At 40.5% G+C, this 57,671-nt stretch carries 52 protein-coding genes, 1 tRNA gene and 1 pseudogene (2 of these 54 only partly in view); 15 read left to right on the top strand and 39 right to left on the bottom strand.

What is annotated here, in order from left to right; all coding sequences use genetic code 11:
- The 3 genes from EJ103_RS07905 to EJ103_RS07895 all read right to left on the bottom strand — a co-directional run.
- Positions 1–726 carry the beginning of an efflux RND transporter permease subunit gene (locus EJ103_RS07905; RefSeq protein WP_126006948.1) on the bottom strand. 2,355 nt of this gene lie to the left of the window's left edge, so only the first 726 of its 3,081 coding nucleotides appear in the window; its start codon is at positions 724–726; its stop codon lies beyond the left edge, outside the window.
- A 2-nt stretch (positions 727–728) separates the two neighbouring features.
- Entirely contained in the window at positions 729–1,745 is a 1,017-nt protein-coding gene (locus EJ103_RS07900) for an efflux RND transporter periplasmic adaptor subunit (RefSeq protein WP_126006946.1), read from the bottom strand.
- A 253-nt stretch (positions 1,746–1,998) separates the two neighbouring features.
- Positions 1,999–3,006 (bottom strand): rhodanese-related sulfurtransferase, encoded by a 1,008-nt coding sequence (locus tag EJ103_RS07895; protein WP_126006944.1) that lies wholly within the window; start codon positions 3,004–3,006, stop codon positions 1,999–2,001.
- 198 nt (positions 3,007–3,204) lie between these two features.
- Between EJ103_RS07895 and EJ103_RS07890 the strand changes: the two genes are divergently transcribed.
- The gene (locus EJ103_RS07890; protein WP_096041801.1) at positions 3,205–4,530 is read left to right on the top strand and encodes a DEAD/DEAH box helicase; all 1,326 of its coding nucleotides are present in this window, start codon (positions 3,205–3,207) and stop codon (positions 4,528–4,530) included.
- 2 nt (positions 4,531–4,532) lie between these two features.
- Positions 4,533–5,363, top strand: coding sequence for a S1-like domain-containing RNA-binding protein (locus EJ103_RS07885; RefSeq protein WP_054982457.1), 831 nt, complete (start codon positions 4,533–4,535; stop codon positions 5,361–5,363).
- Between the two features lie 249 nt (positions 5,364–5,612).
- Here the strand turns inward: EJ103_RS07885 and EJ103_RS07880 are convergent, their stop codons facing one another.
- The 10 genes from EJ103_RS07880 to gyrA all read right to left on the bottom strand — a co-directional run bounded on the left by EJ103_RS07880 (position 5,613) and on the right by gyrA (position 16,375).
- On the bottom strand, positions 5,613–5,987 hold the full coding sequence (locus tag EJ103_RS07880; protein ID WP_126006942.1) for a hypothetical protein: 375 nt from the start codon (positions 5,985–5,987) through the stop codon (positions 5,613–5,615).
- 91 nt (positions 5,988–6,078) lie between these two features.
- Complete coding sequence (gene pyrF, locus EJ103_RS07875; protein ID WP_004587875.1) at positions 6,079–6,783, bottom strand: orotidine-5'-phosphate decarboxylase; 705 nt, start codon at positions 6,781–6,783, stop codon at positions 6,079–6,081.
- A gap of 46 nt (positions 6,784–6,829) precedes the next feature.
- Positions 6,830–7,966 (bottom strand): lipopolysaccharide assembly protein LapB, encoded by a 1,137-nt coding sequence (gene lapB / locus EJ103_RS07870; RefSeq protein ID WP_004587874.1) that lies wholly within the window; start codon positions 7,964–7,966, stop codon positions 6,830–6,832.
- 2 nt (positions 7,967–7,968) lie between these two features.
- Positions 7,969–8,250 (bottom strand): LapA family protein, encoded by a 282-nt coding sequence (locus EJ103_RS07865; RefSeq protein WP_064385448.1) that lies wholly within the window; start codon positions 8,248–8,250, stop codon positions 7,969–7,971.
- A gap of 21 nt (positions 8,251–8,271) precedes the next feature.
- Positions 8,272–8,559, bottom strand: a complete 288-nt coding sequence (gene ihfB, locus EJ103_RS07860; protein ID WP_004587872.1) for an integration host factor subunit beta — start codon at positions 8,557–8,559, stop codon at positions 8,272–8,274.
- Positions 8,560–8,624: 65 nt separating this feature from the next.
- The gene (gene rpsA / locus EJ103_RS07855; RefSeq protein ID WP_004587871.1) at positions 8,625–10,292 is read right to left on the bottom strand and encodes a 30S ribosomal protein S1; all 1,668 of its coding nucleotides are present in this window, start codon (positions 10,290–10,292) and stop codon (positions 8,625–8,627) included.
- Positions 10,293–10,387: 95 nt separating this feature from the next.
- Positions 10,388–11,098, bottom strand: coding sequence for a (d)CMP kinase (gene cmk, locus EJ103_RS07850; RefSeq protein ID WP_004587870.1), 711 nt, complete (start codon positions 11,096–11,098; stop codon positions 10,388–10,390).
- A 107-nt stretch (positions 11,099–11,205) separates the two neighbouring features.
- Positions 11,206–12,483 (bottom strand): 3-phosphoshikimate 1-carboxyvinyltransferase, encoded by a 1,278-nt coding sequence (gene aroA, locus EJ103_RS07845; protein ID WP_126006940.1) that lies wholly within the window; start codon positions 12,481–12,483, stop codon positions 11,206–11,208.
- Positions 12,483–13,565 (bottom strand): 3-phosphoserine/phosphohydroxythreonine transaminase, encoded by a 1,083-nt coding sequence (gene serC, locus EJ103_RS07840; protein WP_126006938.1) that lies wholly within the window; start codon positions 13,563–13,565, stop codon positions 12,483–12,485. Before serC ends, aroA begins: the two co-directional genes overlap by 1 nt.
- A 110-nt stretch (positions 13,566–13,675) precedes the next feature.
- Positions 13,676–16,375, bottom strand: a complete 2,700-nt coding sequence (gyrA, locus tag EJ103_RS07835; protein WP_024034094.1) for a DNA topoisomerase (ATP-hydrolyzing) subunit A — start codon at positions 16,373–16,375, stop codon at positions 13,676–13,678.
- 178 nt (positions 16,376–16,553) lie between these two features.
- On the opposite strand from gyrA, the gene ubiG reads away from it, so the two are divergent.
- The 5 genes from ubiG to yfaE all read left to right on the top strand — a co-directional run bounded on the left by ubiG (position 16,554) and on the right by yfaE (position 22,103).
- Positions 16,554–17,264, top strand: coding sequence for a bifunctional 2-polyprenyl-6-hydroxyphenol methylase/3-demethylubiquinol 3-O-methyltransferase UbiG (gene ubiG / locus EJ103_RS07830; RefSeq protein ID WP_004587866.1), 711 nt, complete (start codon positions 16,554–16,556; stop codon positions 17,262–17,264).
- Positions 17,264–17,944, top strand: a complete 681-nt coding sequence (locus tag EJ103_RS07825; RefSeq protein WP_126006936.1) for an HAD-IA family hydrolase — start codon at positions 17,264–17,266, stop codon at positions 17,942–17,944. Before ubiG ends, EJ103_RS07825 begins: the two co-directional genes overlap by 1 nt.
- Before the next feature lie 412 nt (positions 17,945–18,356).
- On the top strand, positions 18,357–20,639 hold the full coding sequence (gene nrdA / locus EJ103_RS07820; protein WP_054982452.1) for a class 1a ribonucleoside-diphosphate reductase subunit alpha: 2,283 nt from the start codon (positions 18,357–18,359) through the stop codon (positions 20,637–20,639).
- A 61-nt stretch (positions 20,640–20,700) separates the two neighbouring features.
- On the top strand, positions 20,701–21,831 hold the full coding sequence (gene nrdB, locus EJ103_RS07815; protein ID WP_126006934.1) for a class Ia ribonucleoside-diphosphate reductase subunit beta: 1,131 nt from the start codon (positions 20,701–20,703) through the stop codon (positions 21,829–21,831).
- On the top strand, positions 21,831–22,103 hold the full coding sequence (gene yfaE, locus EJ103_RS07810; protein ID WP_004587862.1) for a class I ribonucleotide reductase maintenance protein YfaE: 273 nt from the start codon (positions 21,831–21,833) through the stop codon (positions 22,101–22,103). Before nrdB ends, yfaE begins: the two co-directional genes overlap by 1 nt.
- Positions 22,104–22,105: 2 nt before the next feature.
- On the opposite strand, the pseudogene EJ103_RS07805 reads toward yfaE, so the two are convergent.
- From EJ103_RS07805 to EJ103_RS07795, 3 genes and pseudogenes are all read right to left on the bottom strand, one after another.
- Positions 22,106–22,666, bottom strand: a pseudogene (locus tag EJ103_RS07805) (DUF1287 domain-containing protein); the annotation flags it as partial.
- A 64-nt stretch (positions 22,667–22,730) separates the two neighbouring features.
- Positions 22,731–23,210, bottom strand: coding sequence for a hypothetical protein (locus EJ103_RS07800; protein ID WP_126006930.1), 480 nt, complete (start codon positions 23,208–23,210; stop codon positions 22,731–22,733).
- Between the two features lie 39 nt (positions 23,211–23,249).
- On the bottom strand, positions 23,250–23,678 hold the full coding sequence (locus tag EJ103_RS07795) for a hypothetical protein (protein WP_024034088.1): 429 nt from the start codon (positions 23,676–23,678) through the stop codon (positions 23,250–23,252).
- A 212-nt stretch (positions 23,679–23,890) separates the two neighbouring features.
- Between EJ103_RS07795 and EJ103_RS07790 the strand changes: the two genes are divergently transcribed.
- Together EJ103_RS07790 and EJ103_RS07785 are read left to right on the top strand one after the other, a co-directional pair.
- On the top strand, positions 23,891–24,280 hold the full coding sequence (locus EJ103_RS07790) for a YkgJ family cysteine cluster protein (protein ID WP_126006928.1): 390 nt from the start codon (positions 23,891–23,893) through the stop codon (positions 24,278–24,280).
- A 124-nt stretch (positions 24,281–24,404) separates the two neighbouring features.
- Positions 24,405–26,786: a TonB-dependent receptor gene (locus tag EJ103_RS07785; RefSeq protein WP_126006926.1), complete on the top strand. Its 2,382-nt coding sequence runs from the start codon at positions 24,405–24,407 to the stop codon at positions 26,784–26,786.
- A 268-nt stretch (positions 26,787–27,054) separates the two neighbouring features.
- Here EJ103_RS07785 and EJ103_RS07780 read toward each other — a convergent pair whose 3' ends face one another.
- The 7 genes from EJ103_RS07780 to EJ103_RS07750 form a co-directional block, all read right to left on the bottom strand.
- On the bottom strand, positions 27,055–27,675 hold the full coding sequence (locus EJ103_RS07780) for an FKBP-type peptidyl-prolyl cis-trans isomerase (RefSeq protein ID WP_004587856.1): 621 nt from the start codon (positions 27,673–27,675) through the stop codon (positions 27,055–27,057).
- Positions 27,676–27,744: 69 nt separating this feature from the next.
- The gene (locus EJ103_RS07775) at positions 27,745–28,131 is read right to left on the bottom strand and encodes a hypothetical protein (protein ID WP_029772511.1); all 387 of its coding nucleotides are present in this window, start codon (positions 28,129–28,131) and stop codon (positions 27,745–27,747) included.
- A gap of 53 nt (positions 28,132–28,184) precedes the next feature.
- A tRNA-Ser gene (locus EJ103_RS07770) sits at positions 28,185–28,275 on the bottom strand.
- Positions 28,276–28,403: 128 nt separating this feature from the next.
- The gene (locus EJ103_RS07765) at positions 28,404–28,781 is read right to left on the bottom strand and encodes a hypothetical protein (protein ID WP_024034084.1); all 378 of its coding nucleotides are present in this window, start codon (positions 28,779–28,781) and stop codon (positions 28,404–28,406) included.
- A 204-nt stretch (positions 28,782–28,985) separates the two neighbouring features.
- Positions 28,986–29,534, bottom strand: a complete 549-nt coding sequence (locus EJ103_RS07760; RefSeq protein WP_004587853.1) for an NAD(P)H nitroreductase — start codon at positions 29,532–29,534, stop codon at positions 28,986–28,988.
- Between the two features lie 242 nt (positions 29,535–29,776).
- Positions 29,777–30,460, bottom strand: coding sequence for a DoxX family protein (locus EJ103_RS07755; RefSeq protein ID WP_126006924.1), 684 nt, complete (start codon positions 30,458–30,460; stop codon positions 29,777–29,779).
- A 90-nt stretch (positions 30,461–30,550) separates the two neighbouring features.
- Positions 30,551–32,512 carry an NADPH-dependent 2,4-dienoyl-CoA reductase gene (locus EJ103_RS07750; RefSeq protein ID WP_126006922.1) on the bottom strand — a complete coding sequence of 654 codons (1,962 nt, stop codon included), beginning with the start codon at positions 32,510–32,512 and terminating at the stop codon, positions 30,551–30,553.
- Between the two features lie 219 nt (positions 32,513–32,731).
- Between EJ103_RS07750 and sppA the strand changes: the two genes are divergently transcribed.
- Together sppA and ansA are read left to right on the top strand one after the other, a co-directional pair.
- The gene (sppA, locus tag EJ103_RS07745) at positions 32,732–34,597 is read left to right on the top strand and encodes a signal peptide peptidase SppA (RefSeq protein WP_126006920.1); all 1,866 of its coding nucleotides are present in this window, start codon (positions 32,732–32,734) and stop codon (positions 34,595–34,597) included.
- Between the two features lie 82 nt (positions 34,598–34,679).
- Positions 34,680–35,690, top strand: a complete 1,011-nt coding sequence (gene ansA, locus EJ103_RS07740) for an asparaginase (protein WP_024034079.1) — start codon at positions 34,680–34,682, stop codon at positions 35,688–35,690.
- Positions 35,691–35,756: 66 nt separating this feature from the next.
- Here the strand turns inward: ansA and gndA are convergent, their stop codons facing one another.
- Complete coding sequence (gene gndA, locus EJ103_RS07735) at positions 35,757–37,130, bottom strand: NADP-dependent phosphogluconate dehydrogenase (RefSeq protein WP_024034078.1); 1,374 nt, start codon at positions 37,128–37,130, stop codon at positions 35,757–35,759.
- Between the two features lie 384 nt (positions 37,131–37,514).
- Between gndA and pyk the strand changes: the two genes are divergently transcribed.
- Positions 37,515–38,951 (top strand): pyruvate kinase, encoded by a 1,437-nt coding sequence (gene pyk / locus EJ103_RS07730; RefSeq protein ID WP_004587847.1) that lies wholly within the window; start codon positions 37,515–37,517, stop codon positions 38,949–38,951.
- 62 nt (positions 38,952–39,013) lie between these two features.
- Here the strand turns inward: pyk and EJ103_RS07725 are convergent, their stop codons facing one another.
- From EJ103_RS07725 to thrS, 10 genes are all read right to left on the bottom strand, one after another.
- Positions 39,014–39,838, bottom strand: a complete 825-nt coding sequence (locus tag EJ103_RS07725; protein WP_004587846.1) for a LytTR family DNA-binding domain-containing protein — start codon at positions 39,836–39,838, stop codon at positions 39,014–39,016.
- A complete protein-coding gene (locus tag EJ103_RS07720; protein WP_024034075.1) occupies positions 39,835–40,908 on the bottom strand; it encodes a histidine kinase in 1,074 nt (357 codons plus the stop codon). Before EJ103_RS07720 ends, EJ103_RS07725 begins: the two co-directional genes overlap by 4 nt.
- 229 nt (positions 40,909–41,137) lie before the next feature.
- On the bottom strand, positions 41,138–42,694 hold the full coding sequence (locus EJ103_RS07715) for a SulP family inorganic anion transporter (RefSeq protein WP_126006918.1): 1,557 nt from the start codon (positions 42,692–42,694) through the stop codon (positions 41,138–41,140).
- A gap of 129 nt (positions 42,695–42,823) precedes the next feature.
- Positions 42,824–43,282 (bottom strand): Lrp/AsnC family transcriptional regulator, encoded by a 459-nt coding sequence (locus EJ103_RS07710; protein WP_002960703.1) that lies wholly within the window; start codon positions 43,280–43,282, stop codon positions 42,824–42,826.
- A gap of 90 nt (positions 43,283–43,372) precedes the next feature.
- A complete protein-coding gene (locus EJ103_RS07705; RefSeq protein WP_126006916.1) occupies positions 43,373–44,014 on the bottom strand; it encodes an MBL fold metallo-hydrolase in 642 nt (213 codons plus the stop codon).
- Position 44,015: 1 nt separating this feature from the next.
- Positions 44,016–45,833 (bottom strand): M14 family metallopeptidase, encoded by a 1,818-nt coding sequence (locus EJ103_RS07700; protein ID WP_126006914.1) that lies wholly within the window; start codon positions 45,831–45,833, stop codon positions 44,016–44,018.
- A 423-nt stretch (positions 45,834–46,256) separates the two neighbouring features.
- A complete protein-coding gene (rplT, locus tag EJ103_RS07695; RefSeq protein WP_004587841.1) occupies positions 46,257–46,619 on the bottom strand; it encodes a 50S ribosomal protein L20 in 363 nt (120 codons plus the stop codon).
- A gap of 15 nt (positions 46,620–46,634) precedes the next feature.
- Positions 46,635–46,835, bottom strand: a complete 201-nt coding sequence (gene rpmI / locus EJ103_RS07690; RefSeq protein WP_004587840.1) for a 50S ribosomal protein L35 — start codon at positions 46,833–46,835, stop codon at positions 46,635–46,637.
- 211 nt (positions 46,836–47,046) lie between these two features.
- Positions 47,047–47,607 (bottom strand): translation initiation factor IF-3, encoded by a 561-nt coding sequence (infC, locus tag EJ103_RS07685; RefSeq protein WP_024034072.1) that lies wholly within the window; start codon positions 47,605–47,607, stop codon positions 47,047–47,049.
- A gap of 59 nt (positions 47,608–47,666) precedes the next feature.
- Positions 47,667–49,577 carry a threonine--tRNA ligase gene (gene thrS / locus EJ103_RS07680; protein WP_004587838.1) on the bottom strand — a complete coding sequence of 637 codons (1,911 nt, stop codon included), beginning with the start codon at positions 49,575–49,577 and terminating at the stop codon, positions 47,667–47,669.
- Between the two features lie 383 nt (positions 49,578–49,960).
- Between thrS and EJ103_RS07675 the strand changes: the two genes are divergently transcribed.
- The gene (locus EJ103_RS07675) at positions 49,961–50,407 is read left to right on the top strand and encodes a DUF3010 family protein (protein WP_004587837.1); all 447 of its coding nucleotides are present in this window, start codon (positions 49,961–49,963) and stop codon (positions 50,405–50,407) included.
- A gap of 305 nt (positions 50,408–50,712) precedes the next feature.
- The gene (locus EJ103_RS07670; RefSeq protein WP_126006912.1) at positions 50,713–52,446 is read left to right on the top strand and encodes an AMP-binding protein; all 1,734 of its coding nucleotides are present in this window, start codon (positions 50,713–50,715) and stop codon (positions 52,444–52,446) included.
- A gap of 62 nt (positions 52,447–52,508) precedes the next feature.
- Here EJ103_RS07670 and EJ103_RS07665 read toward each other — a convergent pair whose 3' ends face one another.
- The 5 genes from EJ103_RS07665 to EJ103_RS07645 form a co-directional block, all read right to left on the bottom strand.
- Positions 52,509–52,973, bottom strand: coding sequence for a DUF1456 family protein (locus EJ103_RS07665; RefSeq protein WP_055253445.1), 465 nt, complete (start codon positions 52,971–52,973; stop codon positions 52,509–52,511).
- 113 nt (positions 52,974–53,086) lie between these two features.
- Positions 53,087–54,331, bottom strand: coding sequence for a lipoprotein-releasing ABC transporter permease subunit (locus EJ103_RS07660; RefSeq protein ID WP_024034069.1), 1,245 nt, complete (start codon positions 54,329–54,331; stop codon positions 53,087–53,089).
- Positions 54,321–55,019 carry a lipoprotein-releasing ABC transporter ATP-binding protein LolD gene (gene lolD / locus EJ103_RS07655; RefSeq protein WP_055253440.1) on the bottom strand — a complete coding sequence of 233 codons (699 nt, stop codon included), beginning with the start codon at positions 55,017–55,019 and terminating at the stop codon, positions 54,321–54,323. Before lolD ends, EJ103_RS07660 begins: the two co-directional genes overlap by 11 nt.
- The gene (locus EJ103_RS07650) at positions 55,012–56,229 is read right to left on the bottom strand and encodes a lipoprotein-releasing ABC transporter permease subunit (protein WP_126006910.1); all 1,218 of its coding nucleotides are present in this window, start codon (positions 56,227–56,229) and stop codon (positions 55,012–55,014) included. Before EJ103_RS07650 ends, lolD begins: the two co-directional genes overlap by 8 nt.
- Positions 56,230–56,354: 125 nt before the next feature.
- Positions 56,355–57,224: a LysR family transcriptional regulator gene (locus EJ103_RS07645; RefSeq protein ID WP_206435497.1), complete on the bottom strand. Its 870-nt coding sequence runs from the start codon at positions 57,222–57,224 to the stop codon at positions 56,355–56,357.
- 131 nt (positions 57,225–57,355) lie between these two features.
- Between EJ103_RS07645 and EJ103_RS07640 the strand changes: the two genes are divergently transcribed.
- A protein-coding gene (locus EJ103_RS07640) for an S-(hydroxymethyl)glutathione dehydrogenase/class III alcohol dehydrogenase (protein ID WP_004587830.1) crosses the window boundary here: on the top strand, positions 57,356–57,671 show its 5' end (the start). The gene runs 806 nt beyond the window's last position; 316 of the gene's 1,122 nt are visible here — the first part of the coding sequence; it begins with the start codon at positions 57,356–57,358; the stop codon falls past the right edge of the window.

The raw sequence follows: 57,671 nt of genomic DNA, 5'->3' as shown, positions 1-57,671 counted from the left end.
AATAGAGGTTGCATCGGCACGTACAATAATTTGCTGATCGTTTGACTTTAAACTCCCTGCTGGCACATCAAACGGCGCTTGGCTAAGCACTTGTGCTACATCGGGCACTGTTAAATTAAAGCTACTTAGTTTTAGCGGGTCTATTCGTACTCTTAATACGCGTTCTCTATCTCCGTTTAAGCGAACATCTGCGACACCTGGAATAGTTAAAAATTGCGGCGCTAAGTCAACATTTACCCGCTCGGTAAGTGCTTCAAGCGATAAACTTTCACTTGAAACAGTCAGAGATACAACTGCTTCGGCGTCGTTGTCGGCCTTAATGATAGAAACACGCTCTACTTCCTCTGGAAGGTCTCGCTCTACACGTGCAACAGACTCACGCGTTTCATTCGCGGCGTCATCTAAATTTATGCCTGGTCTAAATTCGACCACAATACGTGCATTTCCCTCTTCACTTTGTGCGCGTATCGATTTAACGCCACTTACACGCGCTACTGCGCCTTCTAATTTGCTGGTTACTTCGGTATCAACGGTCTCAGGCGAGCCACCAGGAAATGGCGCCGAAACCGTAATACGTGGTCTATCTACATCAGGAAGCTCTCTTACTTCAACACCCGCAATAGCGGCAATACCTGCAATAATAATTAATAAGTTAAGCACCACAATAAGTACTGGGCGGCGAATCGCCATTGAGGGTAAGTCTTGCATCATAGGTTGCTGTTTCATACCTACTCCTGCGTATCTTGCGCGGGTAAATTAAAGCTTAGCTCTTGGCCTGCACGTAAGCGTTGTACCCCTTCAATTACTAAAATATCGCCTTTATTTAACGACCCAGAAACCAATAATCGCCCCGCCAAGCGCTGCTCTATTTTTACATCAACACGTGTGGCTTTTTTATCAACGCTGGTCCATACATACGGGCCTGTTGCCCCCCACAGTAATGCAGCCTCAGGAACTGCAGCAAAATGCTCGCCTAACACTTCAATATGTACTCTAAAGCTCATACCAGGTAAAAATTGTTGTTTTTCATTATTTAGCTTGGCTTTAACACGTAAAGTACGGGTTTGTGGGTCTACGCGTGAGTCTAAATAGGCAATATCAGCGTTAATGGCAGTGTCTGATTGCCAAGGAAACACAATTAAGCTGCTTTTATTTCGCAGCATACTGATAGCCGACTCCGGTGCGTTAAAATTTATGTACAAGCTTGTTGTGTCATCTATTGTGGCGATGGGGGTTAGCTCGGTTATTCTATCGCCTACCTCAATATCTGTTAAACCCATAATGCCATTTATCGGCGCAATTACTTTTCTGTCTTCAAGCTCAGTTTGAGCCTGTATAAGGGTGACTTTGGCAAGCTCTACAACGGTTTTAGCATCATCAACATCGCTTTTAGGCACTGCGCCTTTGGCCTGACTTTGTTCTAATCGTTTTAGTATTCGCTGGGTGTCGGCAAGTTTAATTTTAGCCTCATCAAGCGCTGCTTTTTGCCTACGAGAATCAAGTTCGAGTAAAGTATCGCCTTTTTTTACTTTATCACCTGGCTTAAAAAAAACGCCTGTGACTCTATCGCCTACTGCGGGGTACATTACAACCGAATGAATTGCCTCTGTATTTCCTACCGCTTGCACTTGTTGTTTAGCACTTTCGAGGGCAATTTTTTGTACAACAACGTTCGCGCTCTTTGCAGGAAGGCTGAAAAACAGCAGCGAACTGAGCACAGCGATTAAAAAGTTTTGCGATTTCAAAGTAACACCTTAATTAATTATTATTTCCATTACCTTACGAAGTCTAACAGCTGATTGATCAATAGGTAGGATAGAACGATAAATTAGCAAAACTATAAGATGAAATTAAATTGGTAATACCAATTAATTTTTGAAAAAGGCGCCTAAAGGCTGAGCATTTATACAAATACAGGCAGGATTAAACTAAAAAGTGGCTATATAAATAAAAAAGCCCAGTATAAACTGGGCTATGTAGATAATAGGTAGTTAAAGATTATTTACCACGCTGGGCTTCTTTTTGTGCTTTTTTAGCTTCTTTACGTTGTTGTAAAACCACTTGCGCTTCATTACCAATGTGCCCTTCACCACGTGCTTGTGCTAATTCTATTTGCTTTTGACGCTCAGCAAAACGAGCACGCTGCTCATCGGTTACATTATCAATACAGTGATGGCACGAAACACCTTCCATGTATTCTGGCTTTTGCTTTTCTTCTTCTGTAATCGGCATACGGCACGCATGACATTGATCGTAAGAGCCTTTTTGTAAATCATGATTTACTGCTACACGATTATCAAAAACAAAACACTCACCTTCCCACATTGTTTCTTCTTTTGGCACTTCTTCTAGGTATTTTAAAATACCGCCTTCAAGGTGGTAAACTTCATCAAACCCTTGCTCTTTCATGTAAGCCGTTGATTTTTCGCAGCGAATACCACCGGTACAAAACATGGCTACTTTTTTGTGTTTTTCTGGGTCTAAATTTTCTTTAGCCCATTGAGGGAACTCTCGGAAAGTTTTGGTATTAGGATCGACTGCATTTTGAAAAGTGCCAATTTCAATTTCGTAATCGTTACGTGTATCAATCAAAATCACTTCAGGGTCTGATATTAATGCATTCCAGTCTTTAGGCTTAACATAGCTTCCCACTACTTTTAGTGGGTCAACCCCTTCAACGCCCATAGTAACAATTTCGTTTTTTAGCTTTACTTTAGTGCGGTAAAACGGGCATTCATCATCGAATGATTCTTTAGTCACTATGTCTTTTAGGTTTTCTTGTGTGTCTAACCACGCAAGTAAGTTATCTATTCCTTCGCGCTTAGCTGATACAGTACCGTTAATACCTTCAGCCGCAAGCAATAAAGTACCGCGTACTTCGTTTGCTTCCATCACATCTAAAAGAGGTTTACGTAGCGCTTCAAAATTTGGCAAACCTACAAATTTGTACATTGCACACACTACAAAGTGCTCGTTTGTTACATCATCTTTATGAACAGCAGTCATTTTACTTCCTATTTTGCTTTGATAGCCTTAAGTGGCGTTTACCGAATCGTAAATCCGGCGCATATGGGGCGCGTATTTTACGCTTTTTATAATTAATTGCAAAAAATAGCGCGTTAGAATGGTTTTTACTGTCGGCATAACCCTTGTGTAAGCTATAATGCGGCCATTAATTTAAGTTGCACATTGGAGAACACGACTTTGCACTTTACTGATCTTGGGATTGATACTCGCCTTGAAACACAATTAGCACATCAAGGGATCACCCAGCCCACAGATATTCAAGCACATGCAGTGCCTACCGCACTTGCAGGGCATGACATTTTTGCTCAGTCTAAAACTGGGTCGGGCAAAACATTAGCGTTTTTATTACCTGCTGTTCAGCGAGTTATGAAACAAAAAGCGCTCAGTAAACGCGATCCACGTGTCCTCATCGTTGCACCAACCCGTGAGCTTGCAACGCAAGTATTTACGCAATTGCGTTTATTAATTGCGGGCACAAACATTAAAGCTGTAAAAATACTCGGTGGCGAGAACTTTAACGATCAAATTAAAGCCCTTCGTAACGACCCGCACTTTGTTGTAGCAACCCCTGGGCGTTTGGCCGATCACATCACAAAACGCTCATTACAATTAAGTGGGTTAGAGCTATTAATTTTTGATGAAGCCGACCGTATTTTAGACTTAGGCTTTACTGAACAGCTGAAAATGATTAACGAGCAAGCTAATCATCGCTTGCGCCAAACATTGTTGTTTTCAGCGACACTAGATCACGCTCAAGTCGATGCCCTATCGCGTAATTTATTAAAAAAGCCAAAACAAATTACACTGAGCGCCGCTAACGAGCAACACAGTGATATTAAACAAACACTCTATTTGGCCGATCACCTTGATCATAAAGAAGCGTTACTTGAGCATTTTTTAAAACAAGATGATGTTGGCCAATGTATTATATTTACAGCAACCCGTGCCGATACCAGCCGTTTAAGTGAAGCATTAAATGCAAAAGGTTTTAAATCGGTGGCTTTAGCTGGCGATTTAACACAGAGCAAACGCCTTGAGATCATGGACTCGTTTAGCCGCGAAAACTTTAAAATTTTGATCACCACTGATGTTGCTTCGCGAGGATTGGACTTATTAAGTGTAACGCATGTAATCAATTTTGATTTACCAAAACACGCTGAAGAGTATGTACACCGTATAGGTCGTACAGGCCGCGCCGGATTTAAAGGTAATGCATTATCGCTAGTAGGCCCTAAAGACTGGGCAAGCTACTTAGCTATTAAGTCGTTTTTGAACGACGAGCTGGCTTTTGCAAGCGTTGATGGCCTTAAAGCTAAATTTAAAGGTATAAAAGAGAAAAAGCCTGCAGCAGCCGCTGTAAAAACAAAAAAAGTTGCACAGGTGAAAAAGCCGCAAGTAAAACGCAAGGCAAAACCTAAAAAACCAGCAGCACCTATAAAAGCCCCAATGAACATTGATGGCAATTCACCAATGCGCCGTAAAAAAAAGCCTGAGCAGGAATAATTATGAGTTACCTAGGAACAACACAAACCTTATTTGTAAAAGAAGTGAGCAATGAAGGTGCTTACCTTGATGGCCACGATTTAGGGGAAGTGTTTTTACCAAAACACGAAATTAAAGATGAACTTGAAGCTGGCGATAGCATAAGCGTTTTTATCTTTTTAGATAACGCCAATTTACCTACAGCAACAGTAAAAAAACCCCATGCCCAAGTAGGTGAATACGCACTGCTTCGTGTTAAAGAAATAAATAGCATCGGCGCTTTTTTAGATTGGGGTCTTGAGAAAGATGTTTTAGCTCCATTTAACGAGCAAAAACCACGTATGCAAGAAGGTCATTCTTACTTAGTTCGCTTATATTTAGATAATGCGAGCCAACGTATTTGCGCATCAAGCAACTTTAATCGCTTTTTATCAAAAGATGAGCCTGAGTACACACATCTTCAAGAAGTTGATTTAATTGTTGCTGGTAAAACAGATATTGGCTACAAAGTGCTTATTGAAGAGTCTCACTTTGGTGTTGTGTTTTACAACATGGTATTTAAAAACTTATTTGTAGGGCAAAAGCTTAAAGGGTTTGTTCAAAAAGTACGTGAAGACGGAAAAATCGACGTTATACTTGAAAAGCCAGGCATGGGTAAAGTAAGTGAACTTGGCGATAAAATAATGGAAAAGCTTAAAAACGAAGGCGGCATACTAGCCATTGGTGATAAATCTGATCCTGAGCTTATCAAAAAAGTATTTTCAACCAGTAAAGCTAACTACAAAAAAGCCATTGGTGGTTTATTTAAGCAAGGCTTGATAGACATAGAAGCCAAATCTATCCGCTTAAAATAGTTGTACACTTTTTATAAGCGCTAACATTATGTTGGCGCTTATAGTTAAAACGTTTCTAAATAGTTTAATTAAATGATTGTTCAAAGGTCATATAACGTTTTGATGAATAAAAAACGTTATTTAGCTCTTATCACTAACGGCACTTATATTGCCCTATTCTCTGCCCTCACCTTCGCGTAAATGAAAGTTTTAAACAAAGCTAATACTAGGTTTACCCTTCAAAAATAATAAGGGAATTACTAATAGGCATTAGCCCATAATACTCTTATACGGCAACGTACATTCTGTATATTGCTTTGAATAATCAAGTATCTCAGCTTTGGTTTCTAAGCTTAGTGGCGCCAACCTAAATACTTTATTTTCACATTCACTTTGTTTGTCGTCGTGATTTGAAATGCAATCTGACGTAGTTACGTTTTGGCGCGTTAAGCGCTCTTCATTTTTATAGCATAAGTGGTGTGCGTAGCCATGCATGGTTTGCTTAAATTCAAATAAATCGACAGGGTAATTTGCGACTAAGTCAGTAATCGTCGCTACTCCATCATAAGCTTTACTAGAAAAAACATATTTATTTACTGAAAAACCTGCAACAACAATTAAAATAGATCCAAAAATTAACTTCAAAATAAACCCCTTACTGCATTCTTAGTACTAATGTAGCATAAAAATGTATTCATAAAAGGGGTTTAGCACTAAATAATTGCTTTTTGTTAACTTAAACTAGTGATTTATTAACATCGGCTAAAGTTTGTACCGGATCTGACGATTGTGTGATCGGTCTACCAATCACTAAGTAATCGCTACCCGCTTCAATAGCTTGCTTAGGTGTCATAATGCGTTTTTGGTCGCCCACATCGCTACCAGCAGGGCGAATGCCAGGAGTAACTAGCTTAAACTCGCTACCTAATTGCGCTTTTAGCGCTTTCGCTTCTTGGGCAGAACATACTACGCCATCAAGCCCTGCTTCTTTTGTTAATTTAGCTAAATGAATAACTTGTTCTTGCGCTGATTTTTCAACACCCAAACGCTTTAGTTCAGCTTCGTCCATGCTGGTTAGCACTGTCACTGCAATTAATAAAGGTGCTTTATCACCAAACTTTTCAAGTGCCTGCTTTGCCTTATTCATCATTTCAAAACCACCTGATGCATGAACGTTTACCATCCAAACGCCCATATTAGCCGCTGCGGTGACCGCTTTTGCCACTGTATTAGGGATATCATGGAATTTTAAATCTAAAAATACGTCAAAGCCTAAATCGATTAACTGTTTAACGAATGCAGGGCCAAAATAAGTAAACATTTCTTTGCCTACTTTTAAGCGACACGTATCTGGTGAGAGTTTTTTTACAAAATTAAGAGCCGCGTCTTGTGAATCGTAATCTAGGGCAATAAGAACTTTTTTTGTATCTTCTAAAGACATAACTATCCTAATGAATGGCAGTAAAGTTATAAATAGTTGGGGGTTATTAAAATCCGTCTAGGCCTCTACTTGGCACAATGGTTTCCCAATGTTTACAAGATGGGCAGTTCCAATAAATAGTGTGGCTTGTAAAACCACAATGTTGGCATTGAAAGTCTGGTTTTGTAGCTATATACGACGTAACTAGCTTATCAATTTCATCAAGTACTTCTTTGGTATTTGGATTTTTATCACCCATTAGCTGTAGTAAAAAGCTAAAACCTCGAATTGTAGGCTGACGTTTTAAGCTGTCGGTTAAAAACTCAAATGCCTGTTTAGTATTTCCCTGCTCTAACAGTGCTTGGCAATGTTTTATTTTTATTAGCACCCCACCTTTATCGAGCAAGTCACATAATAAATCATGAAACTGATGTGTTAAATTTAACTGCTTATAACTATGTGCAAGCTGGTCAATAAACAAAGGCGCAAATAACGTAAATTGGCAAACGAGTTCACGCCAATAGTAAATTGCTTTTACGTAGTCTTCACTAGTGTAAGCCGATAAGCCTAATTCGTATAAAGGGCGAACCGCTTTGTAATTTAAGCTGATGGCTTTATTCATTAATTGCGGTTTATTTTCGCTTAAGGCAGCTTCACTGTAAAAATTAGCAATTGCTTTAAAATGCTGCTCTTTAACAAATAACTCACTATGGGCTTCGAACATATTTATGCCCTTTTCCCACTCTCGGGTTTGCGAGTATAAAGTAATAATTGGGTCAAGTGCTTGTTCATGCCCAGCCTTAACAAGCCACACTAAATGCTCTTCTGCACCGTCTAATAAGCCGGCCATAATATAATCTTCGGCTAATTCTAGACGGCTAGCTGCGGCTTGTTGTTCATTTAAACTTGGGTGTTTTAAAAGGAGTTCATGAATTTTTATTGCGCGGTCAAGCTCACCTCTTCGGCGAAACATGGTAGCAAGGGTTGAGTAGTGGTCAACAGAGTCAGCAGCCACTTCTAATAGGTTTATTAGGTGCTCTAAGCCCTGATCTTCTTCTCTGTCTAGTAAAAACTTTAGGCCTTTACTGTATTCAGAAGTGATTTGACGATTGAGTTGATGAGCTTGGTTTTTTGCACTATTTTTGCCCATAATCCAGCCATAACCGGCAGCAACAGGCAGTAGTAAAAACAAAAGCTCAATCATGATTAGGTGTCTTTATTAGCAATAAGCTTACTATTATTTTTTTCTGGCCCTAATTGTTTTTTTAAGCGGTAATTTTGCCACTTTAATTTAGAAAACAATTTAAAGCTAATAAAACACCCTATTATTACACCCAGTATAAAGCAGATACTTATAATTACAGCGAGTGGCAAGGTATTACTGGCAATAATATAATTGATTTGTACTAATTGTGGATTTTGAGAACCCAATAAAAATGCGCAAAATAGGCATAGTACAACCAGAATAATTTTTAATACCTTAAACAAGTAACTACTCCAACTGGTTAACTAGGCAATACTCTCGTTTACGCGGTCGCGTAATTCTTTGCCTGGTTTAAAATGAGGTACATGCTTACCATCAAGCTCTACTGTATCGCCAGTCTTAGGATTACGACCTGTGCGAGGAGCGCGGTAATGCAAAGAGAAACTACCAAAACCTCTGATCTCAATACGATCGGAAGTAGATAATGAGCCGGCCATTTGTTCAAGAATTTCTTTTACTGCATTTTCAACATCTTTCACTGGAACGTGTGCGTGCTGTTCGGCAAGTGTTTCTATCAGTTCTGACTTAGTCATAGCGTTTCCTTAAAGAGAATAGTGGAAGGGCAAAACTGCCCTTCCAATTAAAAACTAATTAGTAATTAGTCTTTTTGTGCATTTGCGAAAGCAGCTGCCATTGCGTTTTCAAACACTGGCTCTTCTTTCTTAAGCTTCTCTAGTACTTCTTTCTCTTCTGCTTCGAAAAGAGCTTTAACAGATAAGCTTAAAGTGCGGTTCTTACGATCAACGCCAACGTATTTAGCTTCGATTTCGTCGCCTACAGAAGCAACAGTCGTTGCATCTTCAACGCGCTCTTGAGCGATATCAGCTACACGGATGTAACCTTCAACGCCTTCGATAAGCTCTACAGTTGCGCCTTTCGCATCAACTTCAGTCACTTTACCTTTAACAATAGCACCTTTTTTGTTTGCATCAAGGTAGTTATTGAACGGGTCAGCTTCGATTTGCTTAACACCTAGAGAGATACGTTCACGCTCTGGGTCAACTTGCAATACGATAGCAGTGATTTCGTCGCCTTTCTTGAATTCACGTACAGCTTCTTCGCCAGGCGTGTTCCAAGAAATGTCTGAAAGGTGTACAAGACCATCAATACCACCGTCAAGACCGATAAAGATACCGAAGTCAGTGATTGATTTGATCTTACCAGTAACTTGGTCGCCTTTGTTTTGTAGACGAGCAAATTCCTGCCAAGGATTAGCAATACATTGCTTAAGACCAAGAGAAATACGACGACGTTCTTCGTCGATTTCAAGAACCATAACTTCAACAGTGTCACCTAGTGAAACAACTTTTGAAGGGTGGATGTTCTTGTTAGTCCAATCCATTTCAGAAACGTGAACTAGACCTTCAACGCCTTCTTCGATTTCTACGAAGCAACCGTAATCAGTAAGGTTAGTTACACGACCAGAAAGCTTAGAACCTTCTGGGTAACGACCAGCGATAGCTGCCCATGGATCTTCGCCAAGCTGTTTAAGGCCTAGAGATACACGAGTTTTATCTTTGTCGAATTTAAGAACTTTAACTGCGATTTCGTCGCCAACATTAACGATTTCTGAAGGGTGCTTAACACGCTTCCACGCCATATCAGTGATGTGTAGTAGACCATCAACACCACCAAGGTCAACGAATGCACCGTAGTCAGTAAGGTTCTTAACGATACCTTTAACTTCTTGACCTTCAACAAGGTTAGCAAGAAGCTCTTCACGTTCTTGTGAGTTTTCAGATTCGATAACTGCACGACGTGAAACAACAACGTTGTTACGTTTTTGGTCAAGCTTGATTACTTTAAATTCAAGCTCTTTGCCTTCAAGGTGAGTTGTGTCACGTACTGGACGAACATCAACAAGTGAACCAGGTAGGAAAGCACGGATTGAATCAACTTCAACTGTGAAACCGCCTTTAACTTTACCGTTGATAACACCAGTAACAGTCTCTTGCTCTTCACATGCTTTCTCAAGACGGATCCACGCTTCGTGACGCTTCGCTTTCTCACGAGAAAGGATAGTTTCACCGAAACCGTCTTCGATTGCATCTAGTGCAACATCTACTTCGTCGCCTACAGCAACTTCTAGTTCACCAGCAGCATTTTTGAACTGCTCTGCAGGGATAGCACTTTCTGATTTAAGACCAGCATCTACAAGTACAATGTTATTCTCGATAGAGATTACTGTACCTTTAACAATAGAGCCTTGCTCTGCTTCAAAACCCTTTAAGCTTTCTTCAAATAACTGCGCAAAATTTTCTGACATACGAATATACGTCTCATATATTAATACCAATAAGCAACCATGCTGCATGGGGTTGTTAAAATAGCACTGGCGTCCTGCTGGTGCATAAAATGTGTTTAGCTTCGTTTAGGAAGCTTGCCTTGTGAGATAGCAATATCTACTAAAGTTATAACTTTATCAAACACTTGCTGAGCATTAAGCTCGCTTGTGTCTATTTCAATTGCATCATCAGCAGGAACAAGCGGCGCAACGGTGCGATTCATATCGCGCTCATCACGAGCTTGAATGTCCTGTAATAGACCACTTAGTGTAACATCAAGGCCGCGCTCATTCAACTCAACATAACGTCTGCGCGCGCGTTCTTGTGCACTAGCGGTTAAATATATTTTTAATGGTGCGTCTTGAAAAACCACGGTGCCCATATCTCGGCCATCAGCAATTAAGCCCCGTTCGGTTTTAAACGCACGCTGGCGTCGAAGTAACGCTTCACGTACACGCGGTAATGCAGCCACTTTTGAAGCAGCTGCCCCAACCTCTTCATTACGAATTGTCGAGGTTACATCTTCGCCTTCTAAAATAACTTTTCCAGCATTAGTTTGGCTATCAACCAAAAACTGCACATCTAAGTTTGCAGCAAGCGGGACAAGCGCTTCTTCGTTGTCTAATGCTATTTGGTGATGAAGTGCGGCAAGGGATAATACACGGTAAATTGCGCCGCTATCCAATACATCCCACCCCAATTTGTCGGCTAACAAGCGACAAACAGTTCCTTTACCTGAACCACTTGGGCCATCAACGGTGATTACGGGCATTAATAACGCCTGCATTTAAAACCTCCTGCAATGCACACCTAAATAAAACCGCGATATTATACGTCACTTCTGCAAATAGATCCGCTTTAGTGTGTAACTTTTTATAATTATTTATAAAAAGCCTACTCACTCACTGATGCTAAAACCTTGAAAAAGGTTGGAAAAGTTTTATATGTACACTTAGGATCGTTGATTGTAATAGGCTTTCCGCCTACGGCAACCATTGCAAAACACATCGCTATACGGTGATCGTCATACGTATCTATAGCCACATCATTGAATGCACTCGGTGGTGTAATTTCGATAAAATCTTCACCCTCTACAACCTTGGCACCCACTTTACGAAGTTCAGTTGCCATAGCATATAAACGGTCGGTTTCTTTTACACGCCAGTTATAAATATTGCGAATAGCCGTAGGCCCTTTAGCAAATAAAGCAACCGTAGCAAGTGTCATTGCCGCATCAGGGATAGCGTTAGCGTCAATATCTACACCTTTTAATTCACCTTTACGAACAACTAAACGCTCGTCATACCATTTTATTTCAGCGCCAACTTGTTCCATCACTTTAGCAAAACCAATATCACCTTGAACTGATTTAGCGCCCACGCCTTTAATTTCAATTTCGCCACCGGCAATAGCCGCTGCCGCAACAAAGTAAGACGCTGATGATGCATCACCCTCCACCATAATACGCTCTAGTGATTGGTATTGTTGGCCGCCTTTAACTTTAAATGTTGTATAGTCGCTGTGCTCAACAGTCACCCCAAAACGCGCCATTACATCTAACGTTATATCAATGTAAGGCTTAGATACCAAAGTACCCTTAATGGTAATTTGCGTATCACCACTAAATAAAGGGGCAGCCATTAGCAATGCTGTTAAAAATTGGCTAGAAATACTGCCATCAATTTCAACAGTACCGCCTTTAATTTGCCCACCAATTATTTTTAGTGGTGGGTAGTCTTTATGCTTTGTGTAGGTAATATCGCCGCCAAGTGCTTGTAGCGCATCGACCAAGTGCCCTATAGGGCGCTCTTCCATTCGCGGCTCACCTATAAGCTCATACTCCCCAGCTACAGCAGCGAGTACCGCGGTTAAAGGACGATAAGCAGTACCTGCATTGCCTAAAAATAAAGGTTCACTTGGGGTTTGAAACACACCGCCAACCCCTTCTACGGTTGCCACAGTGCGATCATCATTAAGCGTTACGTTAACACCTAGTAGTTTTAATGCACCCAACATATGGCGAATATCATCGCTATCTAACAGGTTTTCTACAACGGTAGTCCCTTGAGCCAGCGCTGCTAATAATAAAATACGGTTTGATAGGCTTTTAGACCCTGGTAAGGTAACACTGCCATTAACACGAGAAATAGGCTCTAAACGAAGTTGTTCCATTAGCTGTGCTCCTGTGCAAATGCCGCCATAAAGTCAACCAAGGCTTGCACACCTGCAAGTGGCATTGCGTTATAAATACTTGCGCGCATACCGCCTACAATTCTGTGTCCTTCTAGGGCAAGTAAGCCGGCTTCTTTAGATTGCGTTACAAACTTTTCGTTTAAACTTTCATCGTTTAGCCAAAACGGTACATTCATACGCGAACGACAATGCGTCGCTACTTTATTAGTATAAAAAGGCGATTCATCAATAAAGTCATAAAGCAGCTTAGCTTTAGCAATATTTTGTGCTTCCATTGCCTTAACGCCACCGTTTTGCTCTAGCCATTCAAATACTTCGGCCGCTAAATACCATGCAAAAGTAGGCGGTGTATTAAACATGCTGCCTTGTTTTGCTTCAAGTGCGTAATCTAAAATGCCAGGTTTAGCTAAACCGTCACGCTCAAGTAATGTTTTGCGAACAATAACAATAGCTATACCTGATGGACCTATATTTTTTTGTGCACCAGCATAAATTAAATCAAATTTATTTACGTCAATTTCGCGCGACAAAATAGTCGATGACATATCAGCAATAATAGGCGCTGTTGGGTGACTAGGCACATCAAAAATCTCTAATCCGTCTACCGTTTCATTTGGGCAGTAGTGAATGTAAGATGCATCTGCAGGTAACTCCCACTGCGCCACTTCTTTTATAGAAAACAGCCCGTTTGCGTCATTTCTAACGTTGATTGAGTGGGTTTGAGTAAATTTATTAGCTTCGTCAGTGGCACTTTTAGACCAAACGCCGTTCTCGCAGTAAACCGCTGTTTTACCATTTTGATGTAAATTTAAAGGCACAGCACTAAATTGACCGCGGCCACCACCGTGCATAAATAACACTTCAAATTCATCGCTAATGTTCATTAAACGACGAAGGCTGGCTTCGCATTTTGCAGTAAGCGCTAAAAAATCTTTACTACGATGGCTTATTTCCATCACAGATACGCCTAAGTCTTGCCAGTCTAAAAATTCTTTTTGTGCTTTTTGCATAACAGCTTGTGGAAGCATAGCTGGCCCCGCACAAAAATTATATTTACTCATTACCTTTGCCTCATTCCAGTAATTTAAACTCTTTTGATAAACAAAAAAGGATTATTAATTTTTTTCAACATGATTAAAAAAAGCGGCCTTAGCCGCTTTTTCAATTTCAGTTATTCAGAAGGTGGATTATCATCCGTTGCTTCTTCATTTACTGTATCAACCGTTTCAACGTCTTCAATATCAACTAAGTCACTGTCTGTAACTTCAATCTCTTCGATACGTTGTAAACCAACTACTTGCTCTTCGTCAATAGTTCTGATCAAAATAACACCTTGGGTGTTACGTCCAACCGTCGATACTTCATTAACGCGGGTACGTACTAGCGTACCACGGTTTGAAATAATCATTATTTCGTCGTTGTCGTCAACTTGTACAGCCCCAACTACTGCGCCATTACGCTCACTCACCTTAATAGATACAACACCTTGTGTTGCACGGCTCTTAGATGGGTAATCTTCAAGTTGAGTACGTTTACCGTAACCATTTTCAGTCACAGTTAAAATAGCACCGTCAGACTTAGGCACAATTAACGACACTACGCGTTGGTCGTCGGCCATCTTAATACCACGAACACCGGTAGCAGTACGACCCATAGGGCGAACACCTTTGAAACGAATTTCAGGGTTGCCTTCTTCGTCAAGTACCGGGTTGCCGTTTTCATCAACAACAGCAGACTCTTCCGCTTCTTTAAAGCGTACCACTTTACCTGCATCAGTAAACAACATAATTTCGTTGCTACCGTCGGTAATATCAACCCCAATTAGGCTATCGCCTTCGTTAAGGTTTACCGCAATAATACCGCTTGCACGTTGACGGCTGTATGCCGTTAGTGGTGTTTTCTTCACAGTACCAAATGCAGTTGCCATGAAAATGTATTTATCTTCTTCGTACTCGCGTACAGGTAAGATAGCAGTAATGCGTTCATCATCTTCAAGTGGTAGTAAGTTAACAATCGGCTTACCGCGAGCGGCGCGACTAGCCAGTGGTAACTGGTATACTTTAAGCCAGTACAAACGACCCGCAGTAGAGAAACATAAAATGGTATCGTGGGTATTAGCCACTAAAAGACGCTCGATGAAATCTTCATCTTTCATCTTCGTTGCTGACTTACCTTTACCACCACGGCGCTGCGCTTCGTAATCAGACAATGCCTGATACTTAACGTAACCTTCGTGCGACAGGGTCACAACAACATCTTCTTCGTTAATTAAATCTTCAAGGCTAATATCGTGCGCTGCCGCGTTAATTTCTGTACGACGCTCATCACCATATTGCTCTTTAATTTCAACTAGCTCATCACGAATAACTTCCATTAAACGCTCAGGGCTACCTAAAATGTGTAGTAGCTCAGCAATTAAATCTAACAGCGATTGGTACTCTGCTAAGATTTTTTCATGCTCAAGACCGGTTAGTTTGTGTAAACGTAAATCAAGAATTGCTTGTGCTTGCTGCTCAGAAATATAGTACTGACCATCGCGAATACCCAGCTCACTTGCCAGCCAATCTGGGCGTGCTACGTTGTCTTCGCCTGCTTTTTCAAGCATAGCTTGTACGTTACCTAAATCCCATGGGCGAGCTGTTAAGGCTACTTTAGCCTCAGCTGGGGTTGGCGATTTACGAATTAACTCAATAATTGGGTCGATGTTGGCAAGCGCAATTGCTAAACCTTCAAGGGTATGAGCACGGTCGCGCGCTTTACGTAAATCAAATACGGTACGGCGTGTAACCACTTCACGGCGGTGAATAACAAACTCTTCAAGCATTTCTTTTAAGTTGAAACACTTAGGTTGGTTGTTAATTAATGCAACCATATTCATACCAAACACAGTTTGTAACTGAGTTTGTGAATATAAGTTGTTGAGGATAACTTCACCTACATCACCACGTTTGATCTCAATAACGATACGCATACCGTCTTTATCTGATTCATCACGTAGTGCGCTAATGCCTTCAATTTTTTTATCTTTAACAAGCTCAGCAATTTTTTCAATTAAGCGTGCTTTGTTAACCTGATAAGGAATTTCGTGCACGATAATGGTTTCGCGGCCTGTTTTTTCATCGGTTTCGATGTCGGCGCGTGCACGCATGTACACTTTACCACGGCCGGTTAAATAAGCATCTTCAATGCCTTTTTTACCATTAATAATGGCAGCCGTTGGGAAATCAGGACCCGGAATGTAATCCATTAATTCATGAATCGTTAAATCAGGGTTTTGAATAAGCGCTAAACAACCATTAACCACTTCAGTTAAGTTATGTGGTGGAATGTTTGTTGCCATACCTACCGCAATACCTGAAGAACCGTTAACAAGTAAGTTAGGCACTTTGGTTGGTAAAACGTCAGGAATTTGTTCGGTACCGTCGTAGTTAGGAACGAAATCAACCGTTTCTTTTTCAAGATCGGCTAATAACTCATGCGACATTTTTGCCATACGTACTTCTGTATAACGCATTGCCGCTGCTGAATCACCATCAACCGAACCGAAGTTACCTTGGCCATCTACAAGCATATAACGTAGTGAGAATGGCTGTGCCATACGCACGATGGTGTCATAAACTGCACTGTCGCCGTGTGGATGGTATTTACCGATTACGTCACCGACCACACGGGCCGATTTTTTGTAAGGCTTATTCCAGTCATTACTAAGCTCGTTCATTGCAAACAAAACGCGGCGGTGAACAGGTTTTAAACCATCACGTACGTCTGGTAATGCACGTCCTACAATTACGCTCATTGCGTAATCAAGGTAGGAGTTTTTTAACTCGTCTTCAATATTGACTGGCAGAATTTCATTGGCGAGATCAGTCATTTGATATCACATTCCTTCAGTATCAGCTCTTAGCAACCCGGTATTAGGCGCCAAGAGTATTTGTTATTATTTCTAAGCGACCATGCTATCACAATTAATTTAAATTTACAGGCGCAAAACTTTGCGATTTATCAATTTAGCCCTATATAATGGCCTCAGATTGACGAGGAAGTATTTTATGACCGAACATCAAAATGTAGATAACGCAGAAATAGCAAAATTTGAAGCCATTGCAGAGCGATGGTGGGACCAAGACGGAGAGTTTAAACCTCTTCACGAAATTAACCCATTACGATTAGACTTTGTGGCTAACAAAACCCAAGGCTTATTTGATAAAGAAACACTCGATGTAGGCTGTGGTGGCGGCATTCTTAGCGAAAGCATGGCACGCATGGGCGCACATGTAACCGGTATAGACATGGGGCAAGAGCCACTCACCGTAGCAAAGCTTCATAGCCTAGAAACCGGTGTAAATGTTGACTATATAAAAGTACCTGCAGAAGAATTTGCAACCCAGCACCCTGCTCGCTTTGATGTAATAACCTGTATGGAAATGCTAGAGCATGTACCTGACCCTGCTTCTATTATTCATGCAGTCGCAGAGCTTGCCAAGCCAGGGGCTGATGTGTTTTTCTCAACCCTAAATAAAACGCCTAAAGCTTACTTGTTTGCTATTGTAGGTGCTGAAAAGCTGTTAAAAATGGTGCCTGAGGGCACACACGATCACAACAAATTTATCAAACCTGCACAACTTATTGCATGGGCTGAACAAGCCGGTTTAAAAGTACGTGCCAGTGCTGGCCTGGGCTACAACCCGCTTTCTAAGCAGTATTCATTAAATACAGATGTGAGTGTTAATTACATTCTTCATTTTGAGAAGTTAGCATAATGGCTAGCTCTCATACCCCCTTAACTCCTTTTGAGTACGACGCTTTCTTATTTGATTTAGATGGCACCTTGCTTGATACAGCAGACGATTTAGGTGCTGCTTTAAATGCTGTACTTAAAAGTGAAGGTGTTGCGCAAGTTACGCCTGAGGCTTATAGAAAAGTAGCGTCTAATGGCGCCGGCGCATTGCTTGAACTTGGCTTTAAAGCGCAATGGGCATCGCAACCACAAACTGAACGAATAAAACAATTAGTCAGCCACTACAGCCAAAACCTAGCGACACACACCCGCTGCTTTGAAGGCATAGAGTCATTACTCATAGCCCTTGATAACCAAGGTATAAAATGGGGAATAATGACTAATAAGCCAGGGTTTTTAACCGATCCATTAGTGGCTGCTATACCCGCTTTAAAAAATGCACACGTTGTGATCAGTGGCGATACCCTCACCGAGGCTAAACCATCACCTTTACCCTTACTACACTGTACAAAACTGATGAACGTAGATCCTAAACGTTGCTTATACATAGGTGATGCTCAACGTGATATAGAAGCAGGTAAAGCCGCAGGTATGCACACAGCAACAGCGCTTTGGGGCTATATACCAAGTATTGATGAGGCCAAGGGCTGGGAAGCCGATTTTGACTGGCACAGCCCTATTGATGCTTTTAACCATATATAGTGCCATGTAAATTATTAAACACTATATATTGTGATTGTGTTAGTTTTTATGCAAAGCTTGTTGATAAAAAAAGCAGTCGAAATTTATTTTCAAAATGCATAAATTTAGCAGATCATTAGTTGATTTTTAGCTATTTCAACTTAAATGATTGTTCGAAGGTGAGTGACTACTAACACAAATACGTTATCCCAAAGTTATCCACAAATAGGGGCAATTATGTCCCTTGCAAATCAGCTCAGACCACACTATCTTGTGATCTCTAAATTGAACAACACCAGATATTGTGGCCAAATGTTATTCAATTAAATTCGCCAATACGGTGAAACTTATAATAAATGAATACGTACCTTGCTTTAGCGAGGTATAAAGCATTGGTCAAAATACACAATTCCCAAGGAATACAGGCAAAGCTATGAACCAACAGTTATCTGTAAGCAAGCGTGACGGGCGTAAAGAGCCTTTAGATCTTGATAAGATCCATCGCGTTATTGAATGGGCCGCCGAAGGTTTAAACAACGTATCGGTTTCACAGGTTGAATTAAAGTCACACATTCAATTTTACGACGGTATTCGTACAAAAGACATTCACGAAACCATCATTAAAGCAGCAGCCGATCAAATTTCAAAAGAGTCGCCAGACTACCAGTACTTAGCTGCCCGCTTAGCTGTATTCCACTTACGTAAAAAAGCGTATGGCCAGTTTGAGCCACCACGTTTATTTGATCATGTTACAAAAATGGTTGAAGACAAACGCTACGACGCTCATTTACTCGTTGATTACACAGAGCAAGAGCTTGATGAGCTAGATGCTTATCTTGATCATTCGCGCGATCTTAACTTTAGCTACGCAGCAGTAAAGCAGCTTGAAGGTAAATACCTGGTACAAAACCGCGTAACGGGTGAAATTTACGAAAGCGCTCAGTTTTTATATATCTTAGTGGCTGCGAGTTTATTCTCTGACTACCCGCGCGAAACGCGTACTGACTACATCAAACGTTTTTACGATGCAGTATCAACGTTTAAAATCTCTTTACCTACGCCAATTATGTCGGGTGTGCGTACGCCTACGCGTCAGTTTAGCTCGTGTGTACTTATTGAATGTGGCGACAGCCTTGATTCAATTAACGCCACATCATCTGCCATTGTTAAGTACGTTTCACAACGTGCAGGTATTGGTATTAACGCTGGCCGTATTCGTGCTTTAGGTAGCCATATCCGTAATGGCGAGGCGTACCACACAGGTTGTATTCCTTTTTATAAGCACTTTCAAACAGCGGTTAAAAGCTGCTCGCAAGGTGGCGTACGTGGCGGTGCTGCAACGTTATTCTACCCGCTTTGGCATTTAGAAGTAGAAAACCTACTGGTACTTAAAAATAACCGTGGTGTTGATGATAACCGTGTTCGTCATTTAGATTACGGCGTACAGTTTAATAAACTAATGTATTCTCGTTTAATTAAAGACGACTACATTACGTTATTTAGCCCATCAGATGTGCCTGGCCTTTACGATGCATTCTTTGAAGACCAAGACGAGTTTGATGCGTTATACGTAAAATACGAGCAAGACGAGTCTATTCGTAAAAAGCGTATTAAAGCGATTGAGCTTTTCTCAATGTTCGCACAAGAGCGTGCCAGCACAGGTCGTATTTATTTACAAAATGTGGATCACTGTAATACGCACAGCCCGTTTATTTCTAAAGTGGCGCCAATTCGCCAATCTAACTTATGTTTAGAAATTGCATTGCCAACTAAGCCGTTAAATAACGTAAACGATGAAGAAGGTGAAATTGCACTTTGTACGCTATCTGCATTTAACCTAGGCGCTATTGAGTCACTTGATGAACTTGAAGAGCTTGCAGAGCTTGCAGTACGTGCACTTGATAACCTACTTGATTTCCAAGACTACCCAGTACCGGCTGCACGTAATGCCACTATGGGCCGTCGTACGTTAGGAATAGGCGTAATTAACTACGCTTACTACCTTGCTAAAAATGGTAAGCGTTACTCAGATGGCAGTGCTAATGCATTGACTCACAAAACGTTTGAAGCAATTCAATACTACCTAATGAAGGCATCAAACGAGCTGGCTAAAGAGCGTGGCGCGTGTCCTAAGTTTAACGAAACAACGTACTCTCAAGGTATTATGCCAACTGATACGTACAAACGTGACTTAGATAAAATTTGTGATGAGCCACTGCACTTAGATTGGGATTCGTTACGTGCCAGCATTAAAGAGCACGGCATGCGTAACTCAACACTTAGCGCATTAATGCCTTCAGAAACATCGTCGCAAATCTCTAACGCAACTAACGGTATTGAGCCACCACGTGGTCACATTAGCGTTAAAGCAAGTAAAGACGGTATTTTAAAACAAGTAGTTCCTGAGTACGAACGCTTAAAAGATAACTACGAGCTACTGTGGGATATTCCATCAAACGATGGTTACTTACAGTTAGTGGGCATAATGCAAAAGTTTATTGACCAAACTATTTCGGCCAATACTAATTATGATCCAAATAAATACGAAGGCGGTAAAGTACCTATGAAAGTCTTATTAAAAGACTTACTAGGTGCATACAAGCTTGGTGTTAAAACACTTTACTACCATAACACCCGTGATGGCGCATCAGATGCACAAGACGACACTCCAGAAGTGGAAGATGATGATTGTGCAGGCGGCGCGTGTAAAATTTAATAGTTAAACTTAAAGCGGGCTCTTTGCCCGCTTTGTCCTGATAGTTTTTTGAGTGATAGACATGTCTTATACTACTTTTAGTCGTAACCATAATGATCAAATGCAAGAGCCAATGTTTTTTGGCCAAACCGTTAACGTTTCGCGTTACGATCAACAAAAATACCCTATTTTTGAAAAATTGATTGAAAAGCAGCTTTCGTTTTTTTGGCGTCCAGAAGAAGTAGACGTAAGTAAAGACCGTTTAGACTTTCAAGCATTACCAGAGCACGAAAAGCACATATTTTTAAGTAACTTAAAATATCAAACGCTGCTTGATAGTGTACAAGGCCGCTCGCCAAACGTTGCCCTACTTCCTATTGTGTCTATTCCTGAGCTAGAAACATGGATAGAAACATGGGCATTTAGTGAAACTATTCACAGTCGCTCTTACACCCACATTATTCGTAACGTTACACAGTCACCAGAACTTATTTTTGATGACATAGTTAGTAACGAAAAAATTAGCGAACGTGCTGATGCGGTCACCACCTACTACGATGATTTAATCAATGGTGTATCGCTTTATAACCTGTATGGCGAAGGCAAGCACGAAATTAACGGTCAAACCGTTGTAATTAGCTTATTTGAGCTTAAAAAGAAACTTTACCTTGCCATGATGTCGGTAAATATTCTTGAAGCCATTCGTTTTTATGTCAGCTTTGCGTGTTCGTTTGCCTTTGCTGAGCGTGAATTAATGGAAGGTAACGCTAAAATCATCAAGCTAATCGCACGTGATGAAGCGCTTCACCTGTCGGGTACGCAGCATATTTTAAACATTATGCAAGATGGTAAAGATGACCCTGAAATGGCGATTGTTGCCGCGCAGTGCCGTGAAGAAGCCATTAAAATGTTTGTTGAAGCCGCAGAGCAAGAAAAAGAATGGGCAGAGTACTTATTCAAAGATGGCTCTATGATTGGTTTAAACAAACACATTTTATGTCAGTATGTTGAATACATTACTAACGCACGTATGACCGCCATTGGCCTGCCTGCGCAATTTGAAAACAACAGTAACCCGATTCCATGGATCAACTCATGGCTTGTGTCTGACAACGTGCAAGTTGCACCGCAAGAAGCTGAAATTAGCTCATACCTTGTAGGTCAAATTGACTCACAAGTAGATGCCTCAGAATTTGGTGACTTTGATTTATAATGAGTGACAAACCCACTGCAAGTATAACGCTTGCAGATAACAGCCAGTGTATAGAATTTAGCACTGGCTGCCCTTCTGTTTTACATTGCTTAGAAAACCAAAAAATAGACGTAGCGTATCAATGCCGCGAAGGCTATTGTGGCGCGTGCAGAGCCACGTTAGTCTCTGGCCAAGTGCACTATAACGAAGAGCCTTTAGCGTTTGTACGCGAGGGGGAAATACTGCTGTGCTGCTGTAAGCCAAACGGTAATATAAGTATTAATTTAAAATAAATTTACTGCGTTTTATTCAAATGCTGTGGTTCAAACCGGTAATGCCCTATGATTTTATAATCAAAAAGCATATCGGTTTTTTCTACCCCGCGGCCAATGTTATGTACAATTAATGGATTGCCAGTTTGTACTGAACGCTCATTAACTACCATCCCTATATGTGGCAGGTTACCCGGTAACATCCAAGTCACTATATCACCTGTTTTATACTCTTCAGGGCCATCAGATAATACTAACGCACGACCCTGTCTTTTAAAGTAGGTTTGTAAGTTAGGCACTCTGCGGTGGTCTATATTTTTATCGGGTTTGGTCAGTCCCCAAATACGCTTTGAGGGGTACAGAGTAAAATTGTCACGCATGTCTTCGTGTACTAACTGTTGTAAATCTATACCTAACTGGCGATAAGCACGAATTATCACATCGGTACACACACCAATATTACTTGGCACGTCACCACCTGGGTAACTTATTGAACGATAACTCCCATCATACGTAACTTGGTGTGTTGTTCGCTGTATTAATGCAGCAGTTATGTCTTCTTCAAATGAATTAGCTAACGCACTAAAAGTGCGCTAATACACTAAAATATAACCATACATTAGCCATATTCTGTTCCTTGTAAAAAATTTATAATGCATCCAGTACATACTCAGGCACATTTATTTCCTCGCCTGAATTTATAAAGTGAGTATCGAGCGAATAAGCCATAATTTCAAGCGGTGCATTGTGATAACCAAAGTGCTTAATTTCATTCATATAGCGCTCTATAAAGGCTAAAGCACCAAGATTTTGCCACTGCAATACATGCACTAATTCATGAAAATGTACGCGCAAGTTATCAACACTTGTCGGCAACAAGTAGTAAGTATTTTTATAAGTTATGCCGCTGACTTTCATATCAATAAAATCACCCAGCCCCATGGCACGTAAAGCAGTAAAATCGGGCTTGGGTATTTCATCGATTACAACATAAAAGGCATTTTCCAAAAATTCAGTTGGGTAAAAACCTGCAAACTGTGATGCAAATTGAGTACAGCACATCCGTTTGTATTTATATTTATGATTTACCTCATCAATCCATTGCTCGATTGCGGTTAATATATCCATATTCCAAACCTCATTACAATCGCAACTAACTAGGCTTAATTAACCTTCTTCTTCAGTCAGTGACTCAAGTAAATCATGAATTTCGGCTTTAAGCGCTTTATCTTCAATTTTATTAGCGCTTACCTTGGCATTTTTTAGGCTTTTAATCGCTTCGTTTTTTTGTCCAAGCTCTATTTGTAGAGTTGCCATTGAATAAGCAACCGACGACATATGATCTTTATTATTGATTGCAACCGACTTTTGTAGCGCTTTTTCGTATGTGGTAATTGCCTCTTCAAGTTCTTCGGTAAAGTCAGCTAAGGTTTCCCACTGTACAGGGTGATCTTTTGAAGTATTCTCGTTTTCTTCACAAATAGCTTTGAGCCTAGAAAATAATAATTCAAACCTTTTACGGTCGTTTCTATTTGCAGCTTCCATCAGTTGCTCTGCTAAATCATGTACTGCTTTATATACTTTGGTGTTCATCATCAGGAACTATCCTTAACTGGTCACTAAACTAACTATTTAGAGGCGCCCTAATCTTATTAGAACGGCTAATTATTTAGGTGTAATAATACATTATTAATAGATAGCGGGTTGGAATTAAAAGTGTGGTTTTAAAATTATATATAAAAAAGTAATCCACGTTAGTTACAGTGATACACTGAGAAACTAATGGACACCTAATATACTGGCTAAAAATGAAAGAGTGCAACCAATGCGGTAAATGCTGTATTAAATACGGTGGGGGCGATTTAAGTGCAACCGTACAAGAAATTGAAATGTGGGCACTGTTTAACCCAGAGATTTATCAATATGTTAAAGATGATGAAATTTGGTTTGATCCAAAAACGCAAATGCGACTCTCCACTTGCCCCTTTTTAGAAATAGCGCCCAAAAAAGAGCCCTCCCATAAAACAATGTATACCTGTAGCATTTACCTAGATAGGCCAGAAGATTGCCGCCATTATCCAAGCCTAGTGTCAGAAATGATACGTGATGAATGCGAAATGATAGAACCTATCGATGTAAAAAACCAAACTAGAGCACAACATAAGCTTAATATAATTATGCTTGATAGCCGCTATTAATCAGCTTATCTTATTTGCGTGTTTATTCATCGAAAAACATTAAGCTATAGTATAACATTGTTGATAAGTCAAAAACGCGGTGTTATATTATATCACAACATAGTAACCGCGAACCTTTAAGACAATGACAAAGTTAACATTAATTTCCTCTGCAGTTTTTTCTGTTTTATGTTCTCATTCAGCACTTGCTGCTACCGTTACCGGTAAAATAACAGACGATAAAAACCAACCTATTGAAAACGCAGCTGTACACGTACATGGTAAAGACCAAGGTGTAAGAACCAACGCACAGGGCGAGTTTTCTATTGATGTAGACTCTCAAAGTCAATTGCATGTAAGTAAAGACAACTTTATAGACTCGCGTATTGCGGTAAATGAAAACTCAAACAATGTAACGGTTTCGCTTACACCTACCTCGGTAGAAACCGTTGTTGTATATGCCTCTGCACTGCATAAAAATAGCTTAGAAATGATTTCGCCGGTGAGCGTTTTATCAGGTGATGAGCTTAAAAACAAATCAAAAGCGACTCTTGGCGAAACACTAAAGGGCTTACCAGGTGTTAATGCCAGTTACTTTGGTCCGGTGTCATCAAGCCCTATTATCCGTGGTTTAGATGGCCCTCGCGTTAAAATTACCCAAAACGGTTTAGATGCCAGCGATGCATCACGCATTGGCCCTGACCATGCAACATCAAGTGACAGCTTAGCAGCTGAACAAATTGAAGTATTGCGCGGTCCAAGCACCCTACTTTATGGCTCAGGTGCAATTGGTGGTGTGGTAAATGTGGTTGATAACCGTATTCCAACGAGCAATTTAGATGATTTAACCGGTGCTGCTGAATACAGCCATGACACGGTTTCTAACTCAAATACCGTGGCTGCAAAACTAGAAACAGGAAATGACGGATTTAACTTTCATTTTGATGGGACTAAACGCAGCGGTGATGACTATGAAACGCCTACATTTAACATTACAGATGAAGATGGTGATGTTGAAACTCATAACTCTGTAGAAAACACTTTTATTGATAGCGACACATTTAATGTGGGTACGAGTTATGTGGGCGATCATTTAACGGTTGGCTTTTCTTACGGTAGCATTGAAACCGATTACGGTATTCCTGGACATGAGCATCATGATCATGACCATGAAGGTGAAACCGAAGAAGAACACGATGAGCACGCAGATGAAGAGGAAGAAGAGTCTGTTTATGCACATCTAGAGCAAGATCGTTGGCAAGGTCTTATAAGCTATGCGCTTGATAAGAACTGGATTGAAAATATTAACCTTCGTGTTGGCTACACTGATTACAAACACAGTGAAATTGAAGACGGTGAAATTGGCACCACCTTTAAAAACGAAACAACTGAAGCACGCTTAAATGTAGAGCACAAGTTAGCGCAGTGGCACGGTATGATGGGCTATCATTATAGCGAATCGGACTACGACGCAATTGGCGAAGAAGCATTTACCCCTGCAAGTGTAACCACTACACATGCGTTATACCTACTTGAAGAACGTGAATTTGGTGATGTTACACTAGAGCTTGGTGCGCGTATTGAAGATTACGAAATAACAAGCACAATTACCGAAAGCGAGCACGCACATGATCACGATGAAGAAGAAGATCATGACGAAGGCGAAGAAGAAAGCATTGCATACAGCGAAAGCTTTACTAATGTAAGCGCCTCTGCCGGTGCTATTTGGCAATACACACCAGGGCAAAGCGTAGCACTTAGCTTATCTCACTCTGAGCGTGCGCCCCTTTCTGCTGAGCTTTTATCAAACGGATTACACATTGCTACAGGTACTTACGAGTTAGGCCTTGGCTATCATATTGAAGATAACGAGATTCACTTTGAGCCAGAAGACATTAAACAAGAAAAATCGACCAATTTAGATTTTAGCTTTAGACGTTTTAGCGGTGACTTTGGTTACACAGTTAACTTTTTCTATAACGATATTAAAAACTTTTATTATCAACAAAACACTGGATTAGTTTACGACGAAGGAGATGGTTTAGAGTCTGCAATTGGCGCTCATGATGATGCGGTTGCCGTATATCAATTTGCCAGCAAAGATGCTGAACTCTACGGTGTAGAATTTGATGTACACTATCAAATTGACCCTAGTGCCATGGTTAAAGTATTTGGTGATTCAACACGCGCTAAGCTAAAAGACGACGAAGGTAACTTGCCGCGCATACCAGCAAATAAATTAGGATCTGAATTACAATACAATGTAGGCGATTTACAACTAACACTCACAGGTACGCACTACTTTGAGCAAGATAATATTAGCGCCTATGAAACTAAAACCGATGGCTACACAATTGTTGATGCTCAAGCTAATTATCAGTTAAGTTTAGGCGCTATAGATACGCAGTTATACTTAAATGTAGATAACATTACAGACGAACTTGGCTTTGTTCACAGCTCGTTTATAAAAGATAAAGCCCCACTACCTGGTAGAAACTTCCGCTTTGGTATTAGAGGTTATTTTTAATAACGCTTTGGCATTTATTTAGTTACTTTTAAAGCCGCATTTTATATGCGGTTTTTTTATGCCTACTCATTTAATTAACTAGGTTATTTACTTGTTGTAATAGCGTTTGTAGCGCAGGTAGCAAGTTTATCTTTCCCCCAAAATAACTCACTTAATTATGCGGATTGGCCTACATTATTAACGTTTTTAAAGCTTGGTATAAAACCACAAGACACAAAAAAGCCGCGGTCAAGACCACGGCTTTTTAAATACTGACTTAATAACTAAATCAAGAAAGGATTTCGTGTAGCTCAACGTCAAATACAAGCGTTGAGAAAGGTGCAATTGCAGCACCTGCGCCACGTTCACCATAAGCAAGCTCATGAGGAACGTAAATACGCCATTTAGTGCCTACTGGCATCATTTGTAAAGCTTCAGTCCAACCTTTGATCACGCCACCTACTGGGAATTCAGCTGGTTGACCGCGCTCGTAAGAGCTATCAAATACTGTACCGTTAATTAATGTACCGTGGTAATCAACACGTACTGTAGACTCAGCAGTTGGCTTTTCGCCTTCGCCTGTTGCTAGTACTTCGTATTGTAAACCAGACTCGGTAACAGTGATTTCAGGACGCTTAGCGTTTTCTTCTAAGAATGCAATACCTTCAGCAGAAAGTACTTTTGCTTCTTCTTCACGACGCGCTTGGATCTCTTCGTTAATTTTTTCAAATGCAGCTTGGATCTCAGGGATCTCAACTTGAAAAGCGCTACCAGCGTACGCATCTTTCATGCCTTCAAATACTGAATTTAGGTTTAAGCCTTCAAAAGGGTTAGACTTAAGTTGCTCACCCATTTGTAAGCCAATACCGTAACTTGCTTTTTCAGCATCTGTAGTAAAATTATCTGACATAATGTGTTTTTCACGTTTTGTTAGTTAAAAGACGCGTACATGCTAACATAAAATAAAACCGGTTTGGGGCTAGTTTTTACTGTGTTTTACCTTAATTTTGCCAACTATGTAGCTACAAAGGGGTAAACTGAATAAAAATCCAACAAGCAATGGCCACGCTAGTAAACCGCCACTGCCAAACAGCACCAATGGCACTAATACTAAACCAACTAAAGCAATAAAAGCTGCGCCAATAACAGGCCAATGCGTATCGTATTTAGTAATAAGATGCGCAGTTAATACGTTGAAGCCAATACCATACACAAAGGCGGTGATAAGCGTTGCGTCTGGTTGTGCATCTGCTGCCATTTTTATTAATAAATTAATCGCGCTTTGATAACAGTAGCCAAATACAATCCACAGTAGTACATGCTTTACTAAGCGTTGCGATGTTGTAAGGTTTGCTTCTTTTGACATTTATTAAACTCCACAAAGCAAAAAACCGCCCATAAGGCGGTTTTTTTAAATAATGGTGGAGAGATAGGGATTTGAACCCTAGATAGGCTACAAACCTATGCCGGTTTTCAAGACCGGTGCATTCGACCACTCTGCCATCTCTCCGTACGGCGCGAATAATAGGGGGTATTGAGCAACTTGTAAAGACCTAAATGTAAATAATTAGCTAAAAACAGCATTTGGTTCAAAAAACCACCACAAATAGCTAAAAACCTACATTGCTCATTGCCCTATTAATAATATTGCTTTGGCCTGCGTGCAATCCACGAACAAATTAAGCATAGTAATAAACTAAGTGCTAAAAATGTAACGCTTTGAAAGATTAAATCAAAACGGTTTAAATCATCACTTGGTACTACCACAAATAAAAATGCAGGTAATACACTAAGCAATAACACATAAAAACAAATTTTAAAGGCCCGACCAAAATCAAACCTTTTAGACTGCTGCATCCACCAGGTTAATAAAACAAGCATTCCCATAGCAGAGCCAGCTATAAAATGTGCAGTATTCGTGCTCATTGCCACATAAAGTGTAATAAAAGCACCCACTATTCCCCAAATTGACCATGCCAGCCAATTCTCTTTTTCTTGTAAAAATAAATTTCCCATCGTTTTCGTCTTCTTTATCGTTATTTTTATTAAGACTTTCCATACTTTAACAAAAAACAACCGATTAAAAAACAAACTGAAGAAGAAAAAGTTAACCTATATTGCTTCCGTGCGCTTCTCACAGCTAAATCAAAAAAGGACGAGCCTAACAGCAGCAACCTTAATGCTATATGACTGCGCAAAACTGCAATAGTTCATTATTTATTATAAATAAGTGAAGTAATCATCTGGTTTGTGCTTAGCTGCCTTTTTGCACTCAATCTCTGGGGTGCCTAAATATAAATACCCAACGATTTCATCTTGTTCGTCTAAATTAAGGGCATTTTTGACTGCTGTGCTTTGTGCAAAATACCCTGTACGCCATACACCACCTAAACCTTGTGCAAATGCGGCTTGTTGCATGGCAAGTACACTGCAACCGGCGCTTTGTACTTGCTCAATACGCGGCACTTTTGGATGGGCTTGATACTTAGCAATAGCAATAATGATCATCGGTGCGCGCAGCACAAGCTCTTTTGCGCGTTTAATCACTTTTTCTTCTTGCTGCTCAGCAACGGCGCTTTGATGGTATATCTCACCTAATTTATGGCGAGCATCACCTTGAACGACAATAAACTGCCAAGGCGCAATACATCCGTGATCAGGCACCCGTAACGCGGCTTGCTTTATTATATCGAGCTGCTCTGAATTTGGCCCTGGGGCGGTTAATTTAGCGTCAGATTGGCGGGTTAGTAAAAGCTCAATAGCATCCATAGCGTACTCTCATAATTCAAAACGTTAGAGTACCATTTATGCCTTTAAAAAATAAACTCTGCTTAATTATCAATTTTATTAAAACCCTACTTATTCTCTCGTATTACAGCGCCATTACTGCGTAAACAATATTCATATACCACTGTATAAATCCGAGAGAGGCGCGATGCGTTTAACACACGTTACAAACAAAAAGGGCGTATAAAAAATATTTATACGCCCTTTTTAAACCAATTTGTTTGCTACTCTTTTACTACTGCACGCCTGAGCCAATAATCAACACTAACAAAGCGACCGCCACCTACAAAAAACAAGCTAAGTAACATGGCAAAATAAATAGCAGAAAATTCAATACCGTTATTTATTATGTAAGGTTTACCTTTTTCATATAAGTAATCAGTAAATCCGTGCTCTTCAACTATGCCCCTAATTTTACCTATACGTTCTTGTACTTCTAGTGAGTTTTCAAGGCTTTCTTTAGCCCCAGGAATTGATAACCAATCAAGTACTTGAGCCGAACTGGTTGTAGGGTTTGATGGCGCTATAGCAAACCAACCATTATGCCAATGCACAGTTGTTGCTGCCACAACCATTGTAAACATCAGCGGAATGCTTACTAAGCGGGTAAATAGCCCAAAGAGTAAAAACCACCCGCCTAAAAATTCACTCCAGCCTGCTAAAAAGGCAAGTAAGTCTGGAAATGGTAAACCTAAACCCCATTCACTATTGCCAAACCATTGTACAACGCTTGCATCAGCAAGAAAATAGCTAAAAAAGCCGTCGGTTTCTCCACTTAGGGCTAATTTATTAAAGCCCGCAATAATCATTACGGGGGCTAAAATTAAGCGAAAAAGTAACGCAGGTAATCCGTCGGCATACGATAGATTACCCATGATTTTATTATACAAACGAAATAATTTACTCATGTGTGGCCTGCTTTGTCAGTGTTTTAAGTTATGGACTCTATACACACAAGACCTGAGGGCACTGTAAATTATTTCATTTTATTAACACTGTTAAATGGCTCTGGCCACTTGAAGCGCTTCAAAAATTGCACGCTTTGCATCAATTGCTGCTGCTAATTTAGCGCCACCAATAACATGTACCTTTGCATTTTCGCGGTGTTGCTCAAGCACTTCATTATTAGAAACCTGCCCTATACACGCAATAACCGTATCAACCGGTAGTACTTGTTTTTCTCCGGCAACAGTAACTGTAAGGCCGTTTTTATCAAAACTGTGGTACTGGCAATCAGCAATTTGTTTAACGCCATGTTGCTTAGCGACTTGACGATGTATCCAGCCTGTAGTTTTACCAAGCCCGCTACCAAAGCGCCCTGCACTGCGTTTTAGCATGTATAATTGTCGCTCATCTTTGTGCGGCTCTGCCTCGCACTCAATACCCCACTGCTTTTTAAACTCAGGAATAGATTGCGATTTGTGCTCACTTAAAAAAGCAACCATATCAAAGCCAATACCGCCGGCACCTAAAATGGCTATTGATTTGCCCAGTTCGACCTCACCGCGTATAACTTCATCATAAGCAAATACACGCTTAGAGTCTGCGCATTCAATTGCAGCTTCACGCGGGCGTACACCTGTGGCAAATACGATGTCATCGTATTTTTGTAACATTGCATCATCGTAGGCTTTACCAAGCTCTACATTTACGTTGAGCCTTTCAAGTTCATCAGTAAAGTAGCTAAGCGTATGATTAAAGTCTTCTTTACCTGGAATTTGCATGGCTAGATTAAATTGGCCACCCATTTGTGTTTTTTGATCGATAAGCGTTACTGTATGCCCTTTTTCAGCCAAATAACAACTTGCCGAAAGCCCAGCAGGGCCCGCGCCAACAACTAATACATTTTTAGCTTTAGAAGCTTTATCTAACGGGTAATCAAGTTCAAAGGCGGCTTGTGGGTTAACTAAACAGGTTGCACGTTTATTTTTAAATACGTGGTCTAAACAGCCTTGGTTACAGCCAATACAAATATTTATTTGTTTAGTTTGCTGATTTTGATATTTGTTAAAAAACTCCGGATCGGCTAATAAAGGGCGCGCCATTGAAATTAAATCGGCTTCATTATCATTAAGGATTTGGTTGGCTATATCCGGCGTGTTGATACGGTTTACAGCTATAACAGGTACATTCACCACTGACTTTAATCGTTTTGAAGCTTCTTTAAATGCTCCAGGAGGCACCATACTGGCGATTGTTGGCACGCGTGCTTCATGCCACCCAATGCCAGTATTAAAAATATCAACACCGGCCTGCTCAAGTGCTTTTGCCTGAATAGTGACTTCATCAGGGGTTGAGCCATTCGGGATTAGGTCCATAACAGATAATCTAAAAATAATTAAAAACGTATCAGATACTTTAGCTCTAACGGCTTTAACTATTTCAAGCGCTAATCGCATTCTATTTTCTAGGCTGCCACCAAATTCGTCATCGCGCTTATTGGTGTGTGGCGCCATAAATTCATTAATTAAATAACCTTCAGAGCCCATTACTTCAACACCATCGTAACCTGCTTTTTCTGCCATATAGGCAGAGTGCGCAAAGTCTTTAATGGTTTTTTTAATCGAGCCTAACGACATTTGTTTAGGTTTGTATGGATTTATAGGCGCTTGAATAGCGCTCGGGGCTTGGTTAAACGGATGATAAGCGTACCGACCAGCATGTAAAAGCTGCAAACATATTTTTCCGCCATGTTTATGAACGGCGCCTGTGTATGCACGGTGTTTAAATACATCATAATAACTGTTAAATGATGAAGAAATAGGCGTTAATTTACCGCGCAAGTTAGGGCTGTATCCCCCGGTAATGATCATGGCCGTGCCGCCTTTAGCACGCGCCTCGTAAAAAGCGCTTAACCTTTTGCGGTTGTGCCAGCCCTCTTCAAGGCCTGTATGCATTGAGCCCATTACCAAGCGGTTTCGTAATTGTGTGTGTTTTAATTGTAATTGTTGTTCTAACATCCTGTGCCCCATTAACTGGTCTAACCTGTATACAGTAGCTAATTCTGCTTTAATGGCAAGTAATAAGCAATATGTGCCTGCATTTAATTAAAAATACGATTAAAAACGTATATTTATGTAACCTCATAAACACTTCGTTACGATTTAGCAGTTAAAATTATTTTTATTCTAGGCTAAGATGGAACTAATGTATTAGCTGTACCAAATTAAGGAGCTATTTTGATAGCAAAGGTATTTAGAGGTATTTGGGCTGGAATAAACTTTTCTCGTCGTTTAATACTCAACATTTTGTTTTTATTACTGGTTGTTGTATTTTTTATGTCGCTATCAAGCGATGACGATACAATAATAATAGAAGATGGCTCTGTACTTAGGCTTAATCTTAATGGGCCTATTGTGGAAGAAAAAACATATATAGACCCTGTCGAAGCAGCTATTAATGATGCTACGTCTAATTCAGAAGCACCTAGTGAAATTTTACTTGATGATGTAGTCAAAGTGATTGATGAAGCCACTAATGACGAGCGCATCAGCGTTATCTTACTAGATTTGCAAGAAATGCCGAAAGCCCACCTAAATAAGCTAAAGCGTATTACTAAATCGTTAGATGCCTTTAAGCAAGCGGGTAAAAAAGTGATTGCATCGGGCTACTATTACACTCAATCGCAATATTATATTGCATCGCATGCCGATGAAATTGCAATGCATCCTTATGGTTCGGTAGCCATTGAAGGCTATGGAATGTATCCACTTTACTTTAAAGAAGCACTAGAAAAACTTAAAGTAACGCAGCATATTTTCCGTGTCGGTACGTTTAAGTCGGCGGTAGAGCCGTTTATTCGTAACGATATGTCTGATGCTGCTAAAGAAGCAAACCGTGTTTGGCTTGGTGCATTATGGAGCGAATATAAGCAAGATGTTGCTGCAGTTCGCCCTTTTGATGAATCGAACTTTGACGAAACCATGGATGCTTACCTTGCTAAAATGAAGGCTGCAAATGGCGATGCAGGTAAATATGCACTTGACCATCAATGGGTCGACTCGCTTAAAACAACTCAGCAAATTCGCCAACAACTCATTAATTTAGTTGGCGCACAAGAAGACGGTAAAACATTTAAGCAAGTGTCTTTTCGTGAATACTTAAGCTTAGTTAAGCCCCCTATCGAATTTGATAACCCAATTACAGAAAAAGTTGCTGTAGTTGTTGCTAAAGGTACGATTGTTGATGGTGAGCGCAAAGCAGGTGAAATTGGCGGCGACTCTACCGCAGCATTACTTCGCAAAGCACGCCTTGATGATAAAGTAAAAGCGGTTGTTTTACGTATTGATTCAGGTGGCGGCAGCATGTTTGCCTCTGAGGTTATTCGCGCTGAAGTATTAGCACTTAAAGCCGCAGGCAAACCTGTAATCGCATCGATGAGCTCAGTTGCCGCATCTGGCGGTTATTGGATTGCCTCAGCAGCTAACGAAATTTGGGCAGCACCAAGTACTATCACCGGCTCTATTGGTGTGTTTGGTACATTTATGACTTTTGAAGATACTTTATCTGAAATTGGTGTGTACTCAGATGGTGTTGCAACGTCAGAAATGGCTGGATTTTCTATTACTCGCCCGCTTAATGAAAAAATGGCGCAAGTTATTCAAATGAGTGTTGAAGAAGCTTATAGCCGCTTTATAGATGTTGTTGCTGATGCGCGCAATATGACACCAGAGCAAGTTGATAAAATTGCACAAGGGCGTGTGTGGATTGCTTCACAAGCACAAGAGCTTGGCCTAGTTGATAAGCTTGGTGATAAACAAGATGCGATTGATGCTGCAGCGGCGCTTGCCAAACTTAATCACTACGAAGTGAAAACAATTAAGCAAGACCTAAGCCCGCAAGAAAAAATGCTGCAAGATATTTTTGGCAGTGCATCCGTTAAATCTATGCTTGGCTTAAATACAAATACAGCCTCTGTTTTAGCCACTCAAGCTAATATTAATACGGTGATAAAGCGCCTAAGTAGTGAAGTCGCTGATCTGAAAGATTATAACGATCCGCAGGGTGTATACGCACGTTGTTTAGAGTGTAGCGTTGCACAATAAAAGTGCACGTATTTACTCAAGCAGCTGTATTTAAAACAACTTAACGTTATACTAAGCCCAGTTTTTTTACTGGGCTTTTTTTATGAAACGTAAACGCATTTATATCGCATACACTGGCGGTACCATAGGTATGAAAAAATCGAGCCGTGGCTACATTCCGGCTGAAGGTTTTTTAACAGAAACAGTGGTCAATAACGCAGAATTTAACCGTGAAGAAATGCCCCTTTTTGATATTCACGAGTACTGCCCATTAATCGATTCATCAGATATGTCGCCAGCGCATTGGCAACTAATAGCTGATGACATTAAAAGCAAATACCACGATTACGATGGTTTTGTGGTACTTCATGGCACCGATACAATGGCTTACACAGCCTCTGCCCTGTCGTTCATGTTCGAAAACTTAACTAAACCCGTTATTGTTACTGGCTCACAAATTCCTTTATCGCAATTACGCTCTGACGGCCAAGTTAACTTATTAAACGCCATGTTTTTAGCGGCTAATTACCCCATTGCTGAAGTGAGCTTATTTTTTAATAACCAATTATTTAGAGGTAACCGAGCCACTAAAGCACATGCCGATGGTTTTAATGCTTTTGCATCTCCTAACCTAGAGCCTTTAGCGTTATCTGGAATTAATATTCAGCTAATTAAAGGTCAGCTAAGCCCTTATGTAGAAAACGAACTACAGGTAACCACCATTACACCTCAGCCAATTGGTGTACTTTATTTATACCCGGGCATTAGTAAAGACGTGGTTAAAAGTTTGGTGAATGACAATATAAAAGCACTGGTATTGCTTAGCTTTGGCGTAGGTAATGCCCCACAAGACCCCGACTTTTTAGACGTGCTAAGTGAGGCAAGTAAACGCGGCATGGTTATTGTTAATTTAACGCAGTGTTTAAAAGGCCATGTAAATATGGGCGGCTATGCTACGGGTAACGCGTTATTAAATATTGGTGTAATAAGTGGCTACGATATGACACTAGAGGCGTGTTTAACAAAGCTGCATTATTTGTTTAGCCAAAACCTAGAAATTGAAACGATTCGCCATTTAATGCAAGACAATTTACGCGGTGAATTAAGCCGCTAATTTTAGTGACCAAAACGCAAAAGGCACGCTAAATAGCGTGCCTTTATTAATTTATAAACGCGTTAATTATCTTACTTTCGCGTCTATACCCACTAAGTCAGTTAAGTGGCACACTTCACCTGAGTGAGTTTTAATACCATGCTCACCAAAGTAATCACGCTGAGCTTGTACTAAATGCCCATTACTTGGTGTGGTTAATGTTGCTAAATACGTTTGTGTTGATGCAAGTACAGGGAACGCTAAGCCAGTCATTACAGCTTGCCCAGTTACTTTGCGTAGCGCATTAGATTCATTTTCAAGCGTATCAATGTATTCAACGCCTTGCGCTACACTATCTAGGTAGTCAGCACGAATAATACAACCGGCACGCCATGTTTGCAGTGTTTTAGACAAGTCTACTTTCCACTGATGGGTACGAGAAGCCCCTTTAATTAACGCTAAACCTTGGCGATACGCTAATAAGCTCGCCAATGTAAATGCATCTTTTAGCTCTTCAAGGTCAATATCAACCTTGTTTGTAGCTTTAGCGGCATATGTCATTTCTTGTGCAGCGGTGGTGTCACATACATTGGTTAAGTGGCGAGCTTGCACCGCGGCAACCAGTGAAGGAACAGCAATACCTAGCTCAAGTGCATTTTGCGCAGTCCACAGGCCTGTGCCTTTTGCGCCTACTTTATTATCAATTAAATCAACAAGCGGCTCTTGCTTGGTGTTTTCAAGAGATAAAATATGGCTAGAAATAGCAAGTAAGTAGCTATTTAAGTGACCGGTAGACCAGTCATCAAAAATTTCAGCCACTTCTTTTGGTGAGCGACCTGTGCCAATACGAAGTAGTTGATACACTTCAGCAATAAGCTGCATAATTGCGTATTCAATGCCGTTGTGAACCATTTTTACAAAATGGCCACTGGCCGATTGACCAACGCGTGCAAAACACGACTCGCCATTGTAGCTAGCGGCTACTTTTTCAAACCATGGTTCGATTCGCTCCCAACCGCCTTCTGAGCCACTTGCCATCATTGCAGGACCATGACGAGCGCCTTCGGCACCGCCAGAAATACCCATGGTGGCAAATTCAAATTTGTTTTGATACTTAAGTTTACGATTAATGCCGTCTTTGTAGTTACTGTTACCACAATCTACAATCATATCGTTACACTGTACGCCAGCTTCAACAAGCTCATTACACACAGCATCAACCAGTTCGCCTGCAGGCACTAATAATAAAATAGAGCGAGGTGCTTCTAAACGCCTTACCATGTCTCCTAAATCAGAAACAATATGAAGTCTATCGGCCATGCCTTGCGATTTAGCACAACTTAATAACTCTTCACCCGCATGTGGGTTTTTATCATATGCGACTAACGTTATGCCTTTTTCAATCATGTTTAAGGCAATATTTTTGCCCATAACGCCTAACCCGACTAATGCAACTTGCATTTAGTGTCCTCCTCGGTAACAACTATTTGGTTAGTAAACTAAGTAATTCATTAAATAATACCGCGTGCATTATACTCATACCGTCATAAAATGCGAACGTTGAGCTAACACAGCATGCTTTTTTATTACGCTATTAAAAAGCACTGCAATTGTATCAAATATAAGGGCTGTGCGGTTACAAATACTCTGCGTATTTTGAATTTAAGATCATTGACGGATTTTGACACCGGTGTCATAATGATGACATATTCGTTTTGTATAAAATAGTGGCAATACTAACTAGTTTGCCTATAACTAAAAATGTTTATACATAAGTTATAAGTATTTTGAAGTCACAAAATAACCGTCAACCTGCTTACACATCTAAGCACACAGGAGAATTTGATGCTAAGACGCACAAAAATAGTCGCTACACTTGGGCCTGCAACAGATCGAGATAACAATCTAGAAAAAATTATTCGCGCTGGCGCTAATGTAGTACGTTTAAACTTCTCACATGGTGTTGCACAAGATCATAAAGACCGTGCACAAGCTGTACGCGAGATAGCCACAAAATTAGGTAAACATGTTGCTATCCTTGCAGACCTTCAAGGTCCTAAAATTCGTGTTTCAACGTTTAAAGAAGGTAAAGTAAACCTTGAAGTAGGCGCTAAATTCACCCTAGATGCAAAAATGGAAAAAGGTGAAGGCGACGTAAACGCGGTAGGTATTGATTACAAAGAATTACCACAAGATGTAAGCCCTGGCGATTTATTACTATTAAACGATGGCCTTATTCAACTAACCGTTGAGCAAGTAGAAGGTCACTTAGTGCACTGCTCGGTTACGGTAGGTGGTGTATTATCAAATAATAAAGGCATTAACCGTTTAGGCGGTGGTTTAACAGCCCCTGCGTTTACAGAAAAAGACAAAGAAGATTTAATCACTGCCGCTGAAATAGATGTTGATTACATTGCAGTATCGTTCCCACGCAGTGGCGATGATATGCGTTATGTACGCTCTTTAGCAGAAGCTGCAGGTTCTAAAGCACAACTACTTGCAAAAATTGAACGTGCAGAAGCCGTAGAAACACAAGAAGCCGTAGATGACATTGTTTTAGCATCAGACGCTGTAATGGTTGCTCGTGGCGATTTAGGTGTTGAAATTGGTGATGCTGCGCTAATGGGTAAACAAAAACTCATTATTCGTCGCGCTCGTTCATTAAACCGTACTGTTGTAACCGCAACACAAATGATGGAATCGATGATCGATAACCCAATGCCAACACGCGCAGAAGTTATGGATGTGGCAAACGCGGTACTTGATGGTACTGATGCAGTTATGCTTTCAGCAGAAACCGCTGCCGGTGATTACCCTGAAGAAACGGTCGCTACAATGGCACGTGTTTGTTTAGGTGCAGAATCGCAAAAAGAAACCCACGTATCTAAGCACCGTTTAGACAGCCGTTTTTCTAACAATGCAGAATCTATCGCGCTTTCAGCTATGTACGCTGCTAATCACTTAGATTCGGTTAAAGCCATTGTTACCTTAACTGAGTCAGGTAGCACCGCTAAACTTATGTCGCGTATCAGCTCTGGTTTACCTATTTACTCGCTTTCACGCCATGCAAGCACGCTAGGCCAAACAGCGCTTTATCGTGGTGTTTACCCTGTGTTTTTTGATTCTACAAAAACTGAAAAAGACGGAATGGTTAAAGCCGCACTTGATACCCTTGTAGCACAAGGTTCATTACACTCTGGCGATACAGTAATTATTACTCACGGTGACTCTATGGAAACTGTGGGCGCAACGAACACAATGAAAATTGTAACTGTAGCGTAATTTCTGCCTTATATAAAAAATGCGAGCTAAGCTCGCATTTTTTATGCCTGTAAAATACCAAACTAGCTGGCTAGCGCTGCTTTTACTTTATCGCGATAGCTTCGGCTTACTTTAAGCTCTTGTCCGTTTTCAAGCACTAATAAATACTCACCGCTTACTTGTGTAACCAGCTTGCTTATTTGTTTTGTATTTACAATTGCACTGCGGTGAACGCGCACAAACAAATGTGGGTCGAGCTCTTGCTCAAGCTCTTTCATTGTTTTGCGCAAAATATGTGTTTGCCCATCTTGGCAATGTAAACACATATAATCGCCGGCGGCATCAACCCACTGAATTGTCGCAACCGGGACACGAATAATTTCACCCTGCTCTTTTACCGCCAGTGATTCTGGGTAACGTTTGTCGGTTAAGGTATCGCCTGTGGCTAATTTTTTAAGTATTTCTTCACAGTTATTACCTGTAATACCGGCAACAAAACTCGCTAGTTTTTTCTTATGGGCGTTGTCTTGCTGTGTTTTTAAGTAACTATGCACTTTTTCTACCGCCTGTTTTAGTCTGTTATCGTCAACGGGTTTTAAAATGTAATCCAAAGCATGTATTTCAAATGCCTTTACTGCAAATTGATCAAATGCAGTAACAAACACAATCGCGGGTAACGCTTTAGTGCTTTCGCTTAAGGCACGGGCAACTTCAAAGCCATTCATTCCTGGCATTTGTATATCTAAAAAAACTAAGTCTATTGGGTGCTCTTTACATGCTTCTATTGCATCAGAGCCTGAACTACACAGTTTAACTACTTCTATATCAGTATATTCTTCAAGTCTTACTGCTAAGCCCTTTCTTGCTAATGGTTCATCATCAACAATGATGGTTTTAATTTTAGTCATTTCTTCACAGCCTTCTCAAACGGTACTCGCAGATTAACTTTCAATCCACTTGGCGTATTATGTGATAATACAAACGAATAATTATTTTCATAGAGCGTTTTTAATCTGTCTTTGGTATTTGCCACCCCTACCCCTTGTGCATTTACAAGTTGTCCGTCTATTAATTCGGTACCGGGGCCATTATCACCTACTTCAAGTAGTAGCTCGTTGGCAAAAACCTGTGCTTTTATGTCTATCACACCGCCTTGTGACATATGCGCAATGGCGTATTTAATTGCGTTCTCAATTATCGGTTGCAAAATTAAGCTTGGCACAAGTGCCTCTTTTGCTTGCTCGCTTACATCTACATTTACTTTTAAGCGCTCATCAAATCTAACCCGCTCTATTTCTAAATACAGCATTAATGCGTGTAGCTCTTGCTCTAAAGGCACTTTTTTAATGGGATCGGTATTTAGTGTATAACGCAAAAAGTCGCTTAACCTTGCCACCATTAAGTTAGCATCTTTGTTTTCTTTTACCAAAACTAATGTAGAAATAGCATTAAGCGTATTAAATAAAAAATGCGGGTTAAGTTGATATCTGAGCATTTTTAATTGCGCTTCATGGGCCATTGTAGTTGCTTTAAGCGCTTTTTGTCGCTCACTTTGTAATAGCTGGTAATACTTTATGCCAAAGTATAAGCCACTCCAACATAAAATTATGTAAACAGAGTCTAAGCCATGCTGTAAATAGTAAAACCAATCTTCTGGGCGATAACCATGGCGGTATATTTCCCATAAATTGAATTTTTGTACAATTGCCCACAACGTACCTGTAATGTACGAGGCACCAAATACAACCACCATTAATATCCACGGCGATGCATTCCAGGTTTTTCTATAAATATAACGAAGTGGGACTGTCATTAAACAGCCCGCATAGGCATTTAATAATATAACGAACACGTAAATATCACGCATTTCAAATACTTTAGAGCCGATATAATTTACAAGCGCATAACCAATCCAGCCTGCAATTTGCAATAGCCAAAAAAAGCGTTGCCTGTTATCAACTAAAGATTGCCAATTCAAAATAAAATACAACTCCGTATAAGTTAGCCAATAAGTTAAAATTACGTTAGCTAATTTAACCACTGGTTTGGTTATTATATCGATTATTACAAAGTGTTAGCAGTACCAACTGTCTTAATTTTTAAGAGCCTTACCGCAAAGTTAAGCCAATAAAAAAGCGAAAGGCTTTAACCTTTCGCTTTTAAAATGCCGATTCAATCAGCTCGTATGGGCAAAGCCACCTTATAAACTAAGCAAGTTTATCAGAGGCTACTTTATAAGTTGGGTCTTCAATTACGTTTACCTCAACTAAGTCACGCGCTTTGTGTAACAGCTGCTTACAGTCTTTACTTAAATGACGTAAGTGAAGCTGTTTACCTGCTTTAGTGTACTTATCAGCTAAGCTGTCGATGGCTTCTATGGCACTGTGATCCGCAACACGGCTGTGTTCAAATTCAATAATTACATCTTTAGGGTCGTTTTTAACATCGAATAACTCAGAAAAGTTTTTAACTGAGCCAAAAAATAGCGGACCGTGAAGCTCGTAAACTTTAGCACCTTGCTCATCAATGTAATTAGTTGTGTAGATATGTTTTGCATGATTCCAAGCAAATACCAAGGCAGAAACAATAACACCAACACACACGGCAATCGCTAAATCGGTTACTACGGTTACGCCAGATACCAATACAATTACAAAGGCATCAGACAGTGGTACGCGCTTCATCATTTTAAAGCTTGCCCATTCAAACGTACCAAGTACAACCATAAACATAACACCTACAAGCGCAGCCAGTGGGATCATTTCAATTAAACTTGAAGCAAATATAATAAATGCAAGCAGCAATAGTGCAGCACTTATACCCGACAAGCGCGAGCGCCCGCCCGAATTAATGTTGATCATTGATTGCCCAATCATGGCACAGCCACCCATTGCGCCAAAAAATCCACAGGTTACATTAGCAGCACCTTGGCCAATGCACTCTTTATTTGAGTGGCCACGGGTTTCGGTAATTTCATCAATCAAGCTAAGCGTTAATAACGACTCAATTAAACCAATAGCCGCTAAGATTAATGCATACGGAAAAATTATATAAAAAGTTTCCAGGGTAAATGGAACCATAGGAATGTGAAATTCAGGTAAACCGCCAGCAATGGTAGCCGCTTCATTACCTGTCATCCCTTTTAGGAAATCAAGTACAGTGCGCGAGTCTAAATCAAGGCCTATTACTAACGCGGTTACCGTTACAATAGCCACTAAAGAAGAAGGCACTGCAGTGGTGAGCTTAGGTAAAAAGTGAATGATAGCCATAGTTAATGCAACTAAACCTAACATAATGTAAAGCGGGTTGCCTGTCATCCATTGCTGGCCACCTGCGCCATCTGGCACTTTAAACTGCCCAAGTTGCGCTAAAAATATTACTATCGCTAATCCATTTACAAAGCCGAGCATAACAGGATGAGGGACCATGCGAATAAACTTACCGAGCTTAAATATTCCCGCGAGTATTTGCAGTATCCCCATCAGCAACACCGTGGCAAATAAATACTCAACACCGTGATCAAGTACCAAACTTACCATTACAACCGCTAATGCACCGGTTGCGCCCGAAATCATACCAGGGCGACCACCAAAAATAGCCGTAATTAAACCAACGATAAACGCGGCGTAGAGACCAACTAAAGGTTCGACATTTGCTACAAAAGCAAACGCAACAGCTTCTGGAACTAAAGCAAGTGCTACAGTTAAGCCAGATAAAATATCGTTTTTAGCAGAGCTAGGCGCTTTGCTGAGTAAGTTAAACATTGAGTTCCTCAGGGGGTTATTAGGTTAGGATCGAAAAAGCGCTAAATGTTACCAAATTAGCGCTCATTTAACAATTCGCACACACCGTTATTAGCTTTCTTAGTATAGCTTAACTTTGTGTCGTTTATTTTATAGAGGAAGAGATGTACTGCGTTTTACACATGTCATGGTTACGTTAGAGTGTACCTCTTGAACGTATTCTAAGCTGAGTAAATTGTCACGTACAAAGTGCTCATAGCCTTCTATACCTTGTGAAATTATACGCAGCATAAAGTCCATGGTGCCGGCCATTGTGTAACATTCTGTCACTTCGTCATAGCTCATAATTAGCTTTTCAAATTCAGCTAAGTTTTTCTTGCCATGATTTGATAAGCGCACATGTGCGTATACAAGCATGTCAAAACCAAGCTTTTTCTCATCTAAAAGCGCAACTTTACTTTTGATATAGCCATCTTGTTCAAGCTTTGCAATGCGTCGCCAACAAGGTGATTGAGATAAGCCTACTTTGTCTGCAATTTCAGCAGTTGAAAGACTTGCGTCCTGTTGTAAAAGTGCCAAAATTTGGCGATCTACGTGATTTAGAGACATTTTATTTCTTATTTATCTAATAAACTGGTTAAATTATACAGCCAATTTAAAATTCCGTCTGCAATAATTTTGCATTTTCATGGATTTTAATTAACCAAATTGGCCACTTACAAATGGATTAGTGCGTTTTTCGTGGCCTACAGTGGTATCTTCACCATGACCAGCTAAAATACGCGTGTGGTCATCAAGTGTTAAAATATGGCTTTTAATAGACTCAATGAGCTGCTCTGTATTGCCTTTAGGGAAATCTGTACGCCCTACAGCTCCTTTAAAAATAACATCACCAACAATAACGCATTGCTGTTCAGGCTCATAAAACACAATATGACCCGGTGTGTGCCCGGGGCAATGCTTAACACTAAAGCTAAGTTTGCCAAGCGTTAATACATCATTATGATTAAGCCAAATGTCAGGGTAAAAAGCATCAATAGCTGAAAAACCAAACATTTGTGCTTGCATAGGCAGGTTATCAAACCAAAATGACTCATCTTTTTGCGGGCCAATAATTTGCACATTGTAGTGTGAGCGTAATTCATCGGCCGCACCTACGTGGTCTAAATGCCCGTGTGTAAGCCAAATAGCGCTCAGTACTAATTTGTGCTCACTAAGCGTGGCTATAATTTTTTGTGTGTCACCACCTGGGTCTATCACCACAGCTTGCTTTGTTTCTGTACAGCTAATAATTCTGCAATTTTGAGAAAAAGCAGTCACGGGTATCGTAATAACGTGCATATTAAATTTCTTTATCTTTTTGATCGGGAATAACGGCTACTTGCTCATACGACATTAAAATTGGATATTTCAAATACGCTTCGTCATAAAATGGCGTGTGTGAATATAACCAGTGCAAACGTGCATTGGCATCTTGCGCAAATGCTTTATCTTGAAGTTTTTTATCAAACTCGAGAGCAAGTTTTGGGTTGTCTTTAAGCATTTTCCTTGCGTAAGGGATTAACGCGTAGTTTTCCATGTACTCTGTTCGTTGAAAAATTGTATTAAACTCACCCCACGCAAAAAATGAATCAGGAGCTTCTGGGTGTAATAAATGAACCGCTAACTCCCCTGCTTTTTGCTGCGTATTTACTTGATACCATCCGTCTAAATCTACATTTATTGCTGGTACATAATCAAAACTTGCAGAGACTCTAAAGCGCCCTTCAAATGGGGCTTTATCAAACGAGTAATCAAGTACTTTGGCAAGCTTTAAAGGTTGCGTATTCGCGCCTTTAAGTTTGTTAACTGACACCCCATGTAACTTAAGCTTTTCTATTATATCGCTATATACAGGCGGAACAAAAAACGCTTGGGGCACATCAACAACTCGTTCAACCTCTTTTTGCCAATAAATCGGTAAGTCAGTGTAGGTATAGGCTTTACCTAAATATTTAACCTCAGTTTGCCCCGAAAGCGCACTTACACTTGATGTGTATTCTACCCCTTTAAACTCACTAATAGTGTCTGCTTGTTTAGCATAAGCTCGTTTAACAATTAGTTTCTCAGGTACAAATTCTTGCTCTTTTTTAACGGCGTTCGCAAGCTCATGACTGTACTGAGAAAGCCCGTTTATTGCCCCATCTAAAAATACATAGGTGCCTAATACGCGTTGTTGATAAGGTTTTAAAGAATGGTTTTCGACTAAAATTGTTGGTAATGATTTTAAATCGCCCCACCCGTTTGAAAAACGCGGTGTAGCCACCCAACCTGCAAGGCCTTTTTTAAAGTCGCGTTTATCCATAACAAACACCAATGGCCCAGGTATATGCCCTTGCTTTTGTAATGTTTCGTCAATAATCGGCTTTATATACTGATCTAATGCATCAGATATAGCAGGCGATTCGCTTGCAAATACAGGGTTATAACCATAGGTCACATCGTACTGATAATCGGCGCCATCGGTAACATGCACATCAATGTATAAGTTTGGGTTGTAATCATTAATAACCTTTAAAACACTTCTCACCTCTGGTGTATCTAATTTAGTGAAATCGCGATTAAGGTTTAGATTATTTGCATTGGTTCTAAAGCCCATTTTTTCAGGGCCGCGCTGATTTATGCGATTAAATGCGCTGCTGCGTTCATGCCCATCTACGTTTAAAATAGGAATAAAAAGTATGTTTACCTTTTTTAAAATATCACGGCGCTTACCGGTTGCAATATCGCGCAGCAACATAAACATGGCGTCCTTACCATCTATCTCACCTGCATGAATACCGGCTTGGATAAAAACGGTTGGCTTAGTGCTGTTGGCCATTTGCCCAGCTTCAAAAAAACCTTGCTCACTGGCAACCACCATTTTAATAGCGCGATTACTATTACTGTAGCCTATTATTTGAGAATGAAACTGCGTGGGATTTGCCGCTACAAGCCTATCTACAAACGCCATTGTGTCGGCATAGTTTGGCGAGGCTTTGCCCTGTGATAACTCAAAATCAGTGGTTAACGGGCCTTGCTGTTGTAATAACGAAACGCTATCACCTTGCCAAGGAATAAGAGGCGGTAAATGACTGTTATCTGCCACAATTGCAGATAAAAATAACAGGCTTGCAAACATAGTTTTCTCTAACAAACGCTTTAATAAAATAAATTATACCAAGTAAACATAGCGATATTATAAAAGTGCGGTGATTCAACAAAAAAGAAAGCCCGTTTATACCCATGCACTTAATAAAGTGATTATTAAAGTAGTTAATTTTAAGGCTGGGGAAAAGTGTCGATAGCTTGCTAAAAAATTCGTTGTTTATACCAATCCGCTTAATTAAGCGATCTATTTTGAGAATGAATAAACGTGTTAAGAGCTAGGGAAAACTTCGCTAATTAGTTGTTCTAAACGAGAGCTTTTTAACGCATATAGCGACATATTTAGCCCCACAAAATAATAAAGTATTATTGCGGGAGGATATTGCTCGGTGAATCTTAAATTACAGGCACAAAAAGAGGAGCCTAGGGCTCCTCTTTATTACTTATTTAAAAAAGCTTAAGCTGCCGCTAGGCCTTCTTTTGCTTTTTCAACAAGCGCTGCAAATGCAACTTGGTCGTAAACAGCGATATCTGCAAGGATCTTACGATCGATTTCTACAGAAGTCTTTTTAAGACCATTGATAAAACGGCTGTAAGACAGACCATTTTGACGTGAAGCTGCATTGATACGTGCAATCCATAATTGACGGAAAGTACGTTTCTTAGCACGACGGTCACGGTAAGCGTATTGACCCGCTTTAGTAACTGCCTGGAAAGCTACGCGGTAAACACGTGAACGTGCTCCGTAGTAACCTTTAGCTTGCTTTAAAACTTTTTTGTGACGTGCACGTGCGACAACACCGCGTTTAACTCTTGCCATTTCTAAAAACCCCTATTAAGCGAATGGTAACATACGTGAAACTAGACCATGGTCATTTTTATGAACCATCATCTTAGGACGTAGGTGTAACTTACGCTTAGAAGTTTTCTTAGTCAGAATGTGACGAAGATGCGCTTGTTTACGCTTGAAACCGCCAGAAGCAGTTTTCTTGAAACGCTTAGCAGCGCCTCTGTGACTTTTTAGCTTATAAGCCATTGCAATAACTCCAAATGTATTGCTTAAAAATTAGTAAGCAGGCGTGAGATATATTTCTATAGCTCCACTTTTAGGCCTAACTTACTGCCATATTCCGGTGAAAACCCAGCAAAAATGCCGCAATTTTACTTTAAAACCGGTTAGCACAGGTGAATATTTGCATATTACTTGGGTACCTGAGCTAAATTCGGTGCGTATTATCGCTTAAAAATTATTTTTTAGCAACAGGCGCCATCATCATAACCATTTGGCGGCCTTCAACACGATTTGGGAAAGACTCGACTACTGCAAGTTCTTCTAAATCAGCCTTAACACGGTTTAATAATTCGATACCAATTTCTTGGTGAGCCATTTCGCGGCCACGGAAGCGGATAGTAATCTTAGCTTTATCGCCAGCTTCTAAGAACTTACGTAAGTTGCGCAGCTTAACCTGATAGTCACCTTCATCCGTGCCAGGACGGAATTTGATTTCTTTAATCTGGATTTGCTTTTGCTTCTTCTTCTGCTCTTTTAGTTCTTTGCTTTTTTCAAAGATGAACTTACCGTAGTCCATAACCTTACAAACAGGCGGCTCAGCGTTTGGGCTAATCTCTACAAGATCAACACCCGCTGCATCAGCCATAGCTTGTGCGTCTTTTAATGACTGAATTCCAGCTTGTTCGCCTTCGATGTCGATTAAACGAACTTCTTGAGCTGTAATTTCTTCGTTAATACGATTTTTTTGAGCTGTTTGTTGCCCTTTCTTGCCGCCTCTAATGGTACGTTCCTCCAAGAATATCAATAATATAAGCGTGTAGTTGGCTGTTTGTGATTGCCCTACACGCTCGATTTTTACTGTCGATTTTTAATTTCTTCGCTAATTTTAGCTACAAAATCATCAACATTAAATTTGCCTAGGTCTTCACCTGTGCGGGTACGTACTGCTACTTCCTGTTGTTCAACTTCTTTATCGCCGACAACGAGTAAGTAAGGAATACGCTTAAGTGTATGTTCTCGGATTTTAAAGCCAATCTTCTCATTTCTCAAGTCAGCAGCGGCTCTAATTCCAAGTTTATTTAATTTTTGTACAATTTCGTGCACGTAATCTGCTTGTTTATCGGTAATGTTCATAATTACCACTTGCTTTGGAGCAAGCCACGTTGGGAATAAACCAGCGTATTCTTCAGTTAAAATACCGATAAAGCGCTCAATTGAGCCTAAAATAGCACGGTGTATCATAACTGGAGTGCGTCGTTCGTTGTTTTCTGCTACATAAGTAGCGCCTAAACGACCCGGTAATGCAAAGTCGAGTTGCACTGTACCACATTGCCACGCTCTGTCTAAACAATCGTACAAAGTAAATTCAATTTTAGGTCCGTAAAAGGCACCTTCACCTGGCAGGTAATCAAATTCAATGTCGTTTGCTTTAAGTGCATCGGCTAATGCAACCTCTGCTTTGTCCCAAATTTCATCATCGCCGATGCGCTTTTCAGGACGCGTAGAAAGCTTAACTACAATTTTGTCAAAACCGAATGTCTCATATGTATCATAAACCATCTTAATACACGCTGAAACTTCGTCCATTACTTGCTCTTCTGTACAGAACACGTGAGCATCATCTTGTGTAAAGCCACGTACACGCATTAAGCCGTGTAAAGCGCCTGATGGTTCGTTACGGTGACAACAACCAAACTCAGCCATACGCAGTGGTAAATCACGGTACGATTTTAAACCCTGGTTAAAAATTTGCACGTGACCTGGGCAGTTCATTGGTTTTATAGCATATTCGCGTTTTTCAGACTCTGTGGTAAACATGGCGTCTGAGTATTTTTCCCAGTGACCTGATTTTTCCCACAAAGAACGGTCCATCATCATTGGACCTTTAACTTCTTCGTAGCTGTACTCACGCAGTTTTTCACGAACAAATTCTTCAAGCTCGCGGTAAATGCTCCAACCATCATTGTGCCAAAATACCATACCTGGCGCTTCTTCTTGCCAGTGCCATAAATCAAGCGCTTTACCAATACGGCGGTGATCGCGTTTTTCAGCCTCTTCTAAGCGTTTAAGGTACGCTTTGAGCTGCTTTTTATCGCCCCACGCTGTGCCGTAAATACGCTGTAGCATTTTGTTTTCAGAGTCGCCACGCCAGTAAGCGCCAGCTACTTTCATTATTTTGAAGTTTTGGCAGAATTTCATGTTTGGTACGTGCGGACCACGACACATGTCTACGTATTCTTCGTGGTGGTATAATCCTGGACGATCATCTTTTGCGATGTTTTCGTCCAAAATTTCCATTTTGTATGTTTCGCCACGCGCTTCAAACGTATCGCGTGCTTCTTGCCAGCTTACATTTTTTTTCACTACGTCGTAGTTTGTTTTTGCAAGTTGCAACATACGCTTTTCAATGGCGTCTAAGTCTTCTTGAGACAAAGAGTGTTCCATATCAATATCGTAGTAAAAACCGTTATCAATAGTTGGACCAATAGCCATTTTAGCGTCTGGGAAAAGCTGCTTAACTGCGTGACCGATTAAGTGAGCACACGAGTGACGAATAATTTCTAGGCCGTCGTCATCTTTTGCGGTGATGATCTCAAGGCGCGAATCTTCGTTGATCATATCGCACGCATCAACACGCTCGCCATTAACGCGACCAGCAATGGTTGCTTTAGCAAGACCAGGACCAATATCGTTAGCTACATCAAGAGTACTTACAGGGTTTTCAAAACTACGCTGACTGCCGTCAGGAAGAGTAATAACTGGCATTATAAATCCTTACATACAGTGGTGACACCTACAATGTATCACGTGTATTTTTAAATAAATTAAATGAGAATGACTCGACAACGCTTTTACGAATAAGCATTGACTATTTTTCGCCATACATGACTAATGTAGATGCTGAGTCTGCTCAACTACAAAAAAGATATTGTCGCGTGATAGAGTATCAATTACAAGATTAAAGCGCGCTCATTACTTGAAATTTTACCTAAAATTGTCATTTTTTTGTTTTTCGCTCGCTAATTTAAATTAAGCATGTGACAACTTGAGTTTATTGATTATTAAAATGCACCTGCGCCGCCTTGCTCTCGCAATTTATTAGATGTTGGGTATAATACCAAGCAATTAAGTTATATTAGAGAACAGCAATGAGAACATGTGGTGTAGAAATTACCGGTAGTGATGTACTACTTTGTATTTTAAGTAAAGATAACGACGTATTTGATATTCGCGATGTGCGCCAAACACGCTTTACCTTAGGTAACGGTAACGACACTGAAATAATGCGTAAATTTCAATTTGATTTTGCAAAACTAATGCAAGATTACCAAATTGATTCTGTTGCCATTCGTGAGCGCCAACCTAAAGGTAAATTTGCAGGCAGTGCAAAGGGCTTTAAAATGGAAACAGCGATTCAATTAATTGAAGAGTTAGACGTTCGCGTGTTCTCAACGACCGAAATTAAAGAACAGCTTAAACGCAACCCTATACCTATTGCGTTTGAAGACACAGGCCTTAAAAAGTACCAAGAAAACGCTTTTGTTAATGCCTATGTATACATTATGAAAAAAACCTACCGCAGTGACGAGCTATAAGTCTCAAAGCGATTAAAACAAACTATAAAAACGCCATTTAGTGGCGTTTTTTTTATGCCTTTATAAAAGTTAGTTTTTATTGCCCCTCTGTAAAACGTTCCATTTAACTTTTCTTTATGCTTAGTACATTAGTCTAACCACCCTTTCTTTGTCGACAATTTGTGTTTATTTTAACTACAGCCTATAACAATTCGCTTAACTATTTTTTATTTTGCTATACAGCTATTCGTGGCTAAGCAAATGAATACTGACTTATCAGCACGGATTGATATAAGTAACTGACACACATTAATACGGAGAAGCACATGCACACACCATCGCGCTCGGTAAAAGAAGTAGAACAAATAAACACATTACCGCTCACAAAAAGCTATTTTAAAGGTGCGCAAAGCACGCCGCTAACGGATAAAACAATTGGCGAGTACTTTGATTTTATTGTCGACAAACACCCTAGTTCGCTCGCTGTCGTTGTTAGCCATCAAAATGTACGCTTAACGTATAAAGCGTTTCAAAATGAAGTTAATCAACTCGCTATGGGGCTACTAGCAATAGGCGTTAAACCAGGAGATAGAGTAGGAATATGGTCACCCAATAACATTGAGTGGTGTTTAACCCAATTTGCGAGCGCCAAAATAGGTGCCATTATGGTCTGCATTAACCCTGCCTACAGACCAAACGAGTTAGCCTATGCTTTGAACTCGGTAGAATGCAGCACGCTAATTACTGCGTCACATTTTAAAGGCAGTAATTATATAGATATGCTTAACAGCTTAGCGCCTGAACTTGCCCAATGTGAACCCGGTGAGCTAAATGCACATGCCCTACCTAGCCTTAAAAATGTAATACGCATTGGCAATGAAAAAAGCCCTGGTATGTTTACGTTTGCTGATGTGATGAATTTTGCCACCCCGGCTCACAAGCTTGAATTAAATGCGATTTCAGCAAATTTAAACGCGGATCAAGACATAAATATACAGTTTACCTCTGGCACCACGGGCAACCCTAAAGGCGCTACACTCACCCATAAGAACATACTTAATAATGCGCTATTTGTTGCAGAGGCTATGCATTTTACAGCGCAAGATAAACTGTGCATACCTGTGCCTCTGTATCATTGTTTTGCGATGGTGCTTGGCAGCCTGCTATGTGTAAGTAAAGGCGCCGCAGCTATATACCCAAGCGATGCGTTTGATGCAAAAACCACGCTTGATGTTGTCCAGCAAGAGGGCTGCACCGCGCTGCATGGTGTGCCGACTATGTTTATTAGCCAACTAGAGCTGCCTAATTTTACCAATTATAACCTCAGCACTTTACGCACTGGTGTAATGGCGGGCTCAACGTGCCCTGAGCAAGTCATGCGTAAAGTCCAAACACAAATGAACATGCATCAAGTATTAATTGCGTATGGGCAAACTGAGTGCAGCCCAATCAACAATATAACCGAAACCGACTCATCAATAGAGCGCCAAGTAACAACCGTTGGCCGTGCCCTTGCTCACACTGAAGTTAAAATTATTGACGAACTGGGTAACATTCAAAAAATAGGTGTACCTGGTGAGGTCTGCAGTAAGGGCGCCGGTATAATGCGCTGCTATTGGAATGACGAAGAAAAAACAAAAGCCACTATAGATGACGAAGGCTGGTTACACTCTGGTGATTTAGGGGTAATGGACTGCGAAGGGTTTGTGAGTATTGTTGGCCGCATTAAAGACATGATCATTCGAGGTGGCGAAAACATTTACCCACGCGAAATTGAAGAGGTTCTTTACACTTACCCAGGTATTCAAGATGCCGCTATATTTGGTATTAGTGATGAGAAGTACGGCGAAGAAGTGTGTGCGTGGATCCAGCCAAAAGAAGATGCAGTACTTGATGAGCAAGCAATACGTGCATTTTTAAAAGACAAGCTCGCCTATTTTAAAATGCCCCGTTATATTCGCTTTGTAGAGAGTTACCCAATGACAGTAACAGGCAAACTGCAAAAGTTTAAAATGCGAGAGCAAATGCAGCAATCTCTTACTGATAAGGCCTTTTCTTAACCGCAAACATTAACTACAAAAAAGCTCAGCAATTGCTGAGCTTTTAGCATTAAATAATTTATTTACTCTGCAGGGCGATACTGCTGCTGAACACCTGTTAAAAACAAACGCAAAACCTGATCGTTACACACACGGTAATGTTTATTTTCTACTTTTCGAGAAAACGCACTGAGCTCATGTTTACTTAATTCAAAGTCAACTTTTGCAAGTGTTGCTATTACATCTTCTGCTTTCATGTTTAAAGCAATACGTAGCTTCATAAAAATAATATTATTATTTAACTTAGCCTCTGGCACCGGCTGTGGGCCTTCGCGCTTGCCACGCTTTGTATTTATAAAGCCATTTAAAAACGTAGCAAACTCAGTGTCTGACATTTTAACAAACCCTTGCTCACCCTCTTTTGTTAACCATGCAACGACTTGCTCAGTGGTAACTGTAGCCTCTGCGGCGGCGAAAATACCGACCATGGCAGTATCGGTTAAATTAAAGGTATAGCGAACACGGCGTAAAATATCGTTATTTGTCAAAGTAATTTCCTGAGTAGAGAGCGAGGCTAAATTAGAGCGCCCACGTTAAATGAGCGCGCAGTTTAGCAGCTTAAGGCACGCTGCCCTATTGATATTTACACTATAAAGAGTTGTTAATTACCCAGTACCTTGGCAGGGTCGACTCGAGTTGCTTGCCACGCCGGGTAAATAGTAGCAAGTACAGCTAAAACAAAGGTAACAATAACTGTTATTCCAATATCACTGAGTACTAATTTACTGGGTAAAAACTCAATAAAATAAACACCTTCAAGCGGATTAGCTGCAAATAACTGGCTAACCCATGTAAACAGCTCACTAATGTTAAGCGCTAATATAACCCCAACTAGTGTGCCAAGTAACACGCCAACAAAGGCTTGCGTTAAACCTTGCATGACAAAGGTCGCTAAAATAGTACTGTCTTTAGCGCCCATGGTTTTTAAAATAGCTATGTTGCCTTGTTTTTCGCGCACTTCCATTACAAGCGACGATACAATGTTAAAGCTAGCTACCGCTATAATTAAAAACACCACAATGTACACAATTGTGCGCACCATTTGAATATCTTGATACAGGCTACCTTGCGTTCTAAACCAGCTAGAAACATATACATAATCACTAATAGTTTGCCCTACTCGCAGTGCAATTTGATGCGCAGCAAACACATCATCTACGCTCAATCGTAAACCTGTCACTTGGCTGGCGTCGTAGCCTAAAACTGACTGTGCTTTATTTAAGTGAATAAATGCAGCGCTACTGTCAATTGGCCCACCCATTTCTATAATGCCCGCAAGTGTTAACGTTACGCGCTTAGGGGCTAATAGAGACTTGCCTTGCTCGCTAATTTTAGGAATGAGTAAAGTAATGTTATCGCCTATATTAGCGCCTAATTGCTTTACAATTTGCTTGCCTAAAATAACGTCATCCGTGCGCAGCTGACTAACCAGTGTGCCTTTGGTAAATTGATTTATGGCCGATACATTCCCTTCATAGCTAGGTTCAACGCCGCGTATTTCTACCGCTTTTAGCTGGCTTTTAAATTGCGCCATACCATTTACTGCTATAAATGGCGCAGCACCTGTAACATGAGGCTCTGCTTTAAGTTTTTCTACTTTGTTAGGCCAATCAGCAATCGGTCGGCTAGGCGCTACGTATTCAACTTGCGGTACCACACTTAATAAACGATGCACTAATTGCTGCTCAAAGCCATTAATAACCGAAAGCGCAACAATTAACACCGCCACCCCTAATAAAATACCAACGGTAGAGGCTTTGGCAATAAAGCTTACAAATGCGTTTTTTTCGTCTTTATGACCAGAATACGCTCTAAAGCGTTCACTTAAAAATAAACTAAGCAACATGGTGCGGCTCTTTAATGGCAAGTTTCCCATCATCTAAATACGCAATTTTACCTAGCTTGTCTGCAAGCTCTAAGTCGTGAGTAACCACCACAAAACTAGTATTTAAGCTTTTATTTAGCTCATTAATTAAATCGTAAATTTTAATCGCGTTTTGCTTATCAAGGTTACCGGTAGGTTCGTCGGCTAATACTAATGCGGGTTTAGTCACTAAAGCACGAGCAATAGCAACACGCTGGCGCTCTCCACCAGACAGCGCCGAAGGTTTATGCTCACTGCGATGCGCTAGGCCTACTTTATCTAGCATTTGCAGGGCTTGCTCTTTCGCCTCTTTTGCGTTGAGCCCTTTAATTAACAGCGGCATAGCCACGTTTTCAACCGCACTAAATTCCATTAATAAATGGTGGAACTGATAAATAAAGCCCAAGTTTTTATTTCTAAACGCCGCTTGCTCTGTTCGCGATAATTTAGCAACGTCTTGATTTTTTATTTTAGCGCTACCCGATGTAGCCGTATCAAGGGTTCCTAAAATATGCAATAAGGTACTTTTCCCTGAGCCTGAGCTGCCCACTATAGCCAGCATATCACCTTGGTTAAGTGATAAGTCCACCCCTTTTAATACTTCTACTTGGTTTTGGCCATCTTGATAAACTTTACTTAAGTTTTGACAGCTAATAACTAAATCATTCATAACGCAATACCTCTGCTGGTTTTACTTTTGCGGCTTTGCGCGCAGGATATAAAGTGGCTAAAAAGCTCATTGCAATACTGCTAAGCGCAATAATAACGAGGCTTAACACATCAAATTTTACCGGAAGCTCTACACCTGCTAGTAGGTTTAGCCCTACAGCAGCGAGTAGTTCATTAATATATAAGCTAAACAATACACCTAAAAGTGCCCCTATCGCGGTGCCAATAACCCCGTTATACAAGCCTTGCACCATAAACACTTTTTGTACTTGTGAAGGCGTTAAACCTAAGGTTTGTAATATTGCCACTTCGCCTTGTTTTTCACTCACCATCATAGTCAGTGCCGAAACAATATTAAATACAGCCACTAATACAATCAGCCCTAACAGCATAGACATAATACGTTTTTCCATGGCAACCGCGGCAAATAAAGTACCTTGGCTACTGCGCCAGTCACTTACTTGGTAATCGCGTAAAATGTGCTGGCTGTCCGTTGTAAATTGCGCTAATTCAAAGGGCTCATGTAACGACACACTTAAGTTAGGCGCGGTATTTTTGTTAAGCTTTAATACCCGCTGTAAAGATGCGCCGCTGGTAAATGCAAGGCTCATATCTATCTCTGAGCCCGTTTCGTATATTGCGGCTATTTTAAATAAACGCTGACTAGGTACGCGCCCAAGTGGCGTGTAAGTTGAGGCATTAGGCATAATTACGCGCAGTTTTTCTCCCATACCAACGCCAAGTTTTCGGCTTAAGTAACGGCTAATAGCTATGTTGTAGCTATTATTTAAAACGTTCTGCCAATTGCCCTGTACAACTTTATCGGTAATTTTATATAGCGATCCATTATCGCCATACAAGCCTTGTAGTAATACGCCGTGTAAGTCTTTATTGGTTTGCAAGATGGCTTCGCCGTGGCGGTAAAGGCTTACGTGATCTACATAATCTGAGCGCTCTAAATCGGCTTTTAACGCTGTCATTTGTGCGCTGGTGTGTTTATTGGCTTGTACTTCTACGTGAGGAATGAGCCCTAACATATTTGTTTTTAAACTGTTTTCAAAGCCATTCATTACACTGCTTACAGTGAACAAGGCCATTAGCCCTATGGCTATTCCGGCAATAGAAAAAAACGAGATAAACGATATAAACGCATTTCCTTTGGAGGAGCGGCTATATCTGAGCCCTATAAATAAGCTAACCGGTTGAAACATATTATTTAAAACATTTATGCTAAAAGTGTGCGGCTATAGTAGCACGAACTAAGATGAATTGAATATGACCATAAATGTAAGAAATAATTTATAAATCTTATACTTGGCTATATTTTAAACGCGCTTTATTCAAGCCCGGCCACTAAATAATCAAGTAATACTCTTACGTTAGTGGCAACAAACTGGCGCGGCGGGTAAATTCCCCACACGCCTTCTTGATCTGGCTGATAAGAAGTTAATACTGGCACAAGCTCGCCCGTTCTTAGCTCATTTTCAATGTAATAATTAGGCAGCTGCACTATTCCTAAGCCTTTTTTTGCACCATCAACTAATGCCCAACCACTATTACAGCGCAACCTTCCTGCAATTTTAATGTGTTTATCGCGGCCGTTTTCGTTTACTCGCCAGTAACTGCTATTACCAATTAAACATTGATGTTGGTTTAGCTCGCCTAGGGTATGGGGCTCACCTACTCGGGATAAATAATCTGGGGAGGCACACATTATAAAGCGCCTAGCACTTAAACGCCGTGCTCTGTGGCTTGAATCTTTTAAATGCCCTAACCGAATGGCTAAATCAAACCCGCCTTCGAGTAAATTTTCTTGCTCGTTAGAAAGCGTAGCAATTACTTCGACCTCAGGATGAGCGTGCATAAAATTGTGCACAATGGGCATAATAAAAGTTTCACCATACATAACCGGTGCTGTTAATTTAATTTTACCTTTAGGCGTTGTTTGCTGCGTTGCTAAGCTTTGCGTGGCATCGTCCATAGCGTGTTGTAATTGCTTAGTTTGATGTAAAAAGACTTCACCTTCTTTGGTTAATACCACTTTGCGGGTGGTACGGGTAAGTAACTGGGTATTTAAACGCTGCTCCAGCGCCGTAACATGGCGACTTATATGAGCAACCGACAACCCCAGTACATTAGCCGCTGCTGTAAAACTACCCTCTTCCCCCACTGCTATAAATTCGTCTATGCCATCCCAACGCGCCATTATTACCATACTGTAAAAGTGTTTTAATAAATCAGAGATTATCATTATTTGAGAAACAAATACAATAGAGCCATCACCCAAACAAATTGGGTCTACAATTGTTATTTAAAACCACTACAAAGGATAAACACATGTCTGAATTTATAAAATCAAAAGCAGCTATTGCGTGGGGTCCAAACCAACCATTAAGCGTGGAAGAAGTTGATGTGATGATGCCTAAAAAAGGCGAAGTAATGGTAAAAATTACTGCTACTGGTGTTTGTCACACTGATGCATTTACTTTATCAGGTGAAGATCCTGAGGGTATTTTCCCAGCAATTTTAGGCCACGAAGGTGCAGGCGTTGTGTATGCAGTGGGCGAAGGCGTAACCAGTGTTGAAGTAGGCGATCACGTTATTCCACTTTACACCGCTGAATGTGGCGTATGTAAAATGTGTACTTCAGGCA

This window comes from Pseudoalteromonas sp. Xi13 (assembly GCF_003952205.1).
GTDB classification, from domain to species: Bacteria; Pseudomonadota; Gammaproteobacteria; order Enterobacterales; family Alteromonadaceae; genus Pseudoalteromonas; species Pseudoalteromonas atlantica.
This window is presented reverse-complemented; position numbering and strand designations above follow the sequence as displayed.

Bases quoted from the DNA above. Each gene is read 5' to 3' on its own strand.
- EJ103_RS07895 (WP_126006944.1), bottom strand. From the start codon at position 3,006: ATGACTGCTGTTCATAAAGATGATGTAACAAACGAGCACTTTGTAGTG.
- EJ103_RS07885 (WP_054982457.1), top strand. From the start codon at position 4,533: ATGAGTTACCTAGGAACAACACAAACCTTATTTGTAAAAGAAGTGAGC.
- pyrF (WP_004587875.1), bottom strand. From the start codon at position 6,783: ATGTCTTTAGAAGATACAAAAAAAGTTCTTATTGCCCTAGATTACGAT.
- lapB (WP_004587874.1), bottom strand. From the start codon at position 7,966: ATGATTGAGCTTTTGTTTTTACTACTGCCTGTTGCTGCCGGTTATGGC.
- ihfB (WP_004587872.1), bottom strand. From the start codon at position 8,559: ATGACTAAGTCAGAACTGATAGAAACACTTGCCGAACAGCACGCACAC.
- rpsA (WP_004587871.1), bottom strand. From the start codon at position 10,292: ATGTCAGAAAATTTTGCGCAGTTATTTGAAGAAAGCTTAAAGGGTTTT.
- cmk (WP_004587870.1), bottom strand. From the start codon at position 11,098: ATGCAGGCGTTATTAATGCCCGTAATCACCGTTGATGGCCCAAGTGGT.
- aroA (WP_126006940.1), bottom strand. From the start codon at position 12,483: ATGGAACAACTTCGTTTAGAGCCTATTTCTCGTGTTAATGGCAGTGTT.
- serC (WP_126006938.1), bottom strand. From the start codon at position 13,565: ATGAGTAAATATAATTTTTGTGCGGGGCCAGCTATGCTTCCACAAGCT.
- gyrA (WP_024034094.1), bottom strand. From the start codon at position 16,375: ATGACTGATCTCGCCAATGAAATTCTGCCAGTCAATATTGAAGACGAG.
- ubiG (WP_004587866.1), top strand. From the start codon at position 16,554: ATGACCGAACATCAAAATGTAGATAACGCAGAAATAGCAAAATTTGAA.
- EJ103_RS07825 (WP_126006936.1), top strand. From the start codon at position 17,264: ATGGCTAGCTCTCATACCCCCTTAACTCCTTTTGAGTACGACGCTTTC.
- nrdA (WP_054982452.1), top strand. From the start codon at position 18,357: ATGAACCAACAGTTATCTGTAAGCAAGCGTGACGGGCGTAAAGAGCCT.
- nrdB (WP_126006934.1), top strand. From the start codon at position 20,701: ATGTCTTATACTACTTTTAGTCGTAACCATAATGATCAAATGCAAGAG.
- yfaE (WP_004587862.1), top strand. From the start codon at position 21,831: ATGAGTGACAAACCCACTGCAAGTATAACGCTTGCAGATAACAGCCAG.
- EJ103_RS07800 (WP_126006930.1), bottom strand. From the start codon at position 23,210: ATGGATATATTAACCGCAATCGAGCAATGGATTGATGAGGTAAATCAT.
- EJ103_RS07795 (WP_024034088.1), bottom strand. From the start codon at position 23,678: ATGATGAACACCAAAGTATATAAAGCAGTACATGATTTAGCAGAGCAA.
- EJ103_RS07790 (WP_126006928.1), top strand. From the start codon at position 23,891: ATGAAAGAGTGCAACCAATGCGGTAAATGCTGTATTAAATACGGTGGG.
- EJ103_RS07785 (WP_126006926.1), top strand. From the start codon at position 24,405: ATGACAAAGTTAACATTAATTTCCTCTGCAGTTTTTTCTGTTTTATGT.
- EJ103_RS07780 (WP_004587856.1), bottom strand. From the start codon at position 27,675: ATGTCAGATAATTTTACTACAGATGCTGAAAAAGCAAGTTACGGTATT.
- EJ103_RS07775 (WP_029772511.1), bottom strand. From the start codon at position 28,131: ATGTCAAAAGAAGCAAACCTTACAACATCGCAACGCTTAGTAAAGCAT.
- EJ103_RS07765 (WP_024034084.1), bottom strand. From the start codon at position 28,781: ATGGGAAATTTATTTTTACAAGAAAAAGAGAATTGGCTGGCATGGTCA.
- EJ103_RS07760 (WP_004587853.1), bottom strand. From the start codon at position 29,534: ATGGATGCTATTGAGCTTTTACTAACCCGCCAATCTGACGCTAAATTA.
- EJ103_RS07755 (WP_126006924.1), bottom strand. From the start codon at position 30,460: ATGAGTAAATTATTTCGTTTGTATAATAAAATCATGGGTAATCTATCG.
- EJ103_RS07750 (WP_126006922.1), bottom strand. From the start codon at position 32,512: ATGTTAGAACAACAATTACAATTAAAACACACACAATTACGAAACCGC.
- ansA (WP_024034079.1), top strand. From the start codon at position 34,680: ATGAAACGTAAACGCATTTATATCGCATACACTGGCGGTACCATAGGT.
- gndA (WP_024034078.1), bottom strand. From the start codon at position 37,130: ATGCAAGTTGCATTAGTCGGGTTAGGCGTTATGGGCAAAAATATTGCC.
- pyk (WP_004587847.1), top strand. From the start codon at position 37,515: ATGCTAAGACGCACAAAAATAGTCGCTACACTTGGGCCTGCAACAGAT.
- EJ103_RS07725 (WP_004587846.1), bottom strand. From the start codon at position 39,838: ATGACTAAAATTAAAACCATCATTGTTGATGATGAACCATTAGCAAGA.
- EJ103_RS07715 (WP_126006918.1), bottom strand. From the start codon at position 42,694: ATGTTTAACTTACTCAGCAAAGCGCCTAGCTCTGCTAAAAACGATATT.
- EJ103_RS07710 (WP_002960703.1), bottom strand. From the start codon at position 43,282: ATGTCTCTAAATCACGTAGATCGCCAAATTTTGGCACTTTTACAACAG.
- EJ103_RS07705 (WP_126006916.1), bottom strand. From the start codon at position 44,014: ATGCACGTTATTACGATACCCGTGACTGCTTTTTCTCAAAATTGCAGA.
- EJ103_RS07700 (WP_126006914.1), bottom strand. From the start codon at position 45,833: ATGTTTGCAAGCCTGTTATTTTTATCTGCAATTGTGGCAGATAACAGT.
- rplT (WP_004587841.1), bottom strand. From the start codon at position 46,619: ATGGCAAGAGTTAAACGCGGTGTTGTCGCACGTGCACGTCACAAAAAA.
- rpmI (WP_004587840.1), bottom strand. From the start codon at position 46,835: ATGGCTTATAAGCTAAAAAGTCACAGAGGCGCTGCTAAGCGTTTCAAG.
- thrS (WP_004587838.1), bottom strand. From the start codon at position 49,577: ATGCCAGTTATTACTCTTCCTGACGGCAGTCAGCGTAGTTTTGAAAAC.
- EJ103_RS07675 (WP_004587837.1), top strand. From the start codon at position 49,961: ATGAGAACATGTGGTGTAGAAATTACCGGTAGTGATGTACTACTTTGT.
- EJ103_RS07670 (WP_126006912.1), top strand. From the start codon at position 50,713: ATGCACACACCATCGCGCTCGGTAAAAGAAGTAGAACAAATAAACACA.
- EJ103_RS07660 (WP_024034069.1), bottom strand. From the start codon at position 54,331: ATGTTGCTTAGTTTATTTTTAAGTGAACGCTTTAGAGCGTATTCTGGT.
- lolD (WP_055253440.1), bottom strand. From the start codon at position 55,019: ATGAATGATTTAGTTATTAGCTGTCAAAACTTAAGTAAAGTTTATCAA.
- EJ103_RS07650 (WP_126006910.1), bottom strand. From the start codon at position 56,229: ATGTTTCAACCGGTTAGCTTATTTATAGGGCTCAGATATAGCCGCTCC.
- EJ103_RS07645 (WP_206435497.1), bottom strand. From the start codon at position 57,224: ATGGCGCGTTGGGATGGCATAGACGAATTTATAGCAGTGGGGGAAGAG.